64 protein-coding genes and 1 tRNA gene (1 of these 65 running past the window's edge) are annotated in these 55796 nt (G+C 63.8%); 27 read left to right on the top strand and 38 right to left on the bottom strand.

Translation table 11 applies throughout. The annotated features are described in order from the left end of the window. The 4 genes from FKR81_RS37925 to FKR81_RS37910 form a co-directional block, all read right to left on the bottom strand. A protein-coding gene (locus FKR81_RS37925) for an NACHT domain-containing protein (protein ID WP_146359222.1) crosses the window boundary here: on the bottom strand, positions 1-2131 show its 5' portion. The gene continues 800 nt to the left of window position 1, outside the view; only the first 2131 of its 2931 coding nucleotides appear in the window; the start codon lies at positions 2129-2131; the stop codon falls past the left edge of the window. Positions 2132-2171: 40 nt separating this feature from the next. Further along, positions 2172-3347 (bottom strand): amidohydrolase family protein, encoded by a 1176-nt coding sequence (locus FKR81_RS37920; RefSeq protein WP_146359220.1) that lies wholly within the window; start codon positions 3345-3347, stop codon positions 2172-2174. A gap of 67 nt (positions 3348-3414) precedes the next feature. Continuing rightward, positions 3415-4638, bottom strand: a complete 1224-nt coding sequence (locus FKR81_RS37915; RefSeq protein ID WP_146359219.1) for an NADP-dependent isocitrate dehydrogenase — start codon at positions 4636-4638, stop codon at positions 3415-3417. An 86-nt stretch (positions 4639-4724) separates the two neighbouring features. Then, complete coding sequence (locus FKR81_RS37910; RefSeq protein WP_146359217.1) at positions 4725-5564, bottom strand: SDR family NAD(P)-dependent oxidoreductase; 840 nt, start codon at positions 5562-5564, stop codon at positions 4725-4727. A 163-nt stretch (positions 5565-5727) separates the two neighbouring features. Between FKR81_RS37910 and FKR81_RS37905 the strand changes: the two genes are divergently transcribed. The 4 genes from FKR81_RS37905 to FKR81_RS37890 all read left to right on the top strand — a co-directional run bounded on the left by FKR81_RS37905 (position 5728) and on the right by FKR81_RS37890 (position 9579). Beyond that, the gene (locus FKR81_RS37905; RefSeq protein ID WP_146359215.1) at positions 5728-6534 is read left to right on the top strand and encodes a metal-dependent hydrolase; all 807 of its coding nucleotides are present in this window, start codon (positions 5728-5730) and stop codon (positions 6532-6534) included. 91 nt (positions 6535-6625) lie between these two features. Continuing rightward, positions 6626-8158 carry a PHP domain-containing protein gene (locus FKR81_RS37900; protein WP_146359213.1) on the top strand — a complete coding sequence of 511 codons (1533 nt, stop codon included), beginning with the start codon at positions 6626-6628 and terminating at the stop codon, positions 8156-8158. Then, positions 8155-8625, top strand: coding sequence for a hypothetical protein (locus tag FKR81_RS37895; protein WP_235922142.1), 471 nt, complete (start codon positions 8155-8157; stop codon positions 8623-8625). Before FKR81_RS37900 ends, FKR81_RS37895 begins: the two co-directional genes overlap by 4 nt. 9 nt (positions 8626-8634) lie before the next feature. Beyond that, positions 8635-9579: a ribose-phosphate diphosphokinase gene (locus FKR81_RS37890; protein ID WP_146359210.1), complete on the top strand. Its 945-nt coding sequence runs from the start codon at positions 8635-8637 to the stop codon at positions 9577-9579. A gap of 282 nt (positions 9580-9861) precedes the next feature. Here FKR81_RS37890 and FKR81_RS37885 read toward each other — a convergent pair whose 3' ends face one another. The 4 genes from FKR81_RS37885 to FKR81_RS37870 form a co-directional block, all read right to left on the bottom strand. Continuing rightward, positions 9862-10122 (bottom strand): Prokaryotic metallothionein, encoded by a 261-nt coding sequence (locus FKR81_RS37885; protein ID WP_146359208.1) that lies wholly within the window; start codon positions 10120-10122, stop codon positions 9862-9864. After that, entirely contained in the window at positions 10109-10516 is a 408-nt protein-coding gene (locus FKR81_RS37880; RefSeq protein WP_146359207.1) for an MmcQ/YjbR family DNA-binding protein, read from the bottom strand. The genes FKR81_RS37885 and FKR81_RS37880 overlap by 14 nt, the downstream gene beginning before the upstream one ends. Before the next feature lie 31 nt (positions 10517-10547). Beyond that, the gene (locus tag FKR81_RS37875) at positions 10548-11777 is read right to left on the bottom strand and encodes a glycoside hydrolase family 18 protein (RefSeq protein WP_146359205.1); all 1230 of its coding nucleotides are present in this window, start codon (positions 11775-11777) and stop codon (positions 10548-10550) included. A gap of 91 nt (positions 11778-11868) precedes the next feature. Further along, positions 11869-11939: transfer RNA gene (locus FKR81_RS37870), tRNA-OTHER, on the bottom strand. Positions 11940-12044: 105 nt separating this feature from the next. Here FKR81_RS37870 and FKR81_RS37865 point away from each other — a divergent pair. After that, positions 12045-13151 (top strand): J domain-containing protein, encoded by a 1107-nt coding sequence (locus FKR81_RS37865; RefSeq protein WP_146359203.1) that lies wholly within the window; start codon positions 12045-12047, stop codon positions 13149-13151. Between the two features lie 67 nt (positions 13152-13218). Here FKR81_RS37865 and FKR81_RS37860 read toward each other — a convergent pair whose 3' ends face one another. Genes FKR81_RS37860 through FKR81_RS37845 form a run of 4 tightly spaced genes read right to left on the bottom strand, consistent with a single transcriptional unit; the run spans position 13219 to position 16507 of the window. After that, entirely contained in the window at positions 13219-13677 is a 459-nt protein-coding gene (locus tag FKR81_RS37860) for a hypothetical protein (RefSeq protein ID WP_146359202.1), read from the bottom strand. 42 nt (positions 13678-13719) lie between these two features. Then, positions 13720-14154 carry a GNAT family N-acetyltransferase gene (locus FKR81_RS37855; RefSeq protein WP_146359200.1) on the bottom strand — a complete coding sequence of 145 codons (435 nt, stop codon included), beginning with the start codon at positions 14152-14154 and terminating at the stop codon, positions 13720-13722. Next, positions 14154-15425, bottom strand: coding sequence for a KamA family radical SAM protein (locus FKR81_RS37850; protein WP_146359198.1), 1272 nt, complete (start codon positions 15423-15425; stop codon positions 14154-14156). Before FKR81_RS37850 ends, FKR81_RS37855 begins: the two co-directional genes overlap by 1 nt. Before the next feature lie 53 nt (positions 15426-15478). Further along, positions 15479-16507, bottom strand: a complete 1029-nt coding sequence (locus FKR81_RS37845) for a hypothetical protein (protein WP_146359196.1) — start codon at positions 16505-16507, stop codon at positions 15479-15481. A 225-nt stretch (positions 16508-16732) separates the two neighbouring features. Here FKR81_RS37845 and FKR81_RS37840 point away from each other — a divergent pair, with 225 nt between their 5' ends. The 11 genes from FKR81_RS37840 to FKR81_RS37790 all read left to right on the top strand — a co-directional run bounded on the left by FKR81_RS37840 (position 16733) and on the right by FKR81_RS37790 (position 28485). Beyond that, positions 16733-17302 (top strand): HhH-GPD-type base excision DNA repair protein, encoded by a 570-nt coding sequence (locus FKR81_RS37840; protein ID WP_146359195.1) that lies wholly within the window; start codon positions 16733-16735, stop codon positions 17300-17302. Positions 17303-17750: 448 nt separating this feature from the next. Next, positions 17751-19184: a serine/threonine-protein kinase gene (locus tag FKR81_RS37835; protein ID WP_186763411.1), complete on the top strand. Its 1434-nt coding sequence runs from the start codon at positions 17751-17753 to the stop codon at positions 19182-19184. A 36-nt stretch (positions 19185-19220) separates the two neighbouring features. Further along, positions 19221-20003: an ABC transporter permease gene (locus FKR81_RS37830; protein ID WP_146359193.1), complete on the top strand. Its 783-nt coding sequence runs from the start codon at positions 19221-19223 to the stop codon at positions 20001-20003. After that, positions 19996-20793, top strand: a complete 798-nt coding sequence (locus FKR81_RS37825; RefSeq protein WP_146359191.1) for an ABC transporter permease — start codon at positions 19996-19998, stop codon at positions 20791-20793. Before FKR81_RS37830 ends, FKR81_RS37825 begins: the two co-directional genes overlap by 8 nt. Next, positions 20790-21113: an ATP-binding cassette domain-containing protein gene (locus FKR81_RS37820; protein WP_328593187.1), complete on the top strand. Its 324-nt coding sequence runs from the start codon at positions 20790-20792 to the stop codon at positions 21111-21113. Before FKR81_RS37825 ends, FKR81_RS37820 begins: the two co-directional genes overlap by 4 nt. Before the next feature lie 15 nt (positions 21114-21128). Continuing rightward, on the top strand, positions 21129-22718 hold the full coding sequence (locus FKR81_RS37815) for a recombinase family protein (protein ID WP_146359190.1): 1590 nt from the start codon (positions 21129-21131) through the stop codon (positions 22716-22718). 358 nt (positions 22719-23076) lie between these two features. After that, positions 23077-23391 (top strand): hypothetical protein, encoded by a 315-nt coding sequence (locus tag FKR81_RS37810; protein WP_146359188.1) that lies wholly within the window; start codon positions 23077-23079, stop codon positions 23389-23391. Positions 23392-23750: 359 nt separating this feature from the next. Continuing rightward, positions 23751-25796, top strand: a complete 2046-nt coding sequence (locus FKR81_RS37805) for a type IV secretory system conjugative DNA transfer family protein (RefSeq protein ID WP_146359186.1) — start codon at positions 23751-23753, stop codon at positions 25794-25796. Between the two features lie 118 nt (positions 25797-25914). Next, the gene (locus FKR81_RS37800; protein ID WP_186763410.1) at positions 25915-26766 is read left to right on the top strand and encodes a replication-relaxation family protein; all 852 of its coding nucleotides are present in this window, start codon (positions 25915-25917) and stop codon (positions 26764-26766) included. Positions 26767-26809: 43 nt separating this feature from the next. Next, positions 26810-27073, top strand: coding sequence for a helix-turn-helix domain-containing protein (locus FKR81_RS45890; protein WP_222598535.1), 264 nt, complete (start codon positions 26810-26812; stop codon positions 27071-27073). Then, positions 27073-28485, top strand: coding sequence for a tyrosine-type recombinase/integrase (locus FKR81_RS37790; RefSeq protein ID WP_235922145.1), 1413 nt, complete (start codon positions 27073-27075; stop codon positions 28483-28485). Before FKR81_RS45890 ends, FKR81_RS37790 begins: the two co-directional genes overlap by 1 nt. A 936-nt stretch (positions 28486-29421) precedes the next feature. Here FKR81_RS37790 and FKR81_RS37785 read toward each other — a convergent pair. The 4 genes from FKR81_RS37785 to FKR81_RS37770 form a co-directional block, all read right to left on the bottom strand. Continuing rightward, positions 29422-29829 (bottom strand): hypothetical protein, encoded by a 408-nt coding sequence (locus FKR81_RS37785; RefSeq protein WP_186763409.1) that lies wholly within the window; start codon positions 29827-29829, stop codon positions 29422-29424. 12 nt (positions 29830-29841) lie between these two features. Next, on the bottom strand, positions 29842-30129 hold the full coding sequence (locus FKR81_RS37780) for a hypothetical protein (RefSeq protein ID WP_146359179.1): 288 nt from the start codon (positions 30127-30129) through the stop codon (positions 29842-29844). Between the two features lie 225 nt (positions 30130-30354). Further along, positions 30355-30651 (bottom strand): hypothetical protein, encoded by a 297-nt coding sequence (locus tag FKR81_RS37775; protein WP_146359177.1) that lies wholly within the window; start codon positions 30649-30651, stop codon positions 30355-30357. A 61-nt stretch (positions 30652-30712) separates the two neighbouring features. After that, complete coding sequence (locus FKR81_RS37770) at positions 30713-31567, bottom strand: TIR domain-containing protein (RefSeq protein ID WP_146359175.1); 855 nt, start codon at positions 31565-31567, stop codon at positions 30713-30715. A gap of 383 nt (positions 31568-31950) precedes the next feature. Here FKR81_RS37770 and FKR81_RS37765 point away from each other — a divergent pair, with 383 nt between their 5' ends. Continuing rightward, complete coding sequence (locus FKR81_RS37765) at positions 31951-32301, top strand: DUF3846 domain-containing protein (protein WP_186763408.1); 351 nt, start codon at positions 31951-31953, stop codon at positions 32299-32301. Here the strand turns inward: FKR81_RS37765 and FKR81_RS37760 are convergent. Beyond that, positions 32251-32550 carry a 4-fold beta flower protein gene (locus FKR81_RS37760; protein WP_146359171.1) on the bottom strand — a complete coding sequence of 100 codons (300 nt, stop codon included), beginning with the start codon at positions 32548-32550 and terminating at the stop codon, positions 32251-32253. The two genes, FKR81_RS37765 and FKR81_RS37760, sit on opposite strands and share 51 nt — an antisense overlap. 309 nt (positions 32551-32859) lie before the next feature. Between FKR81_RS37760 and FKR81_RS37755 the strand changes: the two genes are divergently transcribed. Together FKR81_RS37755 and FKR81_RS37750 are read left to right on the top strand one after the other, a co-directional pair. After that, positions 32860-33783: a hypothetical protein gene (locus FKR81_RS37755; protein ID WP_146359169.1), complete on the top strand. Its 924-nt coding sequence runs from the start codon at positions 32860-32862 to the stop codon at positions 33781-33783. Positions 33784-34109: 326 nt separating this feature from the next. Continuing rightward, positions 34110-34946, top strand: coding sequence for a DUF3846 domain-containing protein (locus FKR81_RS37750; RefSeq protein ID WP_146359168.1), 837 nt, complete (start codon positions 34110-34112; stop codon positions 34944-34946). 71 nt (positions 34947-35017) lie between these two features. Here FKR81_RS37750 and FKR81_RS37745 read toward each other — a convergent pair whose 3' ends face one another. The 15 genes from FKR81_RS37745 to FKR81_RS37680 form a co-directional block, all read right to left on the bottom strand. Beyond that, positions 35018-35521, bottom strand: coding sequence for a protein-export chaperone SecB (locus FKR81_RS37745; RefSeq protein WP_146359166.1), 504 nt, complete (start codon positions 35519-35521; stop codon positions 35018-35020). Further along, positions 35518-35979, bottom strand: coding sequence for a helix-turn-helix domain-containing protein (locus FKR81_RS45885; protein WP_146359164.1), 462 nt, complete (start codon positions 35977-35979; stop codon positions 35518-35520). The genes FKR81_RS37745 and FKR81_RS45885 overlap by 4 nt, the downstream gene beginning before the upstream one ends. A 64-nt stretch (positions 35980-36043) precedes the next feature. Next, positions 36044-36463: a type II toxin-antitoxin system RelE/ParE family toxin gene (locus FKR81_RS37735; protein WP_146359162.1), complete on the bottom strand. Its 420-nt coding sequence runs from the start codon at positions 36461-36463 to the stop codon at positions 36044-36046. A 138-nt stretch (positions 36464-36601) separates the two neighbouring features. After that, positions 36602-36778: a hypothetical protein gene (locus FKR81_RS44055; RefSeq protein ID WP_186763407.1), complete on the bottom strand. Its 177-nt coding sequence runs from the start codon at positions 36776-36778 to the stop codon at positions 36602-36604. Between the two features lie 255 nt (positions 36779-37033). Beyond that, positions 37034-37669, bottom strand: a complete 636-nt coding sequence (locus FKR81_RS37730; protein ID WP_146359160.1) for a hypothetical protein — start codon at positions 37667-37669, stop codon at positions 37034-37036. A gap of 270 nt (positions 37670-37939) precedes the next feature. Further along, complete coding sequence (locus FKR81_RS37725; protein WP_146359158.1) at positions 37940-38539, bottom strand: phospholipase D-like domain-containing protein; 600 nt, start codon at positions 38537-38539, stop codon at positions 37940-37942. Between the two features lie 410 nt (positions 38540-38949). Continuing rightward, positions 38950-39513 carry a CDP-alcohol phosphatidyltransferase family protein gene (locus FKR81_RS37720; RefSeq protein WP_146359156.1) on the bottom strand — a complete coding sequence of 188 codons (564 nt, stop codon included), beginning with the start codon at positions 39511-39513 and terminating at the stop codon, positions 38950-38952. After that, entirely contained in the window at positions 39510-40118 is a 609-nt protein-coding gene (locus FKR81_RS37715; protein WP_146359154.1) for a CDP-alcohol phosphatidyltransferase family protein, read from the bottom strand. The genes FKR81_RS37720 and FKR81_RS37715 overlap by 4 nt, the downstream gene beginning before the upstream one ends. Next, entirely contained in the window at positions 40106-40849 is a 744-nt protein-coding gene (locus FKR81_RS37710; RefSeq protein ID WP_146359152.1) for a replication-relaxation family protein, read from the bottom strand. The genes FKR81_RS37715 and FKR81_RS37710 overlap by 13 nt, the downstream gene beginning before the upstream one ends. Then, on the bottom strand, positions 40849-41103 hold the full coding sequence (locus tag FKR81_RS37705; protein ID WP_146359151.1) for a hypothetical protein: 255 nt from the start codon (positions 41101-41103) through the stop codon (positions 40849-40851). The genes FKR81_RS37710 and FKR81_RS37705 overlap by 1 nt, the downstream gene beginning before the upstream one ends. A gap of 1 nt (position 41104) precedes the next feature. Then, complete coding sequence (locus FKR81_RS37700; protein ID WP_146359149.1) at positions 41105-43276, bottom strand: type IV secretory system conjugative DNA transfer family protein; 2172 nt, start codon at positions 43274-43276, stop codon at positions 41105-41107. Beyond that, positions 43273-43491, bottom strand: a complete 219-nt coding sequence (locus tag FKR81_RS37695) for a hypothetical protein (protein WP_146359147.1) — start codon at positions 43489-43491, stop codon at positions 43273-43275. Before FKR81_RS37695 ends, FKR81_RS37700 begins: the two co-directional genes overlap by 4 nt. A gap of 240 nt (positions 43492-43731) precedes the next feature. After that, the gene (locus FKR81_RS37690) at positions 43732-44031 is read right to left on the bottom strand and encodes an intracellular growth attenuator family protein (protein ID WP_146359145.1); all 300 of its coding nucleotides are present in this window, start codon (positions 44029-44031) and stop codon (positions 43732-43734) included. Then, positions 44032-44301 (bottom strand): hypothetical protein, encoded by a 270-nt coding sequence (locus FKR81_RS37685; RefSeq protein WP_146359143.1) that lies wholly within the window; start codon positions 44299-44301, stop codon positions 44032-44034. Positions 44302-44316: 15 nt separating this feature from the next. After that, positions 44317-44634, bottom strand: coding sequence for a hypothetical protein (locus FKR81_RS37680; protein ID WP_146359141.1), 318 nt, complete (start codon positions 44632-44634; stop codon positions 44317-44319). Between the two features lie 181 nt (positions 44635-44815). Here FKR81_RS37680 and FKR81_RS37675 point away from each other — a divergent pair, with 181 nt between their 5' ends. Both FKR81_RS37675 and FKR81_RS37670 read left to right on the top strand, forming a co-directional pair. Beyond that, positions 44816-45922: a hypothetical protein gene (locus tag FKR81_RS37675; protein ID WP_146359139.1), complete on the top strand. Its 1107-nt coding sequence runs from the start codon at positions 44816-44818 to the stop codon at positions 45920-45922. Positions 45923-46266: 344 nt separating this feature from the next. Beyond that, complete coding sequence (locus FKR81_RS37670) at positions 46267-47430, top strand: hypothetical protein (RefSeq protein WP_146359137.1); 1164 nt, start codon at positions 46267-46269, stop codon at positions 47428-47430. Positions 47431-47536: 106 nt separating this feature from the next. Here the strand turns inward: FKR81_RS37670 and FKR81_RS37665 are convergent, their stop codons facing one another. Together FKR81_RS37665 and FKR81_RS37660 are read right to left on the bottom strand one after the other, a co-directional pair. Continuing rightward, on the bottom strand, positions 47537-48241 hold the full coding sequence (locus FKR81_RS37665; protein WP_146359136.1) for a hypothetical protein: 705 nt from the start codon (positions 48239-48241) through the stop codon (positions 47537-47539). Positions 48242-48295: 54 nt separating this feature from the next. Next, positions 48296-48646 carry a histone-like nucleoid-structuring protein Lsr2 gene (locus FKR81_RS37660; protein WP_146359134.1) on the bottom strand — a complete coding sequence of 117 codons (351 nt, stop codon included), beginning with the start codon at positions 48644-48646 and terminating at the stop codon, positions 48296-48298. Between the two features lie 130 nt (positions 48647-48776). On the opposite strand from FKR81_RS37660, the gene FKR81_RS37655 reads away from it, so the two are divergent. Then, on the top strand, positions 48777-49007 hold the full coding sequence (locus FKR81_RS37655) for a hypothetical protein (protein WP_146359132.1): 231 nt from the start codon (positions 48777-48779) through the stop codon (positions 49005-49007). Between the two features lie 7 nt (positions 49008-49014). Here FKR81_RS37655 and FKR81_RS37650 read toward each other — a convergent pair whose 3' ends face one another. The 4 genes from FKR81_RS37650 to FKR81_RS37635 all read right to left on the bottom strand — a co-directional run bounded on the left by FKR81_RS37650 (position 49015) and on the right by FKR81_RS37635 (position 52320). Beyond that, on the bottom strand, positions 49015-49608 hold the full coding sequence (locus tag FKR81_RS37650) for a hypothetical protein (RefSeq protein WP_146359130.1): 594 nt from the start codon (positions 49606-49608) through the stop codon (positions 49015-49017). Then, on the bottom strand, positions 49596-50219 hold the full coding sequence (locus FKR81_RS37645; RefSeq protein WP_146359128.1) for a NucA/NucB deoxyribonuclease domain-containing protein: 624 nt from the start codon (positions 50217-50219) through the stop codon (positions 49596-49598). The genes FKR81_RS37650 and FKR81_RS37645 overlap by 13 nt, the downstream gene beginning before the upstream one ends. 196 nt (positions 50220-50415) lie before the next feature. After that, positions 50416-51138: a 5-formyltetrahydrofolate cyclo-ligase gene (locus FKR81_RS37640; RefSeq protein WP_146359126.1), complete on the bottom strand. Its 723-nt coding sequence runs from the start codon at positions 51136-51138 to the stop codon at positions 50416-50418. A 9-nt stretch (positions 51139-51147) separates the two neighbouring features. After that, positions 51148-52320, bottom strand: a complete 1173-nt coding sequence (locus FKR81_RS37635; protein WP_235922141.1) for a helix-turn-helix transcriptional regulator — start codon at positions 52318-52320, stop codon at positions 51148-51150. Positions 52321-52805: 485 nt separating this feature from the next. On the opposite strand from FKR81_RS37635, the gene FKR81_RS37630 reads away from it, so the two are divergent. The 5 genes from FKR81_RS37630 (at position 52806) to FKR81_RS37610 (ending at position 55639) form a co-directional block, all read left to right on the top strand. Then, positions 52806-53276, top strand: a complete 471-nt coding sequence (locus tag FKR81_RS37630) for a globin domain-containing protein (RefSeq protein WP_222598534.1) — start codon at positions 52806-52808, stop codon at positions 53274-53276. After that, on the top strand, positions 53273-53848 hold the full coding sequence (locus tag FKR81_RS37625) for a DivIVA domain-containing protein (RefSeq protein ID WP_146359124.1): 576 nt from the start codon (positions 53273-53275) through the stop codon (positions 53846-53848). The genes FKR81_RS37630 and FKR81_RS37625 overlap by 4 nt, the downstream gene beginning before the upstream one ends. A gap of 85 nt (positions 53849-53933) precedes the next feature. Continuing rightward, positions 53934-54335 (top strand): recombinase family protein, encoded by a 402-nt coding sequence (locus FKR81_RS37620; RefSeq protein WP_146359123.1) that lies wholly within the window; start codon positions 53934-53936, stop codon positions 54333-54335. A 9-nt stretch (positions 54336-54344) separates the two neighbouring features. Next, a complete protein-coding gene (locus FKR81_RS37615; RefSeq protein ID WP_146359121.1) occupies positions 54345-54647 on the top strand; it encodes a hypothetical protein in 303 nt (100 codons plus the stop codon). Between the two features lie 158 nt (positions 54648-54805). After that, a complete protein-coding gene (locus FKR81_RS37610) occupies positions 54806-55639 on the top strand; it encodes a S1 family peptidase (RefSeq protein ID WP_235922140.1) in 834 nt (277 codons plus the stop codon). Positions 55640-55796 lie beyond the last annotated feature (157 nt).

Here is a 55796-nt window from a genome sequence, read left to right as displayed (position 1 = left end):
GCACCCGATCCACGTGCTGCGGACTGGCTCTCATGGCTCGGCTCAGCGGGAACGCGCACAGCGGCAGCGCCAGCCTGGGGTCGACGCCGCGCTTGCGCGGCAGGAGCGAGCCGCGGGAGGACTCGACGAGGAACGCGATCCGGCCGACGACGTGGCGCAGCGCGGGCCGGGCCGGGTCGTCGAACGGAGCCCACACCCAGTCCAGCACGCGTCCCTGCCCCACCTCGGTCTCAGCGAGCACGGCCTCCACGTCGGGGTCGGAGATGAGGTGGGCCAGGTACCAGGCGGCCAGGCGGCTCGTGGAGTCGCTCTCCCACAACAGGGTCGCGAGCACCTGGGCGGCGGCAGGCGTACCGATCCGGCAGAGGTCCAGCACGTGCTCGCGGTTGACCGGACGCGCGCGCACCGCCTCGGCCAGTGCGGGCACGGCGGCGTCACCCATACCGGGCAGCTCCTTGTGCGCGCCGAGCTCGAGCAGCACGGCAGCCGCCTGAGGCAGCTTCGTCGCGGCGAGCGCCCGGCGTGCGGCGGTCCGCTGCTTCTCGTCACCGCCGCGGGCGGCCTCGGTGAGGAACCGGTAGATGCGCTTGCCGCGCACGCGCGGATCCGAGGCGACGGCACCGAAGGCCGCGATGACGGCGTCCGACTTCTCCCCCAGCCGCGACTGGAAGTGCGCGGTGATCCGGTTGGCCGCCGCCTCGTTCACCACCTGCGCGTCCGCGAGGCACTCGAACGCGAGCAGCGGGTCGTCGGCGAACACCGCCTCGATCATCGGCGCGCAGTCGGAGCTGGCGAGCCCGCACCACAGCTTGACCGTCTCCCGCCAGTCGGCCGGCGCGTGCCGGTAGCGCTCCAGCAGCCCGTCGCGGTCCTGCTCCATCGCCTCGGCCGCGAGGAACTCCTGGAGGCTCAGGTGCGCGAACTGGTACCGCTCGCCGCCGTCGACCGCCAGCAGCAACCCGTTGCGCTCCACGATCTCCTTCAGCACGTCCGCCGCCTGGTCCGCGGGCACGGACACGCTCGGCAGCTTCTTCGCGATCTCGTCGAGCACCCGCTCGTAGGGCAGCGTCCGCCGGTCCACCTCGTGCGCCGGCACGTCCTGCGCCACCAGCGCGAGGTGTTTGAGCAGCGCCTTCTTCGCTTGGCTCGGGTAGCGGTTGTTCTTCTTGATCCGCAGCAGCTCGAGTATCGCGTCGCGGTAGAAGTCCGCGCGGGAGTGCGGCAGCGTGCCGCCCCGGTCGTACAGGTACGCGATCATGGTGAGCAGCAACGGGTTCCGCGCGAGCTGCATGATCCGCGGGCTGTCCCGCAGCGTGCTCATCAGCTGCTCGACCGCGTCGAATCCCGGCCACTGCCGCAGGAAGCGGCGCACCAGGCGTTCGTCGAAGTCCTGCACGTGGAACGTCGCCGGGATCTCGGACCGCAGCTGCTCGTCGTACACGGCGGTGCGGCAGGTGACGACGATCTGGCAGCCGACGTAGCTGGTCGTGAAGTCCTTCAGCAGTCCGACGACCCGGTCGCGCTCGACGGCGTTGACCTCGTCGAGTCCATCGAACAGCACGGCCAGCCCGCCGGTGCGCAGCGCGCGGTCGACGAACCGCCCGGCCTTGCGGAAGCCGTTGCGGTCGAACTGCTCGACGATCAGGTCCTCGAGCTTCGTCGTGTTCCCGTTGCAGCGGTGCAGTTCCAGCAGCAACGGCACCCGCCCGCGACCGTCGCCGCGCGCCCAGGTGAGCATGGAGTGCCGCAGCAACATGGACTTCCCGGCTCCCGGCGGGCCGAGGACGACGACGTGGTCGGTCTCGCGGATCTGCCGGTGCGCGTCGTCCGCGCCGGTGCCGCCGACGGCCTGCAGCGGCACGTAGATCGTGCTGACGTCCAGCTCGACGTCGGCGAAGAGGATCGGCAGCTTCGACCAGGTCAGCTCGACCTGCTCGCGGTAGGCGCGCAACGAGAAGCGGCGCACGAACCGGGTGCCCGCCAGCACGTTGCCGAGTCCCTTGACCAGCTTCTCGACCAGCGCGGGCACCCACTTCTTGGCGCCCTCCCACAGCAACAGCAGCAGCACGACGCCGACGACCGCCCACCCCCAGCCGAGGTCGGCGATCTTGTTGAGCTGATCGAGGTTCACGCTGACATCGTCGGTCAACAGGCCGTCAGCGCTACCCTCCTCACCCGTTCAGATCAACCTCGACGCCGCGGGACACGACCAGCCGGACCTGCTGCAGCGCGGCGATGTCGGTGAGCGGGTCGCCTGCCACCACCAGCAGATCCGCGTCCAGGCCGGCGCGCAGCCGTCCGGTCCGGTCACCCAGTCCGCACGCCTTCGCGGCGGCACCGGTCACCGACGCCAGCGCCTCGGCGCAGGACATCCCGATCCCGACCATGTGCGCCACGGCGTGCGGCAGGATGCCGTGCGGCTTGCCCGGCCCGATGCCCGAGTCCGCGCCGCCGATCATCGGCACGCCCGCGCGGTGCAGCTCACCCACCTGCGCGAGGCGGGCCTCGAGCGTCATGCCGGTGCGCTTCATGACCGCCTGCACCTGCGGCGGCGGTTCCATTCCGGGCACGTGGCCGAGCGTCGGGCCCACGACGACACCGGACGCGGCGATGCGTTCCGCCAGGCCGGGAGGTGTGCTGATCCCGGTGGGACCGATGCACGTGCAGTGCTCGATGCCGTCGACGCCCGCGTCCAGGCACTGCTCGATCGCCGCGACCGGGTGCGCGTGCGCGACCACCGGCAGGCCCAGCGCGTGCGCCTCGTCGACGACCAGCCGCAGGCGGTCGTCGCTGAACTGCGGGACGAGCACGTCGGTCGTCACGGTCATCACGCCGCCGCTGGCCATCACCTTGATCACCTGCGCGCCGCGCTCGGCGCGTTCCCGCACGGCCCGGCGGGCCTCGTCGTCGCCGTCCACCTCGCCGCCCATCGACCAGCAGTGGCCACCGGCGGACGTGATCGGCGGACCGGCCGCGACGACCGTCGGGCCGTCGCCGCCGAGGTGCCGGTCGACGACCGCGAAGTGGTGGTCGCCGAGGTCCCGCACCGCCGTGACGCCGACCATCAGCTGGTCCCGCAAGGACTTCCGGACGACCGCGTCGAGCTCGTCGGCGCTCATCTCGGGGATGCGGTCCAGCGCGAACGGCCGGCTGTCCGCGCACAGGTGGACGTGCGTGTCGATCAGGCCGGGCAGCAGGGTGGTTCCCGGCAGGTGGGTCACCGGGCAGCCGACGGCCGCGTCACCCGGCTCGACGCCCGCGATCCTGCCGTCCTCCACGAGGACCAGTGCACCGCCGTGCACCACCCGTTCGCCGTCGAAGGCCCGGTCGGCCCGGTATCCGCGCATCAGGGCAGGGTAAAGCGAAAGGGCCGCCCCCACCTGGGGAGCGGCCCTGTCACATCAAGAACTCGAATCAGAAGGAAGCCATCTTCTTCTGCAGGTTCTCGTCCAGCGTGGCGAGGAAGTCCTCGGTGGTCTGCCACTCCTGATCGGGACCGACCAGCAGCGCCAGGTCCTTGGTCATCCGGCCGCTCTCGACGGTCTCGATGACGGTGGACTCCAGCGCCTCGGCGAAACGGATCACCTCGGGGGTGTTGTCCAGCTTGCCGCGGTGCATGAGGCCGCGGGTCCACGCGAAGATCGAGGCGATCGGGTTCGTGGAGGTCGGCTTGCCCTGCTGGTGCTGGCGGTAGTGGCGGGTGACCGTGCCGTGCGCGGCCTCGGCCTCGACCGTCTTGCCGTCCGGCGTCATCAGGACCGACGTCATGAGGCCCAGCGAGCCGAAGCCCTGCGCGACCGTGTCGGACTGCACGTCACCGTCGTAGTTCTTGCACGCCCAGACGTAACCGCCCTCCCACTTCATGGCCGCTGCGACCATGTCGTCGATGAGGCGGTGCTCGTAGGTGAGGCCCTTGGCGTCGAACTCGGCCTTGAACTCCTCGTCGAACACCTTCTGGAAGATGTCCTTGAACGCACCGTCGTACGCCTTGAGGATCGTGTTCTTGGTCGACATGTAGACCGGGTAGTTGCGCTGCAGGCCGTAGGAGAACGAGGCGCGCGCGAAGTCCTCGATGGACTTGTTGTAGTTGTACATGCCCATCGCGACACCACCCTCGGCCGGGTACTCGGTCACGACGTGCTCGATCGGCTCGGAACCGTCGGCGGGCTGGAACGTGATCGTCAGCTTGCCGGCGCCGGGGACCTTGAAGTTGGTCGCCTTGTACTGGTCACCGTGGGCGTGACGGCCGATGATGATCGGCTTGGTCCAGCCGGGGACGAGCCGGGGGATGTTCGAGATGATGATCGGCTCGCGGAACACCACGCCGCCGAGGATGTTGCGGATCGAGCCGTTCGGCGAGACCCACATCTTCTTCAGGCCGAACTCCTCGACGCGCGCCTCGTCCGGGGTGATGGTGGCGCACTTCACGCCGACGCCGTGCTTCTTGATGGCGTTGGCGGCGTCGATGGTGACCTGGTCGTCGGTCGCGTCCCGGTGCTCGATGCCCAGGTCGTAGTACTCAAGGGTGACGTCCAGGTACGGGTGGATCAGCTTGTCCTTGATGAACTGCCAGATGATCCGGGTCATCTCGTCGCCGTCGAGCTCGACGACGGTGCCCTGAACCTTGATCTTGCCCATAACCCGGGCGCTCCTCTCGCGACGATGCAAGCAAGACAAGCGTACTGGTAAACCGGTGGCGCCCGTCTGCGACCCTGCTCACCCTGTCACACGATCTCGTGGTCCGTCCTCCGGCTCAGGTGTTCCCACCGGTCGTCCGTCTCGGCACGCGCCTGCGCGGTGGCACGGGCCGTGCGCAGCGCGTCGGTGCCGAGCAGGAGCCGTGACGGCGGGTCGTCCATCGCCACGACGTCCATCAGCACCGCGGCCAGTCTGGCCGGATCGCCGGGCATCCGCCCGGCGGCGGCGCGAATCAGCTCGGTGTAGTAGCCGACGGTGCCCGCGTAGTCCTCGCGGACCTCGGCGAACGTGAGCGAGCCCGCCGCCCAGTCGGTGGTGAAGCCGCCCGCCTCGACCAGCGTCACCTTCACGCCGAACGGCGCGACCTCGTTGGCCAGCGCCTCGGAGAACCCGGCGAGGCCGTGCTTGGCGGTGACGTAGGTGGCGAAGCCGCTCGACCCGCCCGCGGTGCGCCCGGTGATCGACCCCATCTGCACGAAGTGCCCCGACCGTTGCGCGCGCAGCACCGGCAGCGCGGCGCGGGTCACCGCGATCGCCCCCCACAGGTTCGTGTCCAGCTGGTCGCGGAACTCCTCGTCGGTGCAGTCCTCGATGGACGTGACGAGGCCGCGGCCCGCGTTGTTGACCACGACGTCCAGCCGCCCGAACGCCTCGACGCCGGCGGCGACGGCCTTGCGCGCCTGGTCCGCGTCCCGCACGTCGAGCGCGGCCGGGCACACCCGGTCACCGTGCGCCTCGACGAGGTCCGCGACGTCCCGCGGGTTCCGCGCGGTCGCGACGACCCGGTCACCCGCGGCGAGCGCCGCCTGGGCGATCGCCCTGCCCAGACCGCGCGAACTTCCCGTGATGAGCCACACCTTCGACATGGCCCGGACGTCATCACCCTCCGCTCCCCTTTTGCTCCCGAACGGAGGTGGTGGCGTCTCACTCGCGTCTCAACGGTGAGCCACTTCTCCCGCGTTTGCGTGATGACTGTCGGAGTGCGCGGCTACTGTGCGCACGTTCGGGTGATCAACAGGAGGCGCACGGGTGTCAACGGGGCCAACGCATGCGATGAGCGGACTGCTGGCGTGGTCGGCGGTGACCGCGCTGGCGGCCAGCCACCCGATCGGCCAGCTGAGCCCGCAGAGCTGGGCCGTCGGCGCGGTGCTCGCGACCGGCGCGGCGCTGCTGCCCGACCTCGACCACCCCGGTTCGACGATCTCCCGGACGTTCGGCGCGCTGAGTTCGGGCGCCTCGGCGGGCATCAACGCGCTGAGCAGCGTCGTCTACCGGATCACGCGCACGAAACGCGACTCGAAGCGCGACGGCGGGCACCGCGGGCTCACCCACACGCTGGTGTTCGCGGTGGTCGCGGCGGTGCTGACGACGACGGTCGTGCAGACCAGCCAGAAGTGGGCGCTGCCCGTGATGATGTTCCTGTTCGCCGGGCTGGCGGTGCGCGGGATCATGAACGACTGGTGCCCCAAGCAGGACGCCTTGTGGATCACCGTGACGTCCGGGCTCATCACCTGGGCGATGATCGCCTGGACCGCGCAGACGTCCGCGAGCGCGGCGGCCTGCGGCATCGCCGTCGGTGTCGGCTGCTTCGCGCACTACGTCGGTGACGCGATCACCGAGCAGGGCTGCCCGATCCTGTGGCCGATCCCGATCGGCGGCAAGACGTGGTTCCCGGTCGCGCCGCCGAAGATCATGCGGATGAAGACCGGTGGCGTGGTCGAGATGGCGATCGTGGCGCCGGTCGTCACGCTGCTGTCGGTGTGGCTGGGACTGGCGGCGTTGCAGCAGATCGGCGCGTTGCCGTTCCTCGACGGATTCGATCTTCTGCCCATCTAGTCGTTTGCTACGAACTCCTGAAGAATTCGCTCTCCAGCCATTCGTCGGATACCTCAACCTCCCCCGATCGGACTAGCCTCCACGCACCGCTATGTCATTTGCCGGGGAGGCACGAGTGCACGAACTTGCCCGTAGACGTTTCCTTCAGGGAGCGGGCGCAGTGGGGGTCGCGGGAGCACTCGGCACCGGTAGCGCGTCGGCGACGTCTTCTTACCAATGGCTTTCCGGCGACCACCACGTGCACACGCAGTATTCGTACGACGGCATGTACACGATCGAGCAGCAGCTGCGGGGCGCGCTGCGGCACGGCACGGACTGGCTCGTGATCACCGATCACGGCCACCAGTCGCACGAGAAGAACTCCGTCGAGGCGACCGCCGCGGACGTCGCGCGCGCGGCGCGGAAGTTCCCGCACCTGTTGCTGTGGCACGGGATGGAGTGGAACGTGCCCGGCGCCGAGCACGGCACGGTGTTCTTCGAGGACTGCCGGGACGAGGCCGGCGTGCTGCGCGACTTCGAGCGGCAGTTCGACTGGCGGCTGAACGGCCAGGAGGCGTCGAACCCGGCCAACGAGGCCAAGGCGCTCGACGCGGTCCGCTGGCTGCAGACCAAGATCCGCAACGGCACCATGAAGTCGGCGCTGGTGTTCGTGAACCACCCGATGCGCAACGGCCGCGTCGCGCCGCACGAGCTGCGGAACATGCGGGACCTGGCACCTGACATCGTTGTCGGCATGGAGGGCTCGCCCGGTGCGCAGGGCGACGGCGACCCGTTGCGCGGTCCGGGCGGCCACCGCGGCGGGTACGCGAACAGCCCCGGCGGCAACTCGTGGCCCGCCTACCCGGCGGAGGCGTACCGCACGTACGGCGGGTTCGACTGGATGACGGCGAAGGTCGGCGGCATGTGGGACGCGCTGCTCGCCGAGGGCCGCGGCTGGTGGATCACCAGCAACTCGGACTCGCACTTCAACTCGCGCGACACGATCGTCCGCGTGACCGAGCCTGGCAACCAGTTCGACCTGTTCGGCAAGCACCTCGACCCGATCGACGCCGGGCCGCCGCAGGTGCTGCCGCCGTACGTCGACTTCTTCCCGTGCGAGTTCAGCCGCACCGTCGTCGGCGCGCGCAGGCGGACTCGCGGCGCTGTCATGGAGGGCCTGCGCGCGGGCCGGGTGTGGGTGACGCACGGCGGGCTCGTCGAGGACCTGCGGTTCAGCGTCTACGGCTCCGGTGGCGGCGCGACGCTGGGTGAGCGCCTGCGGGTGCGGCGCGGCAGCGACGTGACCGTGGTGGTCAAGGTGCGGCGGGCGACGCGTCCGAACAGTGCGGGCCTGATTCCGAAGTTGCGCAGAATCGACCTGATCCGCGGCGCGGTCACCGGGCCTTCTCACGACCGTGCGGCTATGGTCAGCCCCCGTGTTTCGGTGGAGGAGTCGTTCGAGCCGCGGTGGCACTACTCCGTCTTCACGCACACTTTCCGGAACGTCCGTGAACCGTTTTACCTGCGTCTGCGTGGTACCGACGGGAATCGAGGCTTCGAGCCGCAGGCGGACGTGCCTGGCGCCGCAAACCCGTGGGAGGACCTCTGGTGTTACAGCAATCCGATCTTCGTGGAGGTCCGTTGAGCGTCTGGGTAGGTGCTGACGCGGGCCACCACAACCGCTGGGAAGCAGAGAAGATCGCGATCGAGCTGCACGACACCGTGCTGCCGACCGCGCGGACGGTGTGCGTGCACGAGGTCAACGACCACCACGCGATGTCGTTCATGCTGCCGATCGGCCCGTCCGAGGCCGTGATGGCCACGCTCGTCGCGCAGGGTTTCGGCGTGGCGTCGTCGGCCGGCTACGTGGCGGGCCCCGAGACGCTGCGGCTGGGCGCCGCGGAGGCGGTCTCGGCGCACAAGCAGCGCAGAGAGGGCAGGGCGCTGCGGTTCCCCGGCCAGCGCTCGCTGCGCGGCAGGCACGGCGTGTCGGACATCCTGGCGTTCAGCGCGATCGAGCAGGTGCTCCCGGCGGGGATCACGGCGGTCGACACGCGCGGGAACCTCCAGCCGTTCTTCAAGGACGGAAAGTTGATCCTGTTCGTTGACTAGGCTCGCCGCGTGCGTGACATCGTTGTTTTCAGTGGTAGTGCCCATCCTTCGCTCGCTTCGGAGATCTGCGCGCACCTCGGGACGCCGCTGTCACCCACGCGTGTGACCCGGTTCGCCAACGACTGCCTCGAGGTGCAGCTCCAGGACAACTGCCGCGAACGCGACGTGTTCCTGATCCAGCCGCTCGTGCCGCCGGTGCAGGAGAACCTGGTCGAGTTGTGCCTGATGCTCGACGCCGCGCGCGGTGCTTCCGCCGCGCGCACGACCGTCGTGCTGCCGCACTACGCGTACGCGCGCTCCGACAAGAAGGACGCGCCGCGCATCTCCATCGGCGGACGCCTGGTCGCGGACCTGCTGGTCGCCTCGGGCGCGTCGCGCGTGCTCGCGCTGACCCTGCACTCGCCGCAGGTGCACGGGTTCTTCAGCGTGCCCGTCGACCACCTGCACGCACTGCGCGAGCTGGCCGCGCACTTCTCCCGGCTGGACCTGTCCAACACCGTCGTCGTGTCACCCGATCTGGGCAACGCCAAGGAGGCCGCGCACTTCGCGCGCATCCTCGGCGCGCCCGTCGCGGCGGGCGCCAAACAGCGGTTCGCGGACGACAAGGTGCAGATCTCGACCGTCATCGGTGAGGTGTCCGGCAAGGACGTGATCATCCTCGACGACGAGATCGCCAAGGGCAGCACGGTGTTCGAGCTGCTCGGCAAGCTGCGCGAACGCGGCGCGGGGCCGTTCCGGGTCGCCTGCACGCACGGGCTGTTCTCGGCCGGGGCGCTCGACCGGCTGCAGGCCGAGGACGACGTGCTGGAGATCGTGACGACGAACAGCGTGCCCATCCCCGACGAGAAGCGCGTGCCCAAGCTGCGGGTGCTGTCCGTCGCTCCGGCGCTCGCCGAGGCCATGCGCCGGATCAACGTCGGTGAGTCCGTGTCGACGCTGTTCGAGGCCCCCTGACCGGGCCGCTCGGCTCGGTGAAGGCGCCTGTCGAAGGGCTCCGACGGCGCTTGGGCGGCGCGGTCCACGTGCCGTGAGTTCGCCGGACACGTTGACACAGGGGTCCCCCGCCCAAGGGGAGCCCTTGATTTGATTCTTCCAGCTGACACCGACAGTTCCGGGTGCGCGAGGGTCGCCGCACCACGAGTTGTCCACAGGACGCGAGTTGTCCACAGGCGGAGGCGTGAGCAGCCCGCTCACGCCTGGCCGCAGGCAGAATCAGGCGCAGAATCAGACGCAGAATCAGCCCGGATGCGCGCCGACGGTGTCGCGGATCTCCGCACCGAGCCCGGAAGCCCCCGAGCGCGCGCAGTGCGCGCAGCAGAAGAACTGCCCGGACACCTCGACACCGTGGCCGAGGATCCGGCAGTCGCAGTGCTCGCAGCGCGGGGCCAGCTTCTGGATCGCGCACTCGAAGCTGTCGAAGTGGTACACGCCGCCACCGACGGTGCGCACCTCGAAGGCCAGCCAGTAGTCGTTGCCGCAAACGTCACAGGTCGCCATGCGGGGAGGGTGCGCCAGGTCGCGACGACCGGCAACTCGAAGCATCCAGCTCAGCGACCAGCTTCTTCGGCGCGACCACCCGATAGGCGTCCTCGACGACCTCGGCGACGGCGTCCCAGTCCAGCGGCACGTCGAGGTACACGCCGAGCCAGCCGCGGTGCCCGACGTAGGGCGGGCGGAAGTAGTGCGACGGGTCGGTGGCGACCAGCGCCTCCTGCACGCCCGGCGGTGCCGCGCACCAGAACGCGAGGTGTTCGCTGTCGTGGTGGTGGTCCGCGTAGGTCACGAACGTCTTCTTCTCGCGGACGAACCAGGTCGGCTCGCCGTGCGAGAGCCGTTCGGTGGTCTCCGGAAGCGCCAGGCACAGGCGGCGCAGGTTCTCGAGCGGATCCATGTGCAGATCCTGCGCCTGGCGCTCCTGGTCATCAACCGATGCCGGAGCGGATGGCGCTCACGAGCTCGCCGTTGGTCGTGTCACCGGAGAGCTCCCAGAAGAACACGCCGCCCATGTTCTGCCCCTTGGCCCAGCTGATCTTGCTGCGGACCGTGGCAGGCGTGTCGTAGCTCCACCACTGGTTGCCGCACTTGGCGTACGCCGTGCCGGCGACCGTGCCGTTCGCGGGGCAACGGGACTTGAGCACCTTGTAGTCCTCGATGCCCTGCTCGTACGTGCCCGGAGCCGGTCCGCTGGCCGTGCCGCCCGGCGCGGTCTGCGAGACGCCGGTCCAGCCGCGACCGTAGAAACCCAGTCCCAGCAACAGCTTGTTGGCCGGGATGCCCTTGCTCTTCAGCTTCTGGATCGCCTCGTCGGTGTTGAAGCCCTGCTGCGGGATGCCCGCGTAGGACGTCAGCGGCGAGTGCGGGGCCGTCGGGCCCTGCGCCGCCCACGCGCCGAAGAAGTCGTACGTCATCGGGTTGTACCAGTTGACGTACTGCGCGGCGCCCGCGTAGTCGGCCTTGTCGATCTTGCCGTTGGTGCTGGCGTCGGCGGTGATCGCCGCGGTCACCAGGTTGTTGCTGCCGAACCGCGCGCGCACGGCGCCCATCAGCGTCTTGAAGCTGCCGAAACCGCTGGTGTCACAGGAGAGTCCGCACGCGTTGGGGTACTCCCAGTCGATGTCGATGCCGTCGAACACGTCCGCCCAGCGCGAGTCCTCGACCAGCTTGTAGCAGGAGTCCGCGAACGCCGCGGCGTTCTGCGCCGCCGCCGGGAAGCCGCCGGACCAGGTCCAGCCGCCGAACGAGAAGAGCACCTTCAGGCCGGGGTTGAGCTTCTTCAGCTTGCGCAGCTGGTTGAAGTTGCCGCGCAGCGCGCCCGCGTCCCAGGTGTCGGCCACACCGTCCACACTGGACGCCGCGTCGTAGAACTTGTCGTAGTCCGCGTAGGTGTCACCCAGCACGCATCGGCCGCCGGTGACGTTGCCGAAGGCGTAGTTGATGTGGGTGAGCTTGCCGGCCGCGCCGCTCGTGCGGATGTTCTTCACGTGGTAGTTGCGGGCGTACACGCCCCACTGGACGAAGTACCCGATGACCCTGTTGGTGATGGCCTGCGCGCCGACGTCGGGTGCCTGAGCAGGTGCCGCCGACACGGGCGTCGCCACCGTCGTCGCGGCGAACAGCGCTACGGCCGCGGCGAGCATTCTCCGCCTGAACATACGGTCTCCTCGATGGGATGACGGCGCGGCGGCGCAACACTCAAGTTAAGTGGACTAGACCACTGAGTCAATGGTCGTCCCGGTTGATGAGCGGGACCGGCCGGATTCGAACCGGCGTGTTCCCTCCGAGGAGGGCGCGTCGACCACTGCGCTACAGGCCCCAACTACTCCTCTGATCACCCTAGCTCGTGGTAACGCGACCGTATGCCCTGCGAAAGTGTGTGACCCAATAAGGTTTGCCGCACAACGCGGAAGATGGGCGGTGTCGTGCGCGGGGTCGATTACTACGAGTTGCTCGGAGTAAGCCGGAGCGCGTCAGCGGCGGAGATCAAGTCGGCGTACCGGAACCTCGCCAAGGTCATGCACCCCGACGCGGGTGGGACGTCCGGCGGTTTCCGCATGCTCCAAGAGGCTTACGAGACGCTGAAGGACCCGGTGCGGCGCGCCGACTACGACCGGCCGACGGTCGTGCGGACACGTCCGGCAGCACGCCCGCGACCTCGGAGAACAGGCCGTACGGGCAGGTTGCGCGACTTCGGCGACGACCCGACTTTCGTGCCGCCGCGCCCGCGCGTCGACCTCGACGACCTGGACTGGTGGCACGACGTCGACCAGGCGGTGCGGGTGCGTTTCGTGCCGTCGGTGAGCCTCGGGCACGCCCCCGCGGCGCTCGCGCTGAGCAGCTGGTTCGTGCTCCTGCTGCCGTTGACGATGCCGTTGTCGCCGCTGCTGCTGACCGTCTGGCTGCCGCTGGTCGGCGCTTCCGGTTACGGCGCGTTCCGGTTGGCGCGCCGCTACGTGGCCGCGTTCAGGGCCGAACGGGCGTTCGCTTCTGAGTACGACGGGAATACGGTTTTCGGCCGTCCGGGTGAACACCGACGCGAACGGTTGACGGCACAGCTGCTCACCGAATACCTGACGCATCTGCCCGGCGCGCGGATCTTCCACGGCCTCGCGTGGCCCGGCTCGGTGTTCGCCGACGTCGACCACGCCGTCCTGTGCGGACAGCGGCTCGTGCTGATCGAGTCGAAGGCGTGGCTGCCCGGCCACTACAGCGCGGACACCGACGGCACGCTGTGGCGCAACGGCCACCCGTTCCGCGGCGGCGGCATGCAGCTGCCGGAGGGCGTCGAGGCGTTCCGCGAGCTGCTGCCGTGGCTCGACGTGCGCGGCGCGCTGGTCATCTACCCCAACCGGTCCGGCGAGGTCACCGCTGACCAGTACCTCGACGTCGACGCGCCGCCGATGACACCCGAGCAGTTCGTGCAGGAGATCGGCGAATGGCTGGCCGAGGACGCGAGCACCGTCGACCGCGAGGCGCTGCGCGTCCTGGTGCGCCAGGTCGTCTCCGAGGTCCGGGTCGCCGGCGCGTGAGTCGCCGCGTCCGGGTCGCCGGCGCCCAGGTCGCCACGTCCGGGCCGCCGCGTCCAGGTCGCCATGTCTAGGTCGACGGCGGTGATGTCGTCGGGGTGGTGCAGGGCGTGGTGGTCGGCGGGCCCTGCGAGGCGAGGCGCGTGCCGCTGCACAGATTCGTGTCGACCCGCTTGTCGGCCGAGTCGCCGAACGCGAACACCAGGTAGGCCTCGCCGACGTTCAGGTGCAGGCCGCACAACGAACCCTGCACCAGCGTCACGACGTCCACCCGGTGCGGGACGCTTCCCTTGTGCTGCTTGCGCACCTTCGCGGTGAAACGGTTCTTGTCGTCGTACGGCGTCGACGGGTCACCCGGCTCCACCGTCTTGCTCTCGATCTTCGCCACGAACACGTGGTCCGCGCGCTGGAACCGCTCCGCCTCGGTCGACGGGAAGCAGCTGCAGGCGTTGGCGGTTCCGGTGAGGGCGGCGGTCAGCGCGGCGGCGAGGAGGGTGGCCGCGGCGAGGACGTGGGCTGCTCGAGTCATGTTGTCCCCCAAGGATGCTCGAACGTTCGAGCATAGGGGCGGTCAGACGTCGAAGACCAGCTCCGGCCGTTCCCACCTGACCTCGGGCGGACGCGCCGGGATCACGCCGATCCGGCGGGCGCCCATCCGTTCGTAGAAGCCGGCCGCCGGCGGGTGCGACACGACCCGGACCGCGCTGATCCCACGTTGCCTCGCCTGGTCGAGCATGTGCTCGACCAGCAATGCCCCAACGCCAAGGCCCTGCGCCTCGTTGGCCACGAACATGATGTCCAGCTCGGCCGAGTCGACGACGAGGCCGTAGAAGCCGAGCACCTCGCCGTTCCGCTCGGCCAGGAACACGACGTTGCGCTCCACGTAGCCGGCGGTGACGCGGTAGCCGTCGAGGATCGACGCGTAGTCGCCCTCGTACGCCTTCGAGCTCAGCACCAGTTCGGTGAGCTCGTCGGCGTGCCGGGCCTCGGCGCGGGTGAGGCGCATCAGAACGGGAACGGCCCGAACGCGGGCTCGAGGTCGGAGAGCCAGGTCGCGGCCGGATCGAACTTCGCGAAGAACGGGCGGTTGACCAGCTCCGGGTCGCGCGCCTGGACGAAGTGCAGTACGAAGACCCGCTCGCCCGCGACGTCCGCGACGCCGTCCACCATCACCTTGCCCGGTGTGGCCGACATGATCGGGCCGCGCACGGTGCGCGCGAGGCCGGACACGCCGCGGTAGGCGTCGCAGAAGATCTCGGACGCGCGGGCCAGCGGCACGGCGAAGTAGTCCTTCGGCCCGGTGTCCCGCTCGACGAACATGTAGTACGGCACGGCACCGAGCACGGTGAGCTGCCGCCAGAGGGCCGACCAGACCGCGGGGTCGTCGTTGACGCCGCGGATGAGCGGCGCCTGGCAGCGCACGACGGCGCCCGTCTCGCGCACCTTGCGCAACGCCTCGCGCGCGACCGGCGGCGACAGCTCGTTGGGGTGCGAGAAGTGCGCCATCAGCGCCAGGTGCCTGCCGGACGCGACGACCCGTTCGAACAGCCGCAGCAGGTCGTCGGCGTCCGGGTCGGTCAGGAACCGGTACGGCCAGTAGGACAACGCCTTCGTGCCGATCCGGATGGATTCCAGCGACTCGAAACGCGGGTCCAGCAACGGTTCCAGATAACGCGCGAGCACATCGGCACTCATCACCAGCGGATCACCACCGGTGATCAGCACACTGGTGATTTCGGGGTGCTCCAGCAGATACGCGCACAACGCGTCCACGTCGTCGGTCGCCATCTTCATCGACGGTTCGCCGACGAACTGCGGCCACCGGAAGCAGTAGGTGCAGTAGGCGTGACAGGTCTGCCCCTGGCGGGGGAAGAACAGCAGCGTTTCCCGGTACTTGTGCTGCATTCCGGAAAGGTGCTCGCCGCGCAGTTCCGGCGTGTTCAGGTCGAGCTGGCCGCCGGGGTGCGGACTGAGGCTCAGCCGAATCTCGTTGGCGGCGGTTCGCAGTTCGTTCCCGCTCGCCTCGCGGCGCAGCAGATCGACCATCCGGTCGAGATCGGCCTGCGGCAACATGTCCGGCTGCGGAAACGTCAACCGGAAGATCGGGTCGTCGGGAACGGCCAGCCAGTCGATCAGCTCGTCGACGACGTACTCGTTGCTGCGAAAGGGCAGCACGGCCGCGACCGCCCGCATCGCCAAACGCTCGTCAGCGGAGAACCGGGTGCGCGCGGTGAGCTTTTCCAGATGGTGCGCCGTGTACGCGCGATACCGGGCCACTTCCGCTACTCACTCCGACCTCAGACGGCGCGCGCTGACTGCGCTTCCGCAGCCTACCGCTCAACGGACTCGCCGATCTCCGCAACGCGCGGACCCGCGCCGTCACCAACGGGCTGCAGACAGATGAAGACGTCGTGGTGCTGCCCGTACTTCTCTTGGAATCGGTCCATCAGCGCGCCCGTCAGCTTGGCGTCGCGGTCGTCGACCATCATCAACTCGGCCAGCAACGGCCTGCCCTGCTGGCAATGCGCGATCACCGGCTCCGCACGCCGCCGCGCCATCTCGGCGACCATCCGGCTGTCCGCGATGTAGAGCAGCCCGTCCACCTCGACGTACTCGACCTCGAAATCCCGCACCGGCTGCGCACCCCGCACGGTGATCGGCATCAGCATGAACTCGTCGATGTCCCGGCCCGCGGCCCAGATCGCGTTGAACCGCTCGTTGACGAACTCGCCGAGCGGCGAACTGACCGTCACCTCCAACTGCGCGCCCTGCCCGGACAGCCTGCCGAGCGGAAAGAACGACACGAGCGCTTTGTCGTCCCACCGGTAGAGGGCAATCGACGGCGACGCCGAGTAGACGCGCACCTCGAAACCGCGCCTCAGCCGTTCGGGGAGCACCGTGGAGCGAAATTCCCACAGCACCCGCAGATTGCGCATGATCTCCCGGCGCAGCTCGGCGTCACCGAGTTCCTGCGCCCGCTGCGCCGCCGCCGGAGAATCCGGGTCGAGCAACAACACCTGCACGATCGCTTCACGCCGCAACGCCCGTTCCGCGGCCTCGAAGAATCGCGGCGTGTGCGGCCCGTCCAGCAGGTTCGAGAACGTGTCGAGCACCCGCACCACCGAGGTCGCGCCCGCGACCCGGTCGACGTACCACGGGTAGTCGAGCCGCGGATGTTCCCTGACGCGACCGTCGTCCGCGCGGTTGATCAGCGGGCCGATGACGAAAATCGTGACTATCGCGCCGATCAGGTCCGCGCCGAGATTGATCGCGATGTTCTCCGGGTAGTCCGACAGTCTTCTCGCGAGGCTGAGCAGCAACAGCGACACGCCCAGCAGTCCGAGAAGTGTCAGCAACACGTACCGGAATCGCGGTTGGGGAAACCAGCGCATTCGTTTCCACGGCCGGTGTTTGTTGTGGTCCGTCGGCACGGCGAACCACCCCTTATCCGCTACGCCGGGTCGTCAGGCCCGGCTCCGAACGTAACAGCGGGTGTTCTGGCCGGACAAGGCGCCGACCGGCTGCAATGGGTCCAAACGCCCGCCTCGCGGCAATCCGCGGCGGGTCGTGCCACGATTGCCGCCATGACCCGCAAGCTGTGCCTGGCCCAGAACCCCGACGCGGACGCACTCCTCGCGTCGGACATGTTCGCGCTGCTGACCGGAATGCTGCTGGATCAGCAGATCCCGATGGAGAAGGCGTTCTCCGGCCCCAAGGTCATCGCCGACCGCATGGGCGGTCTCGACGTGCACCGCGTCGCCGAGGCGGACCCCGAGGAGTTCGCCGCGATGATGGCGACCGTGCCCGCCGTGCACCGCTTCCCCGGCTCGATGGCCAAGCGCGTGCAGGCGCTCGCGCAGGCCGTGATCGAGCAGTACGACGGCAAGGTCGAGGCCATCTGGGCCGACGGCGACGGCGCCGCGGTGCTCAAGCGGCTCAAGGCGTTGCCCGGATACGGCGAGCAGAAGGCCAAGATCTTCCTGGCGCTGATCGGCAAGCAGTTCGGGATCCAGCCGGACGGCTGGCGGGCGGCGGCCGGGCACTACGGCGACGAAGGGTCGCGGCGGTCGGTCGCCGACGTCACGGACAAGCAGTCGCTGCTCGAGGTTCGAGACTTCAAGAAGGCCGCGAAGGCAGCCGCCAAGAACACCTAGCCCCCGCCACCGAGCTGGTCGACGATCGCGGCCAGCTCGGGAATCGGCCCGGCGTCACTCCACACCTCGGTCCACCCGCACGTCGTGCCGCAGCACCCCGCCTCGGCGCTCATGTGCCCGGACTCGGTCCTCGTTGCGAACGTGCGTGATGCCGATCTTGTACACGCCCAGGCGCGGGAAGTGGACCACGTAGACACCGAACGACGACAACCGACGACTCGGTGAGGTCAGCCAGCGACCCGACCGACTCGGAGTCGGCGAGGGGAACGAACCCGTGCTGAGCGAGACGGCTCACGACATCGGCCGGCGCGCCGGCCCCACTCCGCGTCGCGAGCTGCTGGCTCGCCAGCTCGACACAGCTGGAGGCGCCTGCTGCGGAACACCACACCGGGGACCGCATCTACGAGCACCGACAAAACGACGAGCGTCGCGCGGTTAAAGTGCGCGCGTGAACGCACCGGTCATCCCTGGACTGACGAACCTGAGACCGCTCGGTGAGGGCGGTTTCGCGACCGTCTACCGAGCGCACCAGGCCCAGCTCGGACGCGACGTCGCGGTGAAGATCGACAACCGGGTGCTGGGCAGCGAGCGCGACCGCAGGCGGTTCCTGCGCGAAGGGCACGCCGCGGCCAAGCTCTCGGGGCACCCCAACGTGGTCGGCGTGTTCGACGCGAACATCACGCCGCAGGGCACGCCCTACCTCGTCATGGAGCTGTGCGACAACGGGTCGCTCGCCGACCGGATCCGGCAGCGCGGGCCGATGCCCGCGGAAGAGGTGCGGCAGCTGGGCATCCAGCTCGCGGACGCGCTGGCCGCGGCGCACGCGGACGGTGTGCTGCACCGGGACATCAAGCCGGGCAACATCCTCGTCGACCGGTACGGCACGGCGAAGCTCGCCGACTTCGGGCTCGCGGCGCTGCTCGACGCGCAGGGCAGCAGCACGGTCACGCGCGACGCGCTCAGCCCCAGCTACGCGCCGCCCGAGGCGTTCGCGATGGCCCAGCCGACGCCGCAGGCCGACGTGTACTCGCTCGCCGCGACGCTCTACGACCTGCTGGCGGGCAAGCCGCCGCGGCCGGTGCCGTGGCCGATCGAGTCGTTCGACCACCTCGGTGAGGTGCTCCGGTCGCCCGTGCCGCCGGTCGCCGGTGTGCCGCAGGCGCTGCACGACGTGCTCGCGCGGGGACTGCACCCCGAGTCGAGCATGCGGACCGCGAGTGCCGTCCAGTTGCGCGACGAGCTCCGTGCGGCGCAACCGATGCACCACTCGGTCCCCCAGCACCAGCAGCACCAGCCGATCCCCCAGCAGCACTCGGTGCCCCAGCGCCACACGGGACCCGCGCCCGCGCCGAAGAACAAGAACGTCCTGGCCGTCCTGGGCGCGACCGCACTGGTGGTCGTCGTGGTCGTCGGCATCGTGCTGTGGGCGAACCGCGACAAGCCCGGCCAGACCAACCCCGGCAACGGTGGCGAGAGCAACGTCGCGCTCGAGAGCACGCCGCCGTTCCTCAAGGACTGCGGGACCGGCACGTACTGCATGACCGAACCCACCTGCTACCACGGCATCACGGAGATCGGCGGGCAGGTGGCGACCGCCCGGCGGGCCGGTGACTGCTCGGTCGAGCACTACTGGGAGGCGTTCAGCGGCGGCTGGTTCTCCGGCGAGATCCCGAAGGTCGGCAGCGACGAGCTGGTGACCGCGCCCGAGGTCAAGAACGTCTGCACGAAGGCCGTGATGGGGTCCGCGACCCGGCCGACCGTGGACACCTCGACGTGGGAGATCGCCGCGATCGGGTTCGCCGACGGCAAGCGCAACTACTTCCACTGCCTCGGTGCGCCCGAGGAGGGCGGCGAGTTCACGACCAGCGCGTTCGGGTCCTGAAAAACCCGCTTGCCACCGGTCGTAACGTCAGCGGACGTGCGTGTTCACGCCGACTTGATCATTGCCGGATTCCGCCGTTACTCGACCTACCGCCAAGCGATGCTGGCCGGAGCGACCACGAACATCGTCTTCGGCCTGCTCCGGATCGCCATTCTGACCGCCGCCCTCAAGGCCGCGAACGGGACGATCGCGGACTACGACCTCGCTGCCGCCAACAGCTACGTGTGGCTCGGCCAGGGCCTGCTCGGCCTGGTCGGCCTGTGGGGCCAGTTCGACCTCGCGAACCGCATCCGCACCGGTGACGTGGTCGTCGACCTCTACCGGCCGTGGGACCTCCACGCCGCGCAGCTCGCCGAAGACGTCGGGCGCGCGGGGTATTCGCTGCTCACCCGGTTCCTGCCGCCGGTCGTGTTCGGCGCGATCCTGTTCCCGTTCCAGTGGACCGAACCGCGGAGGTGGCCGCTGTTCCTGCTCAGCACCGCGCTGGCGCTGGTCACGAGCTTCGGGATGCGGTTCCTGCTCAACCTGAGCACGTTCTGGCTGCTCGACAACCGGGGCGTCATCGCGCTCTACGGCGTCGTGTCCGGGATGCTCGCCGGGCTGGTGGTACCGCTGCGCTTCTACCCGGACTGGGCGGTCGCGGCGCTCTGGTGGACGCCGTTCCCCGCCGTCCTGCAGGGCCCCATCGACGTGTTCCTCGGGCACGGCGACGCCTGGCTCACCTTGGCGCACCAGGCGTTCTGGGCAGTGGCGCTGTACGCGATCGGGCACCTCGTGTTGCGCCGAGCCGTGCGCAAGGTGGTGATCCAGGGTGGCTGAACGGATCTACCCCGCGCTCGTCGCGGCACGGCTGCGCGGCCAGGCGAGCTACCGCCTGTCGTTCGCGCTGGACCTGGTCGCGCAGGTGATCGCGCAGAGCCTCGAGCTGGTCGTGATCCTGGTGCTGTTCAGCCGGGTCGACGCGCTCGGCGGGTTCTCGGTGCGCGAGGTGCTGGTGATGTACGCGATCGCGGGCGTCGCGTTCGGGTTCGCGGATCTCACGGCGGGCCAGCTGGACGACCTGCCCAACTACGTCCGGTCCGGCACGTTCGACGCGATCCTGCTGCGCCCCTTGGGTTCCCTGCCACAGCTGATGGTGTCCGACATCCGGCTGCGCCGGTTGGGCCGGGTGCTCGCCGCGCTCGTCGTGTACGGCTACGCCCTCGCGACCGCGGGTGTGCACTGGACGCCGTGGACCGTCCTGCTCGCCGTCACCGCTCCCCTCGTCGGCGCGGTGATCTTCGGAGCGATCTGGGTCGTGGCGGCCACGGTGAGCTTCTGGCTGGTCGACAGCCGCGAGCTGGCCAACTCGGTCACCTACGGCGGCAGTGCGTTCACGTCGTACCCGATCACGGTGTTCAGCGGCTGGTTGCGGCGGTTGTTCGCGTTCGTCGTGCCCGGCGCGTTCGTCGCGTACTACCCGAGCCTCGCGTTGCTCGGGCGACCCGACCCGCTGGGCGCGCCGGGCTGGGTCAGTTGGATCTCTCCGCTCGTCGCGGTGGCCTCGGCGGCGGTCGCCGGGGTGCTGTGGCGGTTCGCGGTCAGGCACTACCGGGGGACTGGATCATGATCGAAGTCAGGGACCTGCGGCGCGAGTTCCGGGTGCCGGTGAAGAAACGCGGGTTGCGCCGCGAGTACCGGGACGTCGTGGCCGTGGACGACGTGAGCTTCGACGTCGCCGAGGGCGAGGCCGTCGGCTACGTCGGCCCGAACGGCGCGGGCAAGTCGACCACGATCAAGATGCTGACCGGCATCCTCGTGCCCACGTCCGGGCACGTGCGGGTCAGCGGTGTCGATCCCGCGCGGCAACGCAAGGAGCTCACGCGGCGGATCGGTGTCGTGTTCGGGCAGACGGTTCACATAGGAAGTGCAAAATGTTACAATGAGTAACAGGAGCACTACCCTATGCAAGCCCAACTCAACAGCATTGAACGCGCTCACAGAGGCGATTTAAGCGGTCTGAACCTGGCCGGGTTGGTGCGACTGTCCTTTGAGACAGATACGGATTACGAGAACGCGCACGCACCACGTAGCGGCGCAGATATTAATAACCGCGACGAGCAAGTGAAACTCTGCCGTCAGCATGTCACCAGCCGTGGCGGTAGTTACGTCTACACATACGATGAACCCGATACTTCCGCCTGGAAGAAGAAGCGGGTCAAGCAACCAGATGGCACATACAAGTACCGTGTTATTCGGCCAGTGTTCGAGGGCGCTCTCTCCGACCTAAAGCGCGGCATTGCCCCCAACGGCAGCAAGCTTGACGGCATCATCGTTTATGACATCGACCGCCTCACGCGCGACCAGCGCAACATGGAAGACGCCATCGAAGTGGTGGAGTTCTTCCAACGGCCGATCATAGATATAACCGGCTCGCTCGACCTCCTCACCGAGAACGGGCGTGACATGGCGCGCGTTCTCGTGACGATGGCTGGCAAGCAGTCCGTCGCAACCTCACGCCGCCTTCGCGCTAGCCACCGTGCACGTGCCCACGCGGGAATTCCCACCGGTGGCGGCAACCGCCCCTTCGGCTGGTGGGCCGATCGGCGCACACTCTTTGCTGAAGAAGTGGTGCACATCAACAAGGCCATTGAAGATTTGTTCAATGGCCTACCGGCGTACACCATCTGCAAGCGCTGGACTGAAGCCGGTGTTCTAACCCCGATGGGCAATCCGTGGAAGCGGCGCAACTTCGTCTTGATGATGACCAACCCGCGCATGGTTGGCCGTCGGGTGTATGGGCCAACTACTAAGCCGCTTCATGAGCGATACGCCGTCGACGAGTTCGGTAAACCGGTGAAAGCGCAGCACGAGCCCATCATGGATGAGAAGACGTACAACAAAGTCGTTGCCGTTCTGGTTGGCCCCGGCCGCCCAGAAGGTCATGCTTACACCGGCAAAAAGCGCTACCTGTGCTCGGGCAAGATCCGCTGTGGCAACTGCGGTCGAAAGTGTCTAGGAGGAGCCCAACCAAACGGGCGTCACGTTTACGCCTGCAAGCCGCCGAGTGTTGATGGCGGCTGTGGCCAAGTTTGCGGTGCTGGCATCGCAATCGACGACTTGGTTACCAAGCTCATTCTTGCGTACCTTGCTAACCGTACGGTGACACAGGCAGTCAAGCCATGGCCTAGGAGCCAGGAACTTGAAGATGCTCATCGGAAGCGTACCGACCTGCTTGAGCAGTTCAAGCAGAACACCGACATGGGTACGTACATCTGGCCACAGATCCGCGAACTTGAAAAGGAGATTACTGCGCTCACCAAAGAACAGTCCTTGTTCAACCGCCAACAGACCGGCCCGAAGGTGACCAACGTAGCCGACTCATGGGAACACCTGGACACCGACGAGCGCCGAGCCATCGTTGACGAGCTGGTTGAGGTGATCGTTCTCGATCCAGCAAGCCGACCAAGCAACCGTTTCGAGCCTACTAGGTTAAAGGTCGTCTTCCGCCAAGAAGCGCCGCAATCCGGTTCCACCGCTTTGCGCTCAGCGTAGGCGCTTTTTGAAGCTGCGACACTATCCAAGTATCAGCAGCAGCATGCTTGGTTGAATCCTTCAAACGGGCTTTAGTCTGAACATCACGCGCAACGCTTCGCGGCTTTCCGTCGCGGAGCGTTGTCTTTTTTACATGCGCCTTCACTCTCATGACATTCTACCTGTTTATTATGTATTCATTATATCACCTTTTCTCGCCAATCAAGCACCCTGAGCATATAACCAAAGCACTCAGCGTACGCCAGCCAACCACCAACACCATATTTTTCTACCATATGCAAGCAGAAAGCCAAGTGTCTAAATAGAAGTAGCCAAGGCGACTCGCCGAGGCAACCTTTACAACCAAGTGGAGCACAGCATGGCTATCGTCAGTCGAAAGGTTTCGGATCTTTCCGGACAGGAAGGAACCGACATCGACTTCGCACAGGTGGTGGTACGGCAGCACCCAAAGCTCGACCAACCCAAGGCACTCGACGTCTTGGTATCCGAGCTCGACGTCTTCAAGGACATCGGCGACCTGGTGGTTCTCGAAGTGCGTATGCCGGACACGAGCACGCGCGACATCTACGTTCGGCTCAGCGACTTCAACAAGGCCTCGCCGGACATGGACGCCGTACTGAGGGCTGCCAGGGGAACTCGCGGGCGTCTGCCTGGTTCCCGCAACGGCGCGTAGCTGAACCCATCTTCAAGATGGTGCATCCACAACCCCGCCTTGACTTGCCACACCAGGCAAGCCAAGGCGGGTACTTCAACAGCAGCTTGCTTTCCTAGCAAGAATATGAAATCAGGATTAACTAGACCCTATTTTTGGCTTGCCAAGGGAGGGCGCCGTGAAATAACGTGAAAGGAGGAGGCATGAACATACTGCCACCAACGCCAGCATCGCGTAACTCGCCGATACCTAGAAACACCGGCCTGCACTGGTTCAGGATCTTCTTTCCTGCAAGTCTCGACGTCGCCTCCATCACCCAGCTTATTCGGCCACTTGCACACCGTCCTCGACGCGGTCTGACCAGGCGTACACCTCTGGTGGTGTTCGAGCTCTGGTCCCACGCGGGCCAGCTGCAGTGGCTTCTGGGCATCGATGCTCAACTGAGCGGTCAACTCCCTAACCAGCTGCGAGCCCAGCTTCCCAACCTTGTTCTTATCCCTCAACCGCAACCTGCACGAGCCAAACCGACGCTTGTGAAGGATCTCCGCATCACCGGGGTGTCGGAGCCACTGCGCGTTGATATGGCCTCGAGCATCAGCGCCGGCCTCCACCAGGTGCTCAAGCTTCTCAAGTCTGGCGAGTCTGCGATCGTGCAGTGGGCCGTTGGTCCGGCGCAACAACGTCGCACGAAACCAGAGACGAGGAGCCTGCCGCAGTTGCTCGGGTTCGGCCAACCATCACAGCCCCGTCCCGACGAGTTGCAGCACTGGCGCCGCAAGACAGCCGAACCACTGTTCGCTGTTCGTGGCCGAATTGGGGCTCGCACCACGCACGTCAACAGAACCGAGGCTGTGCTGCACATGCTGGCGCAGGCCGAATCGCTAGCCAGCGCCAGCTACAGCGAGCTGCGCAGTTCCCAGGCGTCGCGGCGCGGCGCGCAGGCGATGATGGAACCCTCCGACCGCCAACGCTGGTCCGGCATCGTCAACGCAGCCGAGTTGGCGGCACTGCTTGGGTGGCCCTTCGAGGGCATGCTCGACTCCGGCACTACTGCTCGTCCCGCGCCAGGTCAACTCCTGGTACCGCTTGATCGCGCCCCTCGCGAACGCGGCCTCCGACTCCTTGGCCAAGGCCTTCATCCAAGCGATGGACAACAACTCGTTGCGCTCCCTGTGGAAACTTCGCTGCACCACGTGCACGTCACCGGGGTTACCGGCTCAGGCAAGTCGACCCAGCTCGCCTCGTTCATCCGCGCCGACATGGCGGCCGGGAGAAGCGTGCTCCTCATCGAGCCCCGCGGTGACCTCGTAAACGACGTGTTGGCCGGCGTTCCGCCTTCCCGCCGCGAAGACGTTGTCGTCATCGAACCAGGGGTCGGGCAAGAGGTCGTTGGGATCAACCCACTGGCCGGCGATCTGGAAGATGCCGAACGTCGCGCCGACCAGGTGCTGCACCTGTTCCGCGAGGTCTTCGGCCACAGCAGCATCGGCCCAAGAAGCAATGACGTTCTGCTTCACGCTCTTACGGCGCTGGCTCGTAGCCCTGAAGGAACACTCGCAGACCTGCCAATGCTGCTGACCAACAGCACCTTCCGCCGCCGCGAGCTGGCGGAGGTCACCGATCCCTTGGTGCTGGCACCGTTCTTCGCCTGGTACGACGGGCTTTCAAGCGCCGAACGCACCCAGGTAATCGCCCCAGTCCTCAACAAGACGCGCACCTTCTTGAGCCGCTCGGCCATCCGTCGACTGCTCGGGCAAGCGACGCCGCGGTTCGAGCTCGAGGAGCTGTTCACCAAGCGCCGCATCGTCCTGGTGAACCTGAACACCGGCCGTCTCGGGGCGGAGACGGCCTCCTTGATCGGCGCCCTTCTCCTGACTCAGCTCTGGCAGGCCACTCTGCGCCGCGTGGCACTGCCGCCCGATGAACGGCACCCCGTGATGGTGGTCGTCGACGAAGTACAGGACTACCTGAAGCTGCCGGTTGATGTCGGCGACATGTTGGCCCAGGCACGCGCTCTTGGCGTCTCGCTCACGGCCGCGCACCAGCATCTCGGCCAACTTACCCCCAACTTGAAGGCCGCCTTCTTCGCCAACGCCCGCTCTCGGATGGTCTTTCACCCCAGCTCCGAAGACGCCCGCGCTCTCGCCGAGGTCCTCGGCCCTGGTGTCACAGCCGCCCAGCTTGAAGGCCTTGGCCGCTTCGAAGCCTGCTGCCGCTTGGTACTCGGCGGCGCCATGACCGAACCGTTCACCGTGCGCACTCGTCCCCTCGGTCCCAGCGTGTCCAACGTCGCCGAACTTCGAGCTGCCAGTCAGCAGCGCTACGGCGTGAACGGGCGCGACCTCGACACCGTGCTCGCCGCACGGTGGCACAGCTCCTCATCACAGCCAGACGGACCCATTGGCATTACGCGGAGGGCTACGTGATGAGCCTGCTCCGACTTGGTTCGCATCGGTTCACGCATCGCGTGGCGTCATGGTGGTTCGTCTTCTCTGTAGATCGAGCGGAAGTGCCAACGACTGTCTCTCCGCCAGGAGCTGCGCTATGACGGATCGGCAGGAACGCGGCCGAGCCGCACGACTTCGTGAGCAAGTTGGTGCTCTCCCCCTTGCGGTGCTCGGCTCGCTGCATAGCTTCCGGCTGCTCACCACGGCCCAGGTACAACGACTCCACCTCGTTGAAGGGCCACATCAGTCCCGCATCCGCCGCGCCCAGTACCTGTTGAAGCGCCTGCAGACGCTCGGGCTCGTGGTGCGGTTCTCCCGCGTCATCGGCGGTGTCCGCGCAGGTTCCTCCGGGTTCGTGTACGGCCTCTCCGCCTTGGGCCAAGCCGCCCTTGAGGTCGGTGGACCGACCGGTGGTCGGCGTCGCCGGGTCTGGGAGACCAAGCCGTACTTCCAAGACCACATGCTCGCCGTGGCCGAGTTGTACGTGCGCCTACGCGAGCTCGAGCAGCAAGGACAGGTTGACCTTGTGGCCTTCGACGGCGAACCTGCGTGCTGGCGGCACTTCACTGGCAGTGGCGGGGAGCTCATCGTCCTCAAGCCCGACGCCTACGTGCGCCTCGGCGTCCAGCAGTTCGAGCGCCACGTCTTCGTTGAGGTCGACCTCGCCACCGAGAGCGTGCCAACGATTGAGCGCAAGTGCCTGCGGTTCATCGCCTACTGGAACACCGGGGTTGAGCAACAGCGCACCGGCGTCTTCCCGATGGTCGTGTGGTTGGTGCCAGATGAGCATCGGCTGACCAACATCCAGCGCGCGATCGGCAAGCTCGCTCTCAAAGGGGCCGAGCTCTTCACCGTCGCGCTGGCCCGGGATGGTCCCGGTCTTCTTGCGACCCCACCCGAAGAGGCCGTTGAGCAGGCAAACGGGCGGGCACCTCCGGATGGCGGCTGATCAGGATTCACATAGTAAGCACATAGATATAGAATGAAGGAGGATGAACATGTCACTCAAAATACCGCCGAAACCTAGCAACGACCACCCGCAGTCCGAGCGGGAAGCGCGCGCGTTCAAGAAGCTAAGCCCGGCCTTGTTGACCGTACGCGAGGCCTGCGAGGCGTTGCGGATTAGCCGCTGGACGCTATACGACCTCATACGCTCACGAGCGATAGAGACGATAAAGATTGGCCGAAGCCGCCGTATCCCGCAGGCGAGCATTGACGCCTATGTCCGCCGAAGACTTGCGGAGGACATTGAGTGATGGCTCGCCGCGCTAACGGCGAGGGGTCGATCTACCGCCGCAAAGACGGGCGGTACGAGGCCGCACTCTATGTCTTCACGCCAAGCGGAAAGCGGAAGCGCTTCCGCATCTACGGCAAGCGTCGCGTGGAAGTTGCAGAGAAGCTAGCCGAAGCCAAGGTCGATCTCATACAAGGAATTCCAACAGCGGAACGTACGTGGAAGCTTGGCGAGTACCTCGACCACTGGCTCGAAACAGTCGTACAGCCGAGCCGACGGCCAACGACCTATGTCCGCTACGAAGGCGTAGTCCGTATACACCTCAAGCCGGGGCTCGGCAATTACTCGCTACGGAAGCTCTCGGTGCAGGTTGTTCAGTTCTTCGTGAACCAGCAGATCGAGGCCGGCTGCTCCATACGAACAGCGCAAGTCATGCGCGCTGTACTGCGAGCCGCTCTCAACCGCGCCAAGCGGGAGGAACTTGTCGGCCGTAATGTCGCCGAACTAGTTGAGCTACCGGGATACCGTAAGGGCGCCATCACACCGTGGACCGTCGGTGAAGCCAGGCAGTTCCTGCAGGCCGCCACAGGCGACTCCCTCTATCCATTATTCATCCTGCTCCTGGTTTACGGGCTGCGCGTTGGAGAATCAGTCGGCCTCCGCTGGTCCGACATCAACCTTGACCGCCTAATCTTCCAAACCCGCCAGCAAATACAACGCGTCGCAGGCGCACTGCGTGTTGGCCCAGTGAAAACCCAGGCCGGTGAACGAGACTTCCCGTTGCTTCCGGCTGCCCGTGACGAACTGCTGAAGTGCCGTGCCAAGCAGCTTGAAGCTCGGCGTGAAGCGGGTGAGGCTTGGCAGGGAACCGACGACGCACACGAACTGGTGTTCACCACGCGCACTGGCAACCCCATCGAACCGCGGAACGTCGCTCGCTCGTTCCAACGCATCTGCGCCCGACACGGCATCCGCCGAACCAAGCTGCACCACACCAAGCACTTCACCGGAACGCTCCTTAAGGACTTTGGCGCTTCGGTGAAGGATGCCCAGATCATCCTGGGACACTCCAACGTCTCAACCACACTGCAGATCTACACCCACGGCACCGCCGAAGCGCAACGAGACGTCCTCACCAAAGTAGGAGTCGCTCTCCTCAGCCAACAAACAGACGACCGCGCAAAAGAGCGCGGCCGTCACAGTGCGGGTCGTTGCCGTCAACTACTGCCGTCAAACAGCAAAATCGTTGATCGGATTACATCATTTCTATCTGGTAGCAGCGACTGGGATCGAACCAGTGACCTTAGGCTTATGAGGTCGACTGGAGACACGGTTTTCGACCGTTCCACCGAGGTAAAGTTGGTGACCAAACGAGTTACGAGGCAGTGGATGTTGGGTGCGGTTGCCGTCAGCGTTGCCGTCAAAAGGCGCTAGACGTGCGCCTCTGCCGATACGGAACGAAACGCACAGGTGAGGGAAATGCGTAGACACGAGCGCCAGTAGACTGCGCGAGATCCGACGCACAAACTACTTATCGCTTGGGCCACTTGTCGCCCGCGAAGCTCTCGATATAAGCAGCGTCAGCACCTGGCGAGGAGTCACCAGCAGCTGCCGTGTCAACGACAAAGAAAACCGCCCGCGGTCAACTCGCGCGGGCGGTTTTAACGAGTGCGGCACCTGCTACCACAGCTCCCGAGGCTCCGTTCCAGACGAACTCGAACACCTGCGCCGCCCAAGAGACGACCCAACCTCCACGACCATCGTTCATGGAGCCTCCTTCACTATTCAGTTGTACTTGCGTCATGACCCACTGCCGTGCACTTGCAAAAAGCACAACGCCCAGGAGTGCAAGGAGTTGAACCTGCCAGGTGCCGAAACCTGCGCGCCGGAGCGCTACGCGTAGCATAGCGGGCAGGAGAAAACTTTCAACCGCCGAACGGCGCAGCTCAACCTGTATTGAGTTCGACACGTAGCGTAGCATTAGGACGTCCGGAACCTCGTGCAGACAGCGGCTATTCAGGAAAAGTTCAAAGTACTAGCACCTCAGCCATAGTGGACTGTGCCAAAGTTTCAGAATGCAGGATCGCACCCCCACCTACATACTGCTCCTGTGTCGAATTCCAATGAGGACTCCAGCCCAAACCGTGACGCCGGCCGTTCGCGGTCAACGCAAGGCAACAAGCAATCACCGCTGAAGGTGATCCTGCCTGACGAACCACCAGAGCTCACACCTGCAGTCTCTAAGATCCTGCTCGACATGCTGATGGATGCCGTAGAGGGAACTGACTGGCGAAGCCATATTCGCACAGAAGAGGAGGGTAGCGACCGGCCGACAGCCAGCACCGGCACAAGGAACGTCGACGACGAACACTAGACCCCGCCAGGGCGATTGGGGCGTGAAGTTTCCACGTCCTTCGACACGACTGCAAAATTGACCTTGATACTAGGGTTCTGGGATTCAAAGATGCGGATCTGGATTGCAATGTCTTCAAGGGTGATTTTCCCGCGGCTTCTGTAAGACTCCGCACCTGCGAGCAAGGCAGTCTTGCCGGCAGGTGTGAGACGGACACCTTCGAGTCTACGACTTTTACCGTGTACCGATTCAACCAGATCGTGAGCAACGAGTGACGTTAGACGGTTACTTAGCCATCTCTTGTTCTGTTGCACCCATCGAGCATCACGACCGGCGTTGGCGAGCACTTCATCAACCGCAAGTACTTCCTTGGCAGGATCAGCGAAGATCCGTTCTAGCACACCAACCGCAGCTGAAAGAGACACTTGAGGCATAGCTCAGTCCGCAAGCAGCCGTTCCAAGCGACCGATGCGCTGGCCATGGTCTTCGACAACAGACTCAGTATCGTTAAGGCGCTCACCAACAGCATTGAGGACGGAGTCGAACTTCTCGTCAATATGCTTCTCTAGCACTTCGAGATTGGCCTTGCTCGCCAGTGATTCCTTCAGGCGTTTCTCAGATGCGGCGATCAGATCCGCTGTACGTTTCTCGGTTCGCTTTTCCGATGCAGACAGCTCAGCCTGCATGAGTTGCTTCAAATCTTCCAATAGTCGTGTATCGTCCATATATTTCTAGTATGCGCCAAGCAGTGCAAATGATCAAGAGCTCACTGGACGCCTGCCAATTGGCCGTCATGAGTCGCTAGCTACACCGCGTTCATTACACCAGCACTACGCGCAGCACCGTTTCTGTCACGAGATAAATTCATGGTACCTACTTCCAACTCAGGTGAGTCACCGTGGCCGGTTCTAGGGCAAGCCCCGCAGGTACGTTATTCATTATGAACGAGGCTACAAATTTGTCAATATCGCATCACTTCGGCGTCTGCCCGGCCAGCGCGCACGCATCAAGTCGAATGCGCCTAGTAGGAGCGTTGGGGGATAGTTTCGAAACTCGCGCAGGAAATCGAACTTGTGCAGGTAGTCCGGAAGCGCCTCGTAATTCGGAAGTACCTGCACCATAAAGAGCACCTGGAACGTGCCGGTCCGTTCGAGCAGGTAGCGCAGCGCCTCATCCCACAGCTCATCAGTCCACTCGGTGGAGGTGCCGATGATCTCGTGCAGTTTAAGGGGTTTAAGTTTGGTCATACCCAACTATTTATGCACGAAGGGCGAAGACTTGTCAACTCGCATCTCCACTTGGTGTCCATTAGATCGCCTTATTCAGATCAACCTCGATACCAGCGTTCTTGAGTTCGGTAGCAAGCTTCATCTTCCAGCCTTCGCTGTCCAGGCTGATGTACACGACCCCGGCGAAGTCACTCGGAATTTCGACGCCTCCCTCGTATAGGGCAGCAACCTTCGATCGTCCGAGCATGCCGAGGAAGAGACCCAGTTCCAGAACAACGTTCTGGCGTGCGCGGGGTCGCCACTCACCATCGCCTAGCTTGCGGCCTTCATCATCGCCAGTGAGAAGAACGACTGCGTACGCTGCCTGTTCTGCGCTCTTTAGTAGCTTCTCCAGGACGTCATGTCCTTGATTAGCTTCATCTTCGAGCACAATGACTTGCCGTTCGGTGACCCGCTCCAGAAAACGCCGTACGTTTTCGCGTAGCAGCAGTGCGTGCCCGTGAACAATGAAGATTGCACTGCCAGACGACGCCAAGCTTTCAGACTGCCCATCGCTATCGTCGCGCGGATAGACCTCTAGTCGATTCGCAATCGACCGCAACACACCACACTTCGCCCGGATGTCGTTCAAGACGGCATCGATCCTGTCGGCGGGGATACCTGGAACAGCTTTGGTCAGCCTGATATCAATGATCTGGGCGCCGACACTGCGGTAGTCACTGACAGGCGTTGTTGTCATCCAACCGCTGGATTTGAATGACGCCTCTAAAAGCGCGACATTGAAATCATCCCACTCGAAGTACTGCTGCTTGAACGTTTCGATCTCACTTTGTGTGGTGCGGGGCAGATCAAGTAGCGCCTGGCCAATCTCTTCTCTGCCCAGAAGCTTCGGTTCAAGATCTTCCGACGATACGGCGAGGGTTACGTTAGGCATAGTCCGAGATCCTAGCCCTGCAGCACAACCACCCCGAGAGCGGGGCAAGATCAAAATTGTTTGCCTAGAATCGATGCCGAACCTTCAGTACACGCCGTAAGGAATCTTCCGGGATACGACGGCCGGCAGGACATCCTAGTATTGCAGTTTCAGTTGATTCTTACCCCCTCCACCGCTCTCCACTCACCATGGTTCACTATCACGACCAATGCCGGGCACTCACAGACGATTTCTTTTACCATATGCAGGCGAACACAGCCGTATCTAAATGGAACTAAGAGCAAGTTCCATTAACGCCAGACACAGTTCCTAGGGTGCCGCCTGGTGTGGATGTGAACCCTCCTGCCAGGCATAGGGTCATGTGGTTCGTAAGTGAGCATGTCATGGTGAAAGCCATTGTTATCCCTACGCACCTACTTGAACCGATCCGGCTCCAGGAACTGGATCCACACGATCTCAACGCCTACCGCCAGATCGTTGGTGGGAACCTGGCTGCAGTGAACTTCATCGAGCCAGCCGCCGCGGTGTACTTCCACGATGAAGGCAAGCTTCTTAAGCTGCCGCTGAACCTGCGTCTGACCACGCTGCTGTGGATACACAACAGCTTGTTCCTCAACGAGGACGCCATCATGAGACCGGGCTTCATCGTGGGCGAGAATAGACAGAGCCCAACTTGCTTAACGCTAGTCTCGCAGCAATCGGTCAAACATGTCGTTGTAGCTAAGCCCAATTGAGCCGCGACCACCTGGATTTCCTGGGCGTCCAACATTGCCAGGATTACCGGAACTACCAATACTGCCAAAACTGCCAAGATGCATGTCCACAACCATTTGCTCGTGCAGCTCACCGACGTAGTCCCCTGACAGTTGGTGCACGTGCGTGCCGTTCAATTTGCCGATGGGGCGACCATCCATGTCATGGATGAAGCGCCCGTTAACGAAACCCGCTGCTTCACCGAAGGCCCTGTAGATGTACTCAGTCATCCTCGAAGCATAGCGAAGTGCCCCCGGCTGAGCATGGGACACGCGGAGCGCTCCGCGTGTTCACCCGTCACGCGCGCAGCGATGGTGGTTAAGGTTCATCGTAAGAAGAATTGAAATAGAAGCAGATGTCTCTAGCGAGACTACTCGCCATCCCACATTCCGCGGCACGTCATATCGGCACAATGTCTCACTTCGTTACACAGGCAGCGGCAATTCCATCCAATCACGAATGTGCGGCTCGCTCGTAACGCCCGTTCGCTGAGCGGCCGATGGAAAGACACCACCGCCACATCAGCGAGGATGCTTACGTTGAACACAGACGAGGTCGAAGACAGCACTACCGCGACCAAGCAGGATCCACCGACTGTCCGTACATGGGCGTTGAAGATCGGCTTCTGGGACATCGCGGCGCTTGTGAGCCTTGCCGCCGCCATCGCGCAGTTGGTCGACTTCGCTGCCACCAAGAAGGGCAGCAGTCTTGGCGCTAGTGTCGTCATGGTCGGGGCGGGCATTGCGGTAGGTATTGCGGTCTACTTCTGGCGGGTTCGTGAGCTGCAGGCGCCCGGTGGAAGGCGCACCAGGCGCGACCTCATCTTGGCCCTCTCCTCCGCTTTTGCTGCGCTTGCCTTTACAGCGCTCGCGGTCATCTTGGTGTTCAGGGCCGTCGCGGAGGGTGCATCACTGGCCTCGCCCCCGCCTCCGGGGCCTACCAGCTCGTCGGCGGTGGCAAACTCGTCGGTTCCCCCGTCCAACTCACCGACTTCGAGCGCCAGCACGTCATCGCCACCCGAGATCCCAGCGACAACAACTACCACCCCAGCTCAGCCTCCGAAGCCGACGACCCCGCCACCATCGCCGCCCGCCACGGCGGCGAAGGCCGTGTTCTTCGAACCATCGCCGAGTAATCCGCCGACAATCACCCATGGAACTAACGTTCGAGTTTCGGGCAGCGTCAGTGGCCTCAATGGGCACACGCTATGGATTCTGACCCGCCCAGACGCTGGCGAGGGTTTCTACATGATTCAGAATGCCGCCCACATGTATGAAGATGGTTCGTGGTCGTTCGAAGATAAAGAGGTAGGCGACGCTTCCGACGTCAACTCGAACATCAGGTACATCGCCTTCCAAGCAGACGAAAACTGCGCGAGGGTTCTGAGCGGAGTCGACACGTTCACCAAGTCGATGCCAGACGGCTGCAAGGATATTGGTTCTACGTCGGTGAGAGTTCGGTGACCCTGAGCCGCGTAGGCCAAACACTTGTCTCGGCATCAGCCACGAGACGGTAGCCGCTGCCCGTGGAACACGGGTACATGTGCATCTGCCATCCGGCAATCATAGCCGACGGAAATCAGGAAACGGCTGGAACACGCCACGCACAGCGCCTGCGTCACAGCACCGAACTTTTCCACCATATGCAGCGATCTTCCGCTGTGCCTAAATGGAGACAGGACCACCGATCAACACGAGGCCGCATAGCCCGACGCGTATGGCGCAGCGGCCTGGTGTGGATATGAACCCGCCCATCAGGCAACGGTCATGTGGTTCCTAAGTGGGCAGTCATGGTGCAAGCCATCGTCGTACCTACCAACATCGACAAACCAGTGCGGCTGGAGCAGCTGGACCACGCCGACCTCGATGCGTACCGCCGCATCGTTGGCGGCAACTTGGAAGCGGTCGAGCTCATGGAGCCCCGCGGCGCGATCTACTTCAACGCCGAGGGCAAGCTCGAGGACCTTCCGGTCAACCCACGCCTCTCCACGCTCCTTTGGGCGCATAACACCGACTTCCGCCTTGAGGACGTCATCGTTGGTCCCGGCCTCATCGTGGGGCCACCCGATGCCAACGGTGACGACCAGGACGCACCGGCCGAGCTAGTGGAGCTCCTGTTCAACACCAAGCGGTACCTCACACAGCTCAAGATGGACGGCCACCCTGGGTGGTTCACGGGCACGCAGGTGCTCGAGACCTGGAGCGACGCCTACCGCCTGGTGGTTGGCCTCGCCATCCGCTGGCCGGCGGTGACGGAGGTTCGGGTTGTCCCAGAGCTGCCGCAGGAGTTGCGCGACGTCTGGTACAAGATCGGCCGCTCCACACCACCGCTGCACGACGCGGTAGACCCCGAGTTCACGCCCGACAGCTTCACCGGCTGCTTCAGCCTGCGGGAGCTGCGCGAGCGGTTCGAGCACGGCAGCTGGGCGCTCGGCACATCCTTCTACTACAAGGACTTGTGCTTCATCTGCCACGTTGACGGGGCAGATGAGTGGCTGACGATCCGGCACGGCGTGGCGTTCGAGACCATCTCGTTCATGCCGATCATCGAGCACGGAGAGTTCGACTCGCTCATCGCTCGGCTGCTCGCAGCCACCAAGGAGCAGTGCTTGCGGTTGGAGTACTGACCTTCACGCCCGTTGCGCCAACTGCGCGCAACGGGCGTTTCCCATGCGGACCCGCTAGCTGCGGAACCTACTCACCCCTTGTCGGGGTCGTAGTCGAGCTGAAGCACGTTGATCGTCAGCGGCGGAAGACCCAAGCGGCTTGTGACGTTAGAGATGTACTCACGGGCGTAAGGATGCAACGCGAAGTTGCCCATGCTCCACGCGTAGGCCATCAGCTCGTCGATGCGAGGAGCATCGTCGTCTTCCCGCATGTTCAACTCGAAGAGGCCAGCCAGTTTGAAGTCGACCATCGCGATGACGTCTTCTTCGCCCTCTTCAGTCTGGTTAGGTACGTTTGCGGACTCGTGCTCAACTTCAGCGATCAGCAGTGAGTAACGTGACGTGATAACGAAAAACCCGTCACCCTCGCTGTACTCAACCTGCGGATCCTTCTCAAGCTTGTACACCAGATGGTCATTGACCGGCATCCGGTTCAGCTTGAAGTTACTCTCCAGGAGGCGAACTTCGCGGATATCAGCGCGCGCGGCGATACGCGCTGCAAAATGACGCGCTTCCTGAAGATTAAGGCTCGTCATGCCACCTGCTCGTAGTCGCGCTGCGAGTTTGCAGCCCAGTCACGTGCAAGGCCACTCGAGTGCATCTCCGGCCTCTTCGGTGCCACCCGCTCCCACTTCCCATAGGCGGTAAACCCGGTGGGAACCCAGTCACAGACGGCGGGCAGGTCAACCTTGACCTGCAGCCGCGCTTCAACCGCCCGCGCGTATCGCTGGAGAGTCGACAGCTTCGGATCGCTCGACTCCTTCTCGAAGCCCGAAACCGTCGGCTGGCCGATTCCCATGCGCTTGGCCACCTCCTTCTGAGAGAGGCCGAGCGCCTGCCGCAGCATCACGAGAGCATCGATCAGGTGCTGACGATCGTCAGCGTCCTCGTACTCAGCGCGGAAGACAGGGCTCTGCTTCGCCTCTTCCAGGTATGCGCCGAACTCGTCTTCGAATTCGTCCACAACGAACTTCTGCTCGTCGTTTGCGCTCATATGAAGCTCCCACGTCAGCTTGACCCCAGCGTCGGTCTACGGTCAGGAGGGGGATCTTAGCGGCCTAGCCGCCTCCCGGCTCATCGCCGTTAGCATCTCGCCACCAGCGCGCCCGATCAATAGCCCGGTTGAGGTCAGTTTTCGGCGTCTTCGGCTGGTTCTTGTAGAACGCCGTCAACGCCACACAGTACTGACCCCAATGCGTGAAGAGCACGCGATGGTGGTTGTTGGAGTACCGGTGCCTGATCTCATAGATCCCGCGGCCGAGAGAGTCGATATCGTTACGGCGGGATTGCCCTGTCAGGTAGCGTTCAATCGCGTTCGACAAGCCAGCCCGAGCCCTTTCGGGCAATGCATCAAACTCTTCTCGCGCAATCAGACGTCCCGACTCAGTCCGGTACCATCGCCACTTTCGACGGGCGGCTTGGGCAGACTTCGGCTGGTTATTTTCATCTCCAGATGCCTGCCGGGCACCGCTGACCATAGAGGCTCCGTTCGCCTTCCAACCGGGGATGGTTGTACTACAAGCCGTGCATCTTCCCCTTGCACGCCGAAGTAGTAGCCAGCTCGCCACAGCAAGCCCGAGAGCTGGAATCCGGGCGTGGATTCCAGCCCCGGATCATCAGCCCCGACCGCTCTTGTTCTTGGTCGGGTCGACGTTCACCCAGGTCTGCCCCGGCTTCGGGGTGGGCGGGAGACGGTGCCCCTTCGGGACCGTCACCTCGTTGCCACCACCCTTCGGGCGGTACTGACCAGAGGTCGGCGCGGGCGTACCCGGCCGAACAGCCTTTCCAGCCATAGCCATGCACCTCCTTCCCGAAGCTGCACAGCCCCGAGTCACGAAAGTGCATCGACCAAACGCCCGGTCGAGCCTCGTCCAGTAGAGTCACAAGAGCGTGCCATCGCACTCAAGACCCCGTCTCGGAGCCAGACCCCGAGAGCGGGGTCTTTGGCTTCTAAGACACAGGGTACACCAGCGGATATCGGTTGCAACCGATACTTCAACCTTACTGTGAGTAAGTTTGATCGCGTCGACCTAGGCCCCCTGGTTGCGCTACCAGAAGACGGAGGGTTCTACGGCTTCGCGAGCTCCTCCTCGAGCACCCACACGAACGCCACTCCAGCCCGCGGCAGCGTCCACCCGTCGAAGCTGGATGTTCACGGTCTTGGCGTCGTCGGCATGGCGCGGCTGCTCCACCCGTGAAGCTTGGCTGCTGGCGAAGTAGTCCACGGTGTTCATCCGCCTGATGCCGGCCTGGTGGTAGTCGAGCTGCACATGTAGCCCCTTGGTGGGGCGTGGAAGGTCGAGGTACAGCAGGTGGCTGTTGCACTGCGCGAGGACGCGATAGGTGTAGGCGACGGTGACCTCTTGGTCAGTTCCAACTTCCACGCCGAGGCTGGCGGAGTAGACCTGGGCACCAGGTCGGTTGGTGCGGCGGATTTTCCGCTCCTTGCCGTCCACGGCGAACGCGGTCAGCTCGAACACCTCGGGACTGGCAGGGTCGATGCCGCCCGAGGAGTCGAAGTGCCAGACGGAGGTGACGCTCGGGTCGCGCAACAGTTCGCGGTACTCGCTGGCATCGGCGACACAGGCGAAGCGCATGGTGCTCATGGCGGTCTTGACCTTGTACTCCCAGCGGATGGTGGCGACGAACATGGAGCCCTGCCGGTGGTTGGACCGTTCGCCCACGGCGCCAAGGTGACGGCGATCTTCACGTCGTGCCAGCGTTCGGGTGCGTTGATCACTTGGTCGCGTACATCGGTGTAGAGGTCACGTGCCAGCTGCTCGTCTCGCAGGCGTAGAGCGAGCGCGTTCGCGGAGCAGCTCGGCTACCACCGCACCTACATGGGCGGCCTGGAGCGCGGCGAGCGGAATCTCACGCATGTTGCTGTTGAACGCATCGCGGAACGGCTCAATATGGAACCGCTCAACCTCCTTCGAGAATCGGATTATCCCCGATCAACCCACATCTCTAGAAACATAAGCGTAAAGCTCATCCCAAAGAGCAGGATCACTTGAATACAGCGCTATCTCTTGCGTCCCGTACTTAACACCTTGGTTCTTGAAGTTGTGCGACCCGCTCAGCAAGACGCGTGAACCATCGTCCAGTTCCGCGAGCATAAGCTTCGCATGGAGATAACTGGAACCACGGTACGCGGTTCTTATCCGCCCAATCGCCTTGTCGATAGTGAGCATAGCGCCGATGTGCGGTGCGCTCGCGACAGAGCGATTGAAGTAGAATTTCGTATCCGTAGAACGAAGCAGCCGAGCAAGCGGGCCGGTAGGACAGAACTGGGAGACGTAGTAGGCGCGACGCGATCGAGCGGCCAGCTCACACGCCTTGCTGTAGATAATCGAGTTGCCCGGCTTCCCTCCATCAACGAGCACCACGCTGCCCTCATCCAGAGGGAACTGAAAGTCCTCGTGAGCTTTGCCAGCTTCGATCACAAGGCAGAGCTGATACAGCCTCCTAGCAACATTCCGGTTGCACATTCGAATCATGAAGTCGTTGTTGCGCACGGCCTTGTCAGCAATATTCGTGCCGCCAAAGCTGTACACAACATCGTCAATAATAGTGATCTTGCTGTGGCACCGTCCTTTGAACGGATGCAGCGAGGCCGACTTGAGCCGCGTGACACTCGCACCACAAGAGCGAAGCTGCGCCAGCTTTTCCTGGGTTCCCTCAGGCGACTTGCTCTACCAGCGAAATATAGGCGCAGGTAGTACTCGTCGACGGTTATCCGAACTTCAACACCTCGAGCGAGCGCACTCTCTAACGCGGAGAACAGTCCGCCCGTCTCTCCATCGCAACTAACAAGCAGGGCCAGAACTACAACCCGCTCCTTCGCCTTTGCTATATCCGCAATCATCGAGTCGATATAGCGCTTCGAAGTGACAACCGAGCGGTTTGCACTGCCGGAAGCGATCGAGCTACTAATCGTCTGAACTACATGATTCATCTGAATCTATTATAGCTCAATCTGAGAGTTTCCGGTACCAACCGGCTCACGGCCAGAACGAAATGTGCACATGCCCACGACAACCAGGTACATAAAGTTCGCTGCCATGAAGAGCAACAGGAGAACCACCGTCGGCAGGGCGGCACCACTGGAGAGACCCACGATGCCCGCAACGGCGGCGATGCCAGCGCCCAACTTTGCCCAGAAGTCAGGCTTAGGCGGCGTGCCAACCCTAGCGGTGTGCACCAGGAACACTACAGCCAACAACAGATGCTGGGCAACAAGAGCAGCGGCAACCCAACCAGGGATGATCTCAGCGAAGGCAAGCTTTAGCAGCACACAGAGAATCAGCAGGCGATCCGCTGAGGCATCAAGAAACCTGCCAAAGGTTGAAGTTACCTCCCACGCCCTCGCGATACGGCCATCAATGAGATCGCTCCCGGCCGCAAGCACCAGCACCGCGAGCTGCCAAGTAGGCGCAGGCGCTGTACCCCACACAAGGTAGATCGGCCCTGCCAAGAGTCGATAACCAGCGAGGAGGTTAGGGAGCAAGAACTTTAAGGTGCGGGTCATTTTCTCAACTCCTCTTGCACTACACGAGTCGGCAACTTAGGCGGTATCGGGGAAAACGCACACGCCCATGCCGCAGTGACGTGAACCAGGCTTGCACCAAGAAACATCCAGATACATAGAGCGGCATGAGAGCCGTCCGGACTGACCGCTGAATAGATTGCCGCAACGATCCCCGTTGCAGACGCGATGTGCGCTGGCACATCAGGGACGGGAAAGTAGTGCATTCGGCCAACGTGCACCGCGCATGCGCCTAGTATTGCCACATATTTCACAAGCAGCACAACGCATACCCAGCTCGCAGGTTCAAAGCTCAAACCAAGTTTCACGAACACACAAGCCACAAACACTTTGTCGCCGATAGTGTCCATGACTCCACCGACCGCCCCACTTCGCAACAAGCATCGCCGAAGGCGGCCATCAAAAAGAGCAGAGCCGCCAGCCAGGAGGAGGGCCAAAAACCAAAAGTTGGAGGTCGGCACCCTCCCCCAGATGAAGAAGGCCAGACCGATCGAGACACGCAAGAGGGCGAGAAGGATTGGGTAGATCATGCGGACGGTGGCGATAGCAAGCTGCACATCGATCCGAAGATCCGTCAGGCTTCGCATGAGTCACCACCATCCCGAATCTGTGGAAACTCGCTCACAGGGCACACGCTGAATAACTGATGCGCGGCTGATGGGCCGCTGCGGATTACCCGCTCGATAGCGCGCTGCCGCTGCTCGTCAGGCACCACGAACAACACGAACGGGAAGAAGCCGTCCCACTGGCCGGAGATCGAGGCCTTCCAGTACCGCTCGCACTTCTCCTGGATGGTGCTGAGATGCTCGGTACCGCGGTCGACCTCAAGCCACGAGATCAACCGCTCACCACTGCCGCCGAACTTGAGCTCAACGAAGGCGTCCGGCGTCAGCAGAAGGCCAGCCACTTTCACATGGCACGCCGGCTCGGTGATGAACGAGGCCACCTCAAGGGCACCAGCCCTCTCCGCGGTCTTCAGCTTCACCAGGCAGTCGGCGACTGCGAGAGCATGGAGGTTCACGGCGCGTGGTGCCCAGTACTCGCCAGCTCGCTCTAGAAGTCGCCATCCAAGGCGGCCGAGTTGGTACACATACTGCGCCGAACCACCCTGCGTGCCACCAACGAGCCGATGCAGTCGCATCAGGTACTTGCCGTCCACCAAGCGCCTCAGCGTGCGGTCGCACGGTGTTGGCGAAGCCAGCTCCCCGAAGACGAACATACGGAGCTGCCCGGCGGTGAGCTGGCGGAACTGGCCGACGTAGTCGATGACCTTGCGGTCACGGGCTGAAAGCTGCTGCTTCCCACTCAAGGTGTTCATTAGCCGCTGCCCGCGAGTCGCTGGCGGAACTCATCAACCTCGGCCTGGGCCTGCGAGATGCGCCGGTCGCACTCGTCTGCGTGGTCGTGAATCTCCGTACGGATGGCCCCGGCTTGCGCCTCATCCCAGCCGTCGGTGCCGCTCATTAGGAGGTTGCCATCGCTCAAGAGGCTTTGAACGGACTGCATCAGGTCCTTGGCCTGCCGTTCGATAAACCAGAGCTGCCGGTGCAACTCACGAGCAAGATGTGACATGTCAGCCCCACTTCTGCGTGCCGAGGTTGGGCTTGGTGGGCTTCTTCACCGCGACGCGACGGCGGGCGTCGATCTCCGCTTCCACCTCTGCAACAGGGCGGCCGTACTTGGCACGACTGGCAGCCTTGGCGGCGCGGCCGATGCCGGTGGTCTTCGAGGGCGGCGCTGTGGCGATGGTGATCGGTGGACTCACCCCGGCGTCGGTGGCGATGCGCGCAATGGCCTCGAACGCGCCCAAGTTGATGAAGTCGTCTTCACTCACCAGGCGGCCGAACTCGCGTTGCATGGCGCGGGCGTCGCGGGCGCTGGTTTGGAACACCACCTTGCTGCGGGCGTTGGCGAGAACGGCTTGCTCAAGCCCACGCACCTTGGCGAGCTGATCGAGGTCCTGGTGGGCAAGCACCAGGCCGAGCCCGAAGCTGCGCAGCTTCGCCAACATGTCGGCCGCGGGCACAGGCAAGTTGATGAAGTCCTGGAACTCGTCGAGGTACAAGAAGGACGGTCGCTTCTTCTTCACGGTGCGCGCCGCCGAGTAGAGCGCGTTCATCAGGAGCGTGCCGACGAGGCCCGCCGTTTGCTCGCCCACACGCACACCCGTGAGGTTGATGAGCAGTATCTTGTTATCCCGCAACACTTCCTCGAACGTGAAGCTGCTCGTGCTCTGCCCGATGATGTTGCGAATCTCTGGCCGCACGGCGAGCTGCCAGATGCGGTTATGAACAGGAGCCGTCATGCGGTCCTGATCCTTGCGGCTGTCGTTCAAGTACCGCTGCCAGAACTGGCGCACGTTGGGGTTCTTCACCCGCCTCACCACGTCCTCGCGCCAGGCGGACTCTTCTGGGCTTTGCGGCGTGAGCATCGTCGGCAAGTCGATGAACGTGCTACCAGGCGTGGCCGCGAGCGCGTGCAAGCCGAAGTACATGAGCATCGGCGCGTACACGCCGTTCTCGCCGTACATGCCGGTGATGAGCGAGCTCAACTCGTCGATGGCCGAGGCCGAGGAACCGGAGTTCAAGATGTTAAAGCCCACCGGCATGCCGGTGTCGTTTACATCGAGCACGATTACGTCGTTGATTCGGTTCCGCGGTACGCGGTCGAGCACGGCGTTGAACAAGTCGCCCTTGCTCTCCAGCACCATGACGCCGTATCCCTGCTCCATGTCCTGGGCGGCCATGTTGGCGAGCAACGTCGTCTTCCCTACCCCAGTCGGGCCCAGCACGTGGAGGTGCTTCACCGCTTCCTTGTAGGACAGGGCAACCGGCCGCTCGGCGCCTGGGAAGTTGGAGGTGCCAATCACCCGCCCCGCGCGCGGAACTGAAGCAGGGGCAGCAAGTTGGCGCGTCCGTCCTTGTTGGAGTCCAGCAACATGTGGGGACCCGATCGGCCAGCCGATGAGACCCACCAACTCAGGCACCAAGATGCGCGCAGGGAACAACAACAGCCCGCTGCCCTCGACCACGCGTCGCCGGAGCGCGCTCTTCGAGAGACTGGGCCGCTTCGTGATGCGGGTGCCCATGTTGATGGCGCTGCCCAACGCCGCCCGCACCTGGCCGAGAAGTTGCCGAGCCCGCGAGGCTGATTCGGCTTCGGTAGCCACCCGGAGAACACCAAGAAGGTTCGGCGCCTCCGGCTTGGCGCTGCGATCGGCCTTCGCGCCCTTGCCGCTCGCGTGGAAGCCGAACGCTTCAGGGACGCCAACGTTGCCCTTGATCGGCGGGTTCTGGCCCCTCGCCGGCGCGAGCACCCACTGGAGCACAACTACCTCGCCGCGGCCGAGGCCTTGAAGGCTGCTCAGCAGGCCCGCCGTCAGATGCTCCGAGGACAACGCGTTCAAGCGTCCTGCAGGAGAGCGGGCGCCGAGTTCAACCGCCTCTCCCCAGGAGCGGTCAACCAACGTGGAGCTCGGCGTGACGGTGATGCCTGGCACCAAGGCGCGCAGCGGCCTCACGAAATCGTCGGCCCACCCCGGCGGCACCCGCAACTGGTGTTGAAGGCCTCGATCATCGGCGATGACCTCGAGAACGATGGTCGGCAGAGTAAAGAGCCCAGCGCTGCCCGCAAGAAGCGTGCCAACCACCGTGTGCAGCCACGCCATGACCCGCCCGGCATCCAAGTCGGCTGGGAAGGTCAACTGGTAACACTTGTACGGGCTACTCGCGCCCACCTCGATCACCTGCTCCAGTTCGATGCGAGCAGCAGCACGACGAACAGCAGGCAGAAGCCACCAAGAAGAACCCGCCGAACCAGCGGCAGGTACGGGGCAAGCGCCGTGTACACGCTGGTGCGGCTCACCCACTCGGGCAGGCCCAGTCGGTAGTCCTTGGTGGCCTTGAAGGTGGTAGCCCAGAGAACAGCCAAGAGCTTCAACCACAGCCTGATCAGGAACACGGGAAGACTCCCAAGGTGTTCGAGATGCCGAAGTTCAACACGTTCATCACGAGCTTCGGCAAGAAGAACAAGAAGAAGACCGTCACCACTTGGTGGCGCGGTACCACATGAAGCCGAGGATGGTGACGAGCACCAAGCCGGTGATGAGGTAGGGCACCATCGGCTCGACCAACCACCAGAGCACACGGACGGTGACTGCCAGCAGAAGGGCAGTCACCAACCACGCCCGAAGCCGCCTGATCACCAGCGGTCTTCCCAGTCGCGCGCGATTCGGTCCATCTCGGCCTTGGTGGCGTCGGTGGCCCGGCAAATCTCCTCGCGCTGCTGGTTGCCCTGCTTCACCGAGGCGCGCATGGCCCTCGTGGCCCGCACACCGGGGTGGCAGAAGTACAACCAGACTCCGAGCACCACCACCTCGATACCCAGCAGCACCAACCAGAACATGAGCGGCCCTAAGTTTCCGTCGATGAAGTAGAAGACCGTGGAAGCGGAGACGGCCGCCGTAACAGGGGCCGTCACGCAGTCGGAAGGCGTGCTCATCTACCGATCCTTGGGAGCACGCCGAACCTGCTGGCCGAGCTGCCGTGCCAACGTCAGCTCAAAGCCACCGAAGAGGCGGCGAAGAGCTGGGTCATCACCAGCAAGCTGTCGGCCGTAGTGGTCGACGTTCACCAATGCGCTGAGCGCGTCCTCGATGTCGGCACGTTCACGTGCCTCCGCGGCCACCGGCTGCTCGATCACAAGCGTGCCCTTGATCGGCTGGTCCCTGCGCACGGCCGCAGTCACCTTGGACATCAGCTTCTTCACCATGTCCGCGGCGCCCTATTACACGGAGCCGCGCTGGATGCGGCCAACGTGCTGGGCGTGGGTTATCTCGACCTCGGCCAGCAGCGCGTTGAGGGTCTGGTCGTTGCCCGCCAGCGAACGGCGGTAGCTGTCGACATCCCTCACACTGTCCATCGCGTCCATCGCCACGTCGGTGGCGATGTGGATGCGCGCCTTCTTCACCACGCCGTCGGCAACTTCCTGCCGAAGGGTTGTCTGGAGTTGCCGCAGCTCAGGTGAAGGCAGCAAGCCTCCGTGCGTCCGCATGATCGGCAGCATCTCGGCTTGCGACGAGAGGCGCTGAAGTTCCCCTGTCATGTTCCTGCTCCCCTGCGTAGGCCAAATGGGCGAGTTACAACAGCCAAACCGCCATCGCCCTAGCTCCAGTAAGTTGGCGAAGCTAGGGAGGTGAGATGACGGTCTAATTCGAGAGTAAGTAAGCCCAGGCCGCGTGGAAACGTTCAGCTTGTGTAGCTCAACGGCACGTAAGGAACGTCGAATGAACTTGGAAGGCACAAGGGACGCGCAAAGTACATCGAATGTACGTGATATGTACGTAAGTGCACTTAGGGAACTTCGACGGGACGCCGGATGTACCCCTGAGCGGCTTCTGAAGTACCCCGAGCTTTACGCTGCCTTAGAGCGCCGAGTTCAGCGTGCCGGAGTCGAGGCCACGACAGAAGCCTGTGTCACCGAGTTGGGCGAACTGATCAAGCGGCTCGGCGATCCGTTTCTACGTGAAGGACTTCTGGCCGCAATGCGCCTCGACCCCAAGTTTCAAGCAATGGGAGTAACGAGACGACGCAGCAGCTTCCAAGCTTACTTGAAAAGCCATCCCGACCCGGCCGTACGCGCCATGCACATCCACAGCTTGCGCCAGTTCGAGCGTCGCGAGAACGAGGCAATAGAAGGCGTGGCCAACCATCTAGCCGCATACGAACTCTCCGCGCAATACAGCAATACCGCCTACGAACCCTTAAGTCAAGATGAGGACTCCGAAGAAATCGAGGTAAACCTATTCCCCCGAGTACACGCGAACTCATCGACCTATAGATTCACACCTTCCGGGGCGATGCAACGACACGATGTTGTGAAGCAACTTTACGCACCGAACCACGGAACCGTTCGCACTTCCTCATGGGTGATTGAGTATTTCGCCGATCGACAGAGGGGCGCACTTCAAGTTGAAAGTGCCTTTGGCTGGCGATTGTCCGAGTCACTTGAGCTCGAAGATGGAACACGAGATGTCACGTTCGAGCTTCCCCGCGTGCTTACTCCACAAGACGGACTGTATTCAGTAGGTTACCGCGTGATCGTGAACAGTGCAGCACGCTGCTCACCGGTCGTATTTTGGACACCCAGGTCTGGCGCTAAGCGAGTTGACTTCAAACTCATCTTCACTCCAGAGATGAAGCCGGCACGCGCCTGGTGGTTTATTTCCCGATCCCGTGCCGAAGGGCTACGCGAACCCGACGAGACTCTGGGGCAACACCTTGAGATTTTCGATTGCACAGAGCACATCTATATCCAGAAGCACTTTGAGCCCACGGGCGGACTCCTTACACGCAAGCTGCATGGAATAGCATGGCAGTGGCCTGACGATTGATCTATAATGAATATGCAAAACCTAATCGAGGGCCGCATGCAATGGGCGAAACAGAAGACTAAAAAGATGAGGGCGGCAATATGCCGCCCTCGACTGATTTAATCCCCCTGCGTCACTTCTCAGACTCGCCCATGATTCCCCTTATTTCGCGCCCCTGCGCCGCGATTGCAGCGCTTGATGCGAGCTAAGAGCACCCGTCCGGCCTAATGAAGAGATTTACTTCTGCGAGGTATCTGCACCTTTACGGCAGGATCTCGGCAAGCAGGTCAGAGCGCTGGTAGCGTGTTTCAACCACGTGAACTTGGAGGCCACGAGTGGGTGCGGGTTGGGTGCAAGAAGAGGTTGTGAGAGACATCCGTACGGTCATGGGAGAAGAACGCCGAGATGACCGCCAGCCACACGAACGCCTCAAAGAATGCGGCGATTTGTACGCCACCGTTGCCGCCTGGCTTGAGCTACCCGAGCTTGATGAACCGCAACGACCGAAAGTTCTCGACTACGTTTTGCTCCAGGCCATCAAGCACGAAGCCAGAGCTAAGCGTGATGTGCGCTCAGCCGGTGAACTGCTCGGCTTCACGCAGTACTCCGAAGACGATATAGATAAAATTCTTGCGCGTGAGCCAGCCACTGAGGATTTTCCTCTGAAGAATCGTGAGAGACGCACGGCATGGAAACCCGTCAGGTTGCTGCTTGCAGGAACGCACCAAGACCCGCCGATAAAAATTCGTCAGGCGCGCGACAAGCAGGATCATTGGACAGAAGCAGCCGCAGAAGCGCTCTACCACTACTTGCAGTATGTTCGAGCAACTCCAGCGGCAGCCAAGAAACTATATTCTGAACTTGGCTTGGTCCTGCCAACGGCAAAGTGGCGTCGCCTCACCATCCGGGTAGCCAAATCGGTAGCCGCAGCAGCCATTGCCATTGGTTTTATCATCGTATTACTTGATTGGGCCGGGATGGTACGGATAGGCAGCCCGTCAAGCTCCAAGGGGCCTGAAACCAAAGCGGAAGATATTCGCGCACTGGAACAACGCTACGATGGTAAGGATCCTCGCGGCTACGGCAAGTATCCTCGCAGCAAGGAGGTTGAGCGCGATAGTGTATGCGCTGACAAGGCACGTCCAAGCGAGGATCTCAAAGAGAACAAACCGCCTGTGATGGGACCAGACGGCAAGGACGTCGCAGTTATTGAACTACGTCGCTCGACCGTACCGGAGTGTGAAACCATCATATGGGCACGAGTGCTGTGGAACGAGCGTAACGAGACGGCTACATACAAGATACCAGACGGATGGACACTCCACGTCATCGCGCATCGTCCAAGCACCAAGACCAGTTTTGATTTTCCCGAGCCAGAGGATGGGCCCAACGGCCGCCACGACTCCCCTATTCTGTACGCTCTTAGCCCAATGATGACAACTGCGAGTGGTTGCGCGTACGTAGAGGTGTACTTTACGAACAGCGACCGCCGGACGGTCTCAGCTTCTACGTCCTGCGTGAAGATTTAGAGACAAGCGCAGAAGATGGCATCTATGCCGCGCCTGATTGCATCTTGAACACAGGGAATGAATGTGCCGGAGTTTTAAGGTGGTCGTGGATATGGCCGCCTGCGAACTATTCAATGAAGCGCGCCCTGGCAATCTTCCGACGTGGCGAATAGCAGTGTTGCACTCTGAACCACGGCTCTCGCTCAACAACGTGAAGGTCGATTGCTTGGATGGAAACCATGGCTTCCACGTGCGATATCTTCCATCCCTCTTCAAAGTCGATCCTTACCTCCCACATCTCGTGCGGATGCAAGACCGGGTGATGGAAGCGCTTGCGGTGTAGGTGAACCTCGAACGTGTCGCTTTGATCTGTTATTTCGAAAATCTCGCAGATCGTTGTAACATCTACCTCGACTTCATAGGGCCCTTCCTCGTAGCGAAGCCTGAGGAGAATTCCTCTCTCACCTGGTTCACCTACCTCGATTAACCACTTTGGCGCCAGGGCATCGTGTTGATTGGCCTCCGCGATGGCCGCCATACGACTGTCAGCATCAGCCGACTTTTCAGTTGCACGCGCTGAAATGGCCGCCGATTCAGCGGAGTCCTTCGCTATATCCAACGCCCTACTGGCACTATTGGACGATGATTCAGCAGCTACAGCAGCGCGTCGTGCGAACCGGAGTCCTCCCAACGCCACCATGACGGCGCAAAGAGCTATCCAGTCACTCACGTCCCAGTTTGCCACCAAATTTTGTGCAACCCGCTCGCCGAGACGCCAAAAGATCAGCAATACTTCGCACACTCCGAGGGCGACAAAGGCAGTAATGCGCACCCATCGAACGTGAGGTGGCAGCTCAATCGCGTCCCCTTGGTTAGTATCCATCGCTCACCTATGCGCCTTCTCGAACTCCTCGATGATGCTGGTGGGGATACGGCCACGGTCCGAGAGCTCGTGGCCCTGGTTGCGTGCCCACTCACGGATGGCCTTCGTCTGCTCCTTGGTGCGGGACTCGGCGACAACGGTGCGCCTGGTGCTCGTGGCCTTCTTGGTGCGGCCCCCGCTGCGGCGAGCGCTGGCAACGAAGTCGGCCAGGGCGTCACGCAGCTTCGCGGCATTGCCTGGCTTAAGGTCGATATCGTAGGTGACGCCGTCCAAGCCGAAGCTCACAGCTTCAACATCTTCAGCGGCGGTGCCATCGAGATCGTCAATGAGCTGCACGAGAACTTTCTGCGCCACGGGCGACTCCATTCGGTTGCGCGAACGTCGCGTTGAAACGGTGACTTTAGCAAGATCGGTATTGCCTGCTGGCGCACCGACACAGAGTTTTCCGCGGTAACACGAAGGTTCCTTGAGACGACGCAGCTTCATGCGCCACCGTGAAGGCTGCCACCTCGACCGCCGTCGGCTCGGGCTGCTGGTCGTGGTGTTCCTCGCGGTCATGGTGGTGGACGTGGTGCTGGCGATCCAGGAAGCGAGCTGGTGGATGGGCGGGGCCGCCTCGGCGTGCGGAGCAGCCGCCGGGTTGCTGCTCCGCTACTGCCACCGCTGCACACGACCGCGGAACTCGAAGAACAAGCTCGCGATGACGTTCAACTGATCGCACGTTAAGGCGTGCTCGCACCTTCCACACTGCGGAACAGTTCATCCACATCAGGAATCCGGTAAGTCGGCAGCTTCTTCACCAACCACTCCTGCGCGAACACGATCCCGCTCTGCCGCTCAACCAAGGTGAGGCAGGCGGTGCGGAGCTGGCCCGGCTCGAAGTGCACGTCATCGAGCCAGGCCGGCTGCACCTCGCCGGGATCATTCGCGCCGACGCGCATGGGGTCGAAGAAGGCGGTGACCTTCCCGCCGTCCGCCTCGACGACCTGGAAGGCTCCGTTGACGTTCCAGTGCACGCTGAAAAAGTGCCCACCATCGGCTGAAGCCCGGCGGGCGATCTCAGGGATGGTGCCGCTCCAGCTGTTGTTCTCCAGGGCGACCACGGCGCCCTGGTGTGCGAACACCTGCACGTAGGCATGGCCTTCGTCATCAAGCGCCGCGTCTTCGGCCTCGACGGTGGTCATGAGCTGCGGTTCGGCCGGATTACCGCCGTAGGTGCGGACTGCATCATCCACACTGCGGCCGGAAACCACGGCGAAGGTAAGCACCACGTCAAGATGCTTGACCCAGTCGTACTTCTGGTTCAGCTCTGGCATGACTGGTCCTTCGCGATGTCGACTCCGGCGTAGGGCGTGGTAGCGACCTTATCCGGGTTCGTGATGACCACGATGAAGGCGCTGCCCTCGGTGATCCCCGCGCGCCGGTACTCCTGGCGCAGCGTGCCGCCCTGGCACTTCTGCTCGCGCAGCGGCACCTCTTGGGTGCGCACGTTTGCCCACTGGCCACCCTCCACAGTGGACGCGAACACATACTCGTCACAACTGCCGTCAGGGAACGTCTTCGTGAAGACGCCCGAACCACAGACAACACTGCGTTTGGCGTCATCGGTGCCAGGTGCGTCCTTGTGCATGATGAACGGCTTGCCCTCAGCCCACGCGGCGATGATGTTCTGCGCGATGAAGGGCATCTTGGCGGCGTCGATGAGCACGACCTTGAGGTCGTCACACTGCCGCTGTTTGAGGAGCTGGTCCGCGGTGCACTTGTCGGTCCTGGGCTTCGCGCCGGGTGCGACGCTGTACGCGGTCGCGGGTTGGCCGCCGAGGCCGAGCAGATCCGGGAAGCCATCGATAACTTGCGGTCCACCAACGACAACGACCGCAGCAACGACGGCCAGCGGCAACACGCCTGAGCCGGTTTTCTTGCCCACGCTGAAAGGTCCCCCTGAAGCTGGAGCAGGTAGATCAGCTCAGGGTGGAGGCAGCGTGACGCAAGCGGGAGGGGTACTGACGCAGTTCACCCGTCTGTCTCGTCAGCTTGAAAGCGGTGACTAACGGTGAAGTCGCCGGCCACGAAGATACGGGCCTTCTTGCGCTACCAAGGCCGTGCTTCAAGTGAGTAGCACGTCAACGTCGCGCCTTCTGCCTCGCGGCCAACACCGGGATCGCCGCGATCTTCTCCGGCGGCAGGTCATCCCAGAGCAGTCCACGCGGTCGCCTGGGTTCCCCGCACCTGATGACCGCCTCCGGCGTAACGATGATGTCCACGCTGAAGTCGTGCGCAGTTTCGGGAAGGTCCTCATCGACCACCTGCAACGAGTGCACCGTCGTCACGATGGTCGTCCCCGGCCCGATGAGGCCAGCTTCTTGCAGCAGCGCCACCTCGATGTCCGAGTAACCAGCACCCTTGCCGAGCCGAACACCGCGCTGGTTCACGGCCACGCTGCCGCAGACGATCAGGTCAACGGGCTGCATGGCGTCGACGTCGACCTTGCGGCCAACCTGAGCGGCGACTCGCCTGGCGGCGGCTTCCTCTGGCGTGACTGTCAGTTCAGCCGGGTCGAGCAAGTAGAACGGCATGTCCTCAGCCAACTTCGGCACGGCCATGTAGACCAGCTTGCCCTCGCGAAGGGCGCGGGCACGCACCGGCTCCTGCGGGGTGTCCGGAACGGCCTTAACCACTCGAGCGTCGTGCCACTCCGGCAGTTTAGCCAGCCGGGCAGCAGCGTCCTCTGCGCCGAAGAAGGACGGGATGCGGCCATGAACCCCAGGCGGCACAGCGTGTTCACGCTCAAGCAGTGACCACATGCGCTCGCGAGCCGCTTGCTTCGCCTGGTCAACATCCGCCACCGCTACCCCTTACGTTGCCGCCATCAAGGCCATCACCCGGTCATACACATCCTGCACGACCACTTCGTTCCGCCAAGGCTGGAGTTCACGGCAGGCACCGAACACGATGTTGAGGCCACCACCGCCCCAGGTTTGTTCGACGACATCAACGGCTTGGTGCAGCACCGTGGCAGCACCGTCGAGCTCACCTTGCCGAAGGTGGGCAAGGCTGAGGTTACCCAGCACGATGGCCTGCGACTTGGAACGATCGCGCAGTTCACGGGCGGTGGCTTCGAGGATGGGTTGGGCTTGCTTGGCCTTGTTCAGAAAGAGGTAGCAGGAACCAGCCAAGCGGCCGTGCTGGGTCGGCGAGTACAACTCGAAGGCGGCATCAACCTCACTGATGCGCCCAAAGTGGTGTTCAGCAGCTTCAAGCGCCTGCTCGCACTCGGCCTGTTGCCCCAGCATGGCGTGGGCTTCGGCAGCGTGTAGAACCGCGAGTCCAGTGAGAACGTGGCTTGTCGTCTTGGTCGTCGCCGCGGTTTGGCGCGTTAAGCTCAAGCCGGCCTCGGCGTCCTTGTCGCCGTAGAGCGCTACGAAGCTCTTGCGCAGCAGCGCCAACCCCTCGGCGGCCGGGTCGTTGAGCTGCTTGGCAGCGTGAATAGCCTGATCAAAGTAGCCGCGCGCCGTGGAGTGGTCCCGCCGCTGCGAGGCGTCCCACACGAGTTGGCCCATGAGCGTCGCGCACTCTGCTTCAACGGCAAAGAGCTCACGGCGAACGCGGTTGGCCGTGACGTGAGTCCGGAGGAATCCAATCTGGCCGAGGCACTGCCCCGTCTCAGCAAGCAGCGACGTTGATGGCGCGCGGTCGTAGCGTTCATCGAGTCCGTGAACGTCTTGGCGCAGCTGCGCAGCGGTGGTGAGGTCAACCGAGCCAGGGTGCTGGAGGGCATGGGCAACGCGATCATGCGGCTGGCGTGTATCCGCCGGAACCTCGGTTGCACCATGCAACAGCTCGTCGAGCTGACGCGTGCTAATTCCCAGTAGCCGAGCCAGCTTTGGCTGCTGGTACGGCAGCGGTTCACTCTTGCCCGCCTCCCACCGAAACACGGCGCTTCGGTCAACCCGAAGCGCTTCGGCAAGACCTTCCTGGGTGTAGCCCGCCGCCTTGCGTGCGCTGGCCAGGCGCATCCGTTTGCCCACGAGCGTCCCCCGCTTCGGTGACGGCAAGTACTGAGTCTGTTACCGCTGGTCAACCGTACCAGTGCCTATTTCATGCACCAAAGTCACAACATTGCTGCTCTGTCAAGAGCTGCTTGTGATCGTCATTGTCGGTGCCAGGCACCCGGCGTCGGGTGGAAAACCTGGAAGGGCACATCGGCGATGTTCTCCCCGACGGTTTCGCCGATGGCCGTACCCCGGCGCTGGGTGCCACCCACAGACCACAGAGTGCTTGAGGGTTAGGCGGTCATGGTGAGCTTGGCGCCCGTACTTCCGTTGGTACGTATGGAAAAACTACCGACTGCGGAGCCGGTACCACCCGAGCCAGCCGATTTGTACTGCCGCGTAGTGATCGCCCTTTTCCTGCACACCCCACACCGCCAGTTCGACTTGTGCAACGCCTGCGGCGAGGAGTGGCCGTGCGACCAGATGAAGCGGGCCTGCTTCCTGATCGAGGTGTTCTGAACGTGAGCATTGATGCTGAGGCGCTACGCGCCAGCTGGTCCTCGGTACTGGCGCACGGCGACGAAGTACCGCTGTTCTTCTACTCCCACCTTGCCTTGAGCCGACCGGACATTCGTGAGCTGTTCCCGGTGGTCATGGCGGGCCAGCGCGACAAGTTCGTGGTCGCGCTCGGACGAATCGTGTCGAGCGCCGACCGGACCGATGAGTTGGTGCCGTACCTACAGCGGCTTGGCGCAACACATGTGCAGTTCGGTACCACATCGGAGCACTACGCCCCCGTGGGTCAGAGCCTCATCGCCACCTTGGCCTACTTCTTGGGCGAGTTGTGGACAAATGAACTCGCCCAGCAATGGCAGGCCGCCTACGAACTGGTGGCCAGCGTCATGCAGGACGCCGCAGCCGAGGTTGAACAGATCAGCGGCGAACTCCCCACCGCAGAAGAAAGTTCTTCCGCTAGGAGCGAGCAGTCGTGAACCGCAAACGGGCGCTGCGCGCCCACGATGTGCAGACAGTGACCTTTGGCCGTAGCCGGTTCGGCCAGCGCGGCTACAGCGAGAACGAAGTCGATGCCTTCCTCGATGTGGTGGCCGACAGCTTGACCGAGCTGCACACCCAACTCAGCGCTGCACGTGCTGAGGTGCAGCGGGTTAAGAACTGGCGGCAGGAACACGGCATCCCGGAACAAGGCGTGCGCGCGCCGACATCAGCCGAAGTGCATCTCCACAGCCGGGCTCAGCAGGAAGCCGAACAGTTGGTGGGTCGAGCACACCGCTTGGCCGCACAGATCGAACGACAGGCACACGATCAATACGACCAGGTGCTGCTTAGTGCGCACCAACAAGCCGAAGCCGCAGCACGAGCGGTAACGCCCGATGGCGAAGAACGGGCCTACTGGCGGGCCTTCGTGCACGTCATGCGGGTCAACCTGACCTCGGTGTGCGCTGGGTTTCTCGAAGAACTGGAACGGTTCGAAGGCAGCGAGTTCGGCACTGGTGAACATGCAGTGGTCACCGACGGCCGAGGGGCAACCGGTGGTAGCCGGTGAACCTGGAAGCCGCCGACCCCTGGTGGCTAGAGGTCTGGGCTTTTGCCACCTGCTGCCTCGCACTTATCGGCTTGGTCTGGGCGGCGTGGCTGCGGCGAAAGGGACGACGGTGATAAGCAGCCTGCGCCTTGCCTACGGCTACGTCCGCGTCGGTGACGGTTCACCTGAACGCGTGGAGGTGCAGCGCGCCGCGCTGCGTGACCTGGCGGGCGAGTACGGCCTGTTGCTCGACACGGTGTTCATCGACTACCAGGTACGGACAGAGGTAGAACGACCAGCTTTTCTGACGCTGCTGGATGTTGTACGCGAGTTGCACCCCTACAGCGTGCTCGTGCCGAGTGCGTGGCACGTGTCGCAGTGGCCGCTGAAGCGGGTTGAACTGCTCGACCGGTTCAAGGTGCTCGGCTGTTCGGTGCTAGCCGCAAACCGAGGCAGGCCATCCGTGCTTGTGACTGGCCACCAAGAACCCGCCACCCCTGAACCCTAACGCTCCACCATGGACACGCTAACCAAGCTGGCGTTCGCCGTGCTGGTGGTGATTGCCCTTGGCGTGGGGTGGTGGCTGCTCGGCGACTGGCGGAAGCAAAGGCGTCGTGCACGAGCAACCGCGTGGGCCAGGCAGCAAGTGTCGCCCGAGAAACCGCCTCCGCTGCCACAAGCAGACGACCCCACCGAGCCGCTCGACCTCTGGCCAACAGAGGAATCGGAGATGCCGAACCTGGTGCGGCCGTACTGGTGGATCACCGAGCCAACCGAAGTGCTGCCGCGCATTACCGATCACAGGACTCCGGGCGAATGACACCCGGTTTTTGTTAATACCCAAGGGAAAGGAAGATCTTGAGAAGCAATATCATGCGGGCGGTGCGGGCTGCGTGCCTGGCATCCGTGGCGCTCTGCACGGTAACGCCACTGGCCGCCGCTGTCCCGCCGCCACCTCCCGGTGACGAACACGGGCCGGTGAAGCCCTACATCGTGGGTGGGCGCGACGCCACGCAGGTCTACTCCTTCATGACCAGCCTGCAACGGCCCGATGGTTCGCACTTCTGCGGCGGCAGTCTGATCGCCAAGCGCTGGGTGGTGTCGGCAGCGCACTGCATGGGCTACGTGGTGCCCGACCAAACCAAGGTGCGCATCGGGTCACTGGACCGCACCGCGGGCGGCAGTTTCGTGGGCGTCAAGCAAGCTGTGGTGCACCCGCAGTACGATCCGAACAAGCCGGGCTACGACATCGCGTTGGTGGAGCTGGACCAAGCGGTGCGCGAGAAGCCGATTCAGATCGCGCCGCGTTCGGGTGGAGCTGGCACCGGCACGCGCATCATGGGGTGGGGCGTGACCTGTGACCGTGATCTGGTGAACGACCCCACCTGCCGCCAGTCACCGAAGGTGCTCCAGGAGTTGGACACCGCGCTCGTGCCTGATGCGTCGTGCAACGTCGTCGACCCTACGACGGGCAAGGTGTTCTTCGATCCGCAGCACGAGCTGTGCACTGCATCAAGGGATGGGCAAGCGCGGATGGCCTGCTTCGGGGATTCAGGCGGGCCGCAGGTGCGCCGGATGTTCGGAAGCTGGTGGCTGGTTGGCGCAACCACAGGGGACGGCGACGACTGGGAAATGCGGAGGAATGTCTGCACCACGGGGCCGGACGGTAAGCCGGGAGTGGGCATCTGGCAGGACGTACCGACGTACCGGGGCTGGATCGCCGACACCATCTGGACGTGCAAACGCCAGGACGGTGAGGAGTTGCTGGCGCAGATGGCTGAGGCGGAAGCGCAGTTGGTGGGCGTGAACTAACGCCCTAACCCTGCAAGATGAACCGCTCCACCTAATGAGTCGTGAGTCGCCCGTCGGGCAGACTCGGGTCTGGTAGCCGCTGGCAGGTGAGCACTCGTTCCTCCTGGACGTCTGAGTCCTGACGAAAGATCGTGCCCCTGCTGGTGGGCCGGGAGAG

This window comes from Lentzea tibetensis (assembly GCF_007845675.1).
Taxonomy (GTDB): domain Bacteria; phylum Actinomycetota; class Actinomycetes; order Mycobacteriales; family Pseudonocardiaceae; genus Lentzea; species Lentzea tibetensis.
This window is presented reverse-complemented; position numbering and strand designations above follow the sequence as displayed.

Excerpts from the sequence above, each read along its gene's own strand:
- FKR81_RS37920 (WP_146359220.1), bottom strand. The coding sequence starts at position 3,347 with ATGCGCGGATACCGGGCCGACCGGGCCTTCGACGGCGAACGGGTGGTG.
- FKR81_RS37915 (WP_146359219.1), bottom strand. The coding sequence starts at position 4,638 with ATGGGCAAGATCAAGGTTCAGGGCACCGTCGTCGAGCTCGACGGCGAC.
- FKR81_RS37910 (WP_146359217.1), bottom strand. The coding sequence starts at position 5,564 with ATGTCGAAGGTGTGGCTCATCACGGGAAGTTCGCGCGGTCTGGGCAGG.
- FKR81_RS37900 (WP_146359213.1), top strand. The coding sequence starts at position 6,626 with ATGTCATTTGCCGGGGAGGCACGAGTGCACGAACTTGCCCGTAGACGT.
- FKR81_RS37885 (WP_146359208.1), bottom strand. The coding sequence starts at position 10,122 with ATGGCGACCTGTGACGTTTGCGGCAACGACTACTGGCTGGCCTTCGAG.
- FKR81_RS37880 (WP_146359207.1), bottom strand. The coding sequence starts at position 10,516 with ATGGATCCGCTCGAGAACCTGCGCCGCCTGTGCCTGGCGCTTCCGGAG.
- FKR81_RS37875 (WP_146359205.1), bottom strand. The coding sequence starts at position 11,777 with ATGTTCAGGCGGAGAATGCTCGCCGCGGCCGTAGCGCTGTTCGCCGCG.
- FKR81_RS37860 (WP_146359202.1), bottom strand. The coding sequence starts at position 13,677 with ATGACTCGAGCAGCCCACGTCCTCGCCGCGGCCACCCTCCTCGCCGCC.
- FKR81_RS37855 (WP_146359200.1), bottom strand. The coding sequence starts at position 14,154 with ATGCGCCTCACCCGCGCCGAGGCCCGGCACGCCGACGAGCTCACCGAA.
- FKR81_RS37840 (WP_146359195.1), top strand. The coding sequence starts at position 16,733 with ATGACCCGCAAGCTGTGCCTGGCCCAGAACCCCGACGCGGACGCACTC.
- FKR81_RS37820 (WP_328593187.1), top strand. The coding sequence starts at position 20,790 with ATGATCGAAGTCAGGGACCTGCGGCGCGAGTTCCGGGTGCCGGTGAAG.
- FKR81_RS37815 (WP_146359190.1), top strand. The coding sequence starts at position 21,129 with ATGCAAGCCCAACTCAACAGCATTGAACGCGCTCACAGAGGCGATTTA.
- FKR81_RS37810 (WP_146359188.1), top strand. The coding sequence starts at position 23,077 with ATGGCTATCGTCAGTCGAAAGGTTTCGGATCTTTCCGGACAGGAAGGA.
- FKR81_RS37800 (WP_186763410.1), top strand. The coding sequence starts at position 25,915 with ATGACGGATCGGCAGGAACGCGGCCGAGCCGCACGACTTCGTGAGCAA.
- FKR81_RS45890 (WP_222598535.1), top strand. The coding sequence starts at position 26,810 with ATGAACATGTCACTCAAAATACCGCCGAAACCTAGCAACGACCACCCG.
- FKR81_RS37790 (WP_235922145.1), top strand. The coding sequence starts at position 27,073 with ATGGCTCGCCGCGCTAACGGCGAGGGGTCGATCTACCGCCGCAAAGAC.
- FKR81_RS37780 (WP_146359179.1), bottom strand. The coding sequence starts at position 30,129 with ATGGACGATACACGACTATTGGAAGATTTGAAGCAACTCATGCAGGCT.
- FKR81_RS37775 (WP_146359177.1), bottom strand. The coding sequence starts at position 30,651 with ATGACCAAACTTAAACCCCTTAAACTGCACGAGATCATCGGCACCTCC.
- FKR81_RS37770 (WP_146359175.1), bottom strand. The coding sequence starts at position 31,567 with ATGCCTAACGTAACCCTCGCCGTATCGTCGGAAGATCTTGAACCGAAG.
- FKR81_RS37765 (WP_186763408.1), top strand. The coding sequence starts at position 31,951 with ATGGTGAAAGCCATTGTTATCCCTACGCACCTACTTGAACCGATCCGG.
- FKR81_RS37760 (WP_146359171.1), bottom strand. The coding sequence starts at position 32,550 with ATGACTGAGTACATCTACAGGGCCTTCGGTGAAGCAGCGGGTTTCGTT.
- FKR81_RS37750 (WP_146359168.1), top strand. The coding sequence starts at position 34,110 with ATGGTGCAAGCCATCGTCGTACCTACCAACATCGACAAACCAGTGCGG.
- FKR81_RS37745 (WP_146359166.1), bottom strand. The coding sequence starts at position 35,521 with ATGACGAGCCTTAATCTTCAGGAAGCGCGTCATTTTGCAGCGCGTATC.
- FKR81_RS45885 (WP_146359164.1), bottom strand. The coding sequence starts at position 35,979 with ATGAGCGCAAACGACGAGCAGAAGTTCGTTGTGGACGAATTCGAAGAC.
- FKR81_RS37735 (WP_146359162.1), bottom strand. The coding sequence starts at position 36,463 with ATGGTCAGCGGTGCCCGGCAGGCATCTGGAGATGAAAATAACCAGCCG.
- FKR81_RS44055 (WP_186763407.1), bottom strand. The coding sequence starts at position 36,778 with ATGGCTGGAAAGGCTGTTCGGCCGGGTACGCCCGCGCCGACCTCTGGT.
- FKR81_RS37720 (WP_146359156.1), bottom strand. The coding sequence starts at position 39,513 with ATGACCCGCACCTTAAAGTTCTTGCTCCCTAACCTCCTCGCTGGTTAT.
- FKR81_RS37715 (WP_146359154.1), bottom strand. The coding sequence starts at position 40,118 with ATGCGAAGCCTGACGGATCTTCGGATCGATGTGCAGCTTGCTATCGCC.
- FKR81_RS37710 (WP_146359152.1), bottom strand. The coding sequence starts at position 40,849 with ATGAACACCTTGAGTGGGAAGCAGCAGCTTTCAGCCCGTGACCGCAAG.
- FKR81_RS37705 (WP_146359151.1), bottom strand. The coding sequence starts at position 41,103 with ATGTCACATCTTGCTCGTGAGTTGCACCGGCAGCTCTGGTTTATCGAA.
- FKR81_RS37690 (WP_146359145.1), bottom strand. The coding sequence starts at position 44,031 with ATGAGCACGCCTTCCGACTGCGTGACGGCCCCTGTTACGGCGGCCGTC.
- FKR81_RS37685 (WP_146359143.1), bottom strand. The coding sequence starts at position 44,301 with ATGGTGAAGAAGCTGATGTCCAAGGTGACTGCGGCCGTGCGCAGGGAC.
- FKR81_RS37680 (WP_146359141.1), bottom strand. The coding sequence starts at position 44,634 with ATGACAGGGGAACTTCAGCGCCTCTCGTCGCAAGCCGAGATGCTGCCG.
- FKR81_RS37675 (WP_146359139.1), top strand. The coding sequence starts at position 44,816 with ATGAACTTGGAAGGCACAAGGGACGCGCAAAGTACATCGAATGTACGT.
- FKR81_RS37655 (WP_146359132.1), top strand. The coding sequence starts at position 48,777 with ATGCGCCACCGTGAAGGCTGCCACCTCGACCGCCGTCGGCTCGGGCTG.
- FKR81_RS37650 (WP_146359130.1), bottom strand. The coding sequence starts at position 49,608 with ATGCCAGAGCTGAACCAGAAGTACGACTGGGTCAAGCATCTTGACGTG.
- FKR81_RS37615 (WP_146359121.1), top strand. The coding sequence starts at position 54,345 with ATGGACACGCTAACCAAGCTGGCGTTCGCCGTGCTGGTGGTGATTGCC.